Source organism: Patiriisocius sp. (assembly GCF_051252435.1).
Taxonomy (GTDB): Bacteria; Bacteroidota; Bacteroidia; order Flavobacteriales; family Flavobacteriaceae; genus Patiriisocius.
Genome location: NZ_JBPOFW010000001.1, coordinates 57,672 through 115,342 on the forward strand (window position 1 = coordinate 57,672; position 57,671 = coordinate 115,342).

45 protein-coding genes, 1 tRNA gene and 2 pseudogenes (2 of these 48 cut by a window edge) are annotated in these 57,671 nt (G+C 36.0%); 19 read left to right on the plus strand and 29 right to left on the minus strand.

Features of this window, described 5'->3' with window-relative positions; genetic code table 11:
- From ACSHW7_RS00270 to xrtF, 6 genes are all read right to left on the minus strand, one after another.
- Positions 1-1,270: the 5' portion of a TonB-dependent receptor domain-containing protein gene (locus ACSHW7_RS00270; RefSeq protein WP_435677314.1), read on the minus strand. The gene continues 965 nt to the left of window position 1, outside the view; 1,270 of the gene's 2,235 nt are visible here — the first part of the coding sequence; it begins with the start codon at positions 1,268-1,270; its stop codon lies off the left edge, out of view.
- Positions 1,270-2,025, minus strand: coding sequence for a heavy-metal-associated domain-containing protein (locus tag ACSHW7_RS00275; protein ID WP_435677315.1), 756 nt, complete (start codon positions 2,023-2,025; stop codon positions 1,270-1,272). The genes ACSHW7_RS00270 and ACSHW7_RS00275 overlap by 1 nt, the downstream gene beginning before the upstream one ends.
- 148 nt (positions 2,026-2,173) lie before the next feature.
- Positions 2,174-2,575, minus strand: coding sequence for an HYC_CC_PP family protein (locus ACSHW7_RS00280; protein ID WP_435677316.1), 402 nt, complete (start codon positions 2,573-2,575; stop codon positions 2,174-2,176).
- Between the two features lie 58 nt (positions 2,576-2,633).
- Positions 2,634-3,176 carry a DUF3347 domain-containing protein gene (locus ACSHW7_RS00285; RefSeq protein WP_435677317.1) on the minus strand — a complete coding sequence of 181 codons (543 nt, stop codon included), beginning with the start codon at positions 3,174-3,176 and terminating at the stop codon, positions 2,634-2,636.
- A 35-nt stretch (positions 3,177-3,211) separates the two neighbouring features.
- Entirely contained in the window at positions 3,212-3,643 is a 432-nt protein-coding gene (locus tag ACSHW7_RS00290; protein WP_435677318.1) for an exosortase F system-associated membrane protein, read from the minus strand.
- Positions 3,640-4,182 (minus strand): exosortase family protein XrtF, encoded by a 543-nt coding sequence (gene xrtF, locus ACSHW7_RS00295; RefSeq protein WP_435677319.1) that lies wholly within the window; start codon positions 4,180-4,182, stop codon positions 3,640-3,642. Before xrtF ends, ACSHW7_RS00290 begins: the two co-directional genes overlap by 4 nt.
- Positions 4,183-4,269: 87 nt before the next feature.
- Here xrtF and ACSHW7_RS00300 point away from each other — a divergent pair, with 87 nt between their 5' ends.
- Positions 4,270-4,725, plus strand: a complete 456-nt coding sequence (locus tag ACSHW7_RS00300) for a GAF domain-containing protein (RefSeq protein ID WP_435677320.1) — start codon at positions 4,270-4,272, stop codon at positions 4,723-4,725.
- A 228-nt stretch (positions 4,726-4,953) separates the two neighbouring features.
- Complete coding sequence (locus ACSHW7_RS00305; RefSeq protein ID WP_435677321.1) at positions 4,954-5,895, plus strand: CAP domain-containing protein; 942 nt, start codon at positions 4,954-4,956, stop codon at positions 5,893-5,895.
- 83 nt (positions 5,896-5,978) lie between these two features.
- Here ACSHW7_RS00305 and ACSHW7_RS00310 read toward each other — a convergent pair whose 3' ends face one another.
- Positions 5,979-7,235 carry an ABC transporter permease gene (locus ACSHW7_RS00310; protein ID WP_435677322.1) on the minus strand — a complete coding sequence of 419 codons (1,257 nt, stop codon included), beginning with the start codon at positions 7,233-7,235 and terminating at the stop codon, positions 5,979-5,981.
- Positions 7,236-7,514: 279 nt separating this feature from the next.
- Between ACSHW7_RS00310 and purH the strand changes: the two genes are divergently transcribed.
- From purH to rodA, 6 genes are all read left to right on the plus strand, one after another.
- Positions 7,515-9,047 carry a bifunctional phosphoribosylaminoimidazolecarboxamide formyltransferase/IMP cyclohydrolase gene (purH, locus tag ACSHW7_RS00315; protein WP_435677323.1) on the plus strand — a complete coding sequence of 511 codons (1,533 nt, stop codon included), beginning with the start codon at positions 7,515-7,517 and terminating at the stop codon, positions 9,045-9,047.
- Between the two features lie 64 nt (positions 9,048-9,111).
- Positions 9,112-10,140, plus strand: coding sequence for a rod shape-determining protein (locus ACSHW7_RS00320; RefSeq protein ID WP_435677324.1), 1,029 nt, complete (start codon positions 9,112-9,114; stop codon positions 10,138-10,140).
- Between the two features lie 106 nt (positions 10,141-10,246).
- Complete coding sequence (mreC, locus tag ACSHW7_RS00325; protein WP_435677325.1) at positions 10,247-11,065, plus strand: rod shape-determining protein MreC; 819 nt, start codon at positions 10,247-10,249, stop codon at positions 11,063-11,065.
- Entirely contained in the window at positions 11,055-11,570 is a 516-nt protein-coding gene (locus ACSHW7_RS00330; protein WP_435677326.1) for a rod shape-determining protein MreD, read from the plus strand. The genes mreC and ACSHW7_RS00330 overlap by 11 nt, the downstream gene beginning before the upstream one ends.
- Before the next feature lie 12 nt (positions 11,571-11,582).
- Entirely contained in the window at positions 11,583-13,448 is a 1,866-nt protein-coding gene (gene mrdA / locus ACSHW7_RS00335; RefSeq protein WP_435677327.1) for a penicillin-binding protein 2, read from the plus strand.
- Complete coding sequence (gene rodA, locus ACSHW7_RS00340; protein WP_435677328.1) at positions 13,448-14,701, plus strand: rod shape-determining protein RodA; 1,254 nt, start codon at positions 13,448-13,450, stop codon at positions 14,699-14,701. Before mrdA ends, rodA begins: the two co-directional genes overlap by 1 nt.
- 292 nt (positions 14,702-14,993) lie before the next feature.
- Here rodA and ACSHW7_RS00345 read toward each other — a convergent pair whose 3' ends face one another.
- From ACSHW7_RS00345 to ACSHW7_RS00355, 3 genes are all read right to left on the minus strand, one after another.
- A complete protein-coding gene (locus ACSHW7_RS00345; RefSeq protein WP_435677329.1) occupies positions 14,994-15,812 on the minus strand; it encodes a DNA/RNA non-specific endonuclease in 819 nt (272 codons plus the stop codon).
- Between the two features lie 3 nt (positions 15,813-15,815).
- Positions 15,816-16,922: an ABC transporter permease gene (locus ACSHW7_RS00350; protein ID WP_435677330.1), complete on the minus strand. Its 1,107-nt coding sequence runs from the start codon at positions 16,920-16,922 to the stop codon at positions 15,816-15,818.
- Positions 16,923-17,013: 91 nt separating this feature from the next.
- Complete coding sequence (locus ACSHW7_RS00355) at positions 17,014-19,143, minus strand: carboxy terminal-processing peptidase (RefSeq protein WP_435677331.1); 2,130 nt, start codon at positions 19,141-19,143, stop codon at positions 17,014-17,016.
- A gap of 174 nt (positions 19,144-19,317) precedes the next feature.
- On the opposite strand from ACSHW7_RS00355, the gene surE reads away from it, so the two are divergent.
- The 5 genes from surE (at position 19,318) to ACSHW7_RS00380 (ending at position 24,522) form a co-directional block, all read left to right on the plus strand.
- A complete protein-coding gene (surE, locus tag ACSHW7_RS00360) occupies positions 19,318-20,094 on the plus strand; it encodes a 5'/3'-nucleotidase SurE (RefSeq protein ID WP_435677332.1) in 777 nt (258 codons plus the stop codon).
- 87 nt (positions 20,095-20,181) lie between these two features.
- A complete protein-coding gene (locus ACSHW7_RS00365) occupies positions 20,182-20,472 on the plus strand; it encodes a hypothetical protein (RefSeq protein ID WP_435677333.1) in 291 nt (96 codons plus the stop codon).
- A gap of 192 nt (positions 20,473-20,664) precedes the next feature.
- On the plus strand, positions 20,665-21,777 hold the full coding sequence (gene lpxB / locus ACSHW7_RS00370; protein WP_435677334.1) for a lipid-A-disaccharide synthase: 1,113 nt from the start codon (positions 20,665-20,667) through the stop codon (positions 21,775-21,777).
- A gap of 40 nt (positions 21,778-21,817) precedes the next feature.
- The gene (locus ACSHW7_RS00375; protein ID WP_435677335.1) at positions 21,818-22,333 is read left to right on the plus strand and encodes a C40 family peptidase; all 516 of its coding nucleotides are present in this window, start codon (positions 21,818-21,820) and stop codon (positions 22,331-22,333) included.
- Positions 22,334-22,488: 155 nt separating this feature from the next.
- The gene (locus ACSHW7_RS00380) at positions 22,489-24,522 is read left to right on the plus strand and encodes a ComEC/Rec2 family competence protein (protein WP_435677336.1); all 2,034 of its coding nucleotides are present in this window, start codon (positions 22,489-22,491) and stop codon (positions 24,520-24,522) included.
- A gap of 65 nt (positions 24,523-24,587) precedes the next feature.
- Here ACSHW7_RS00380 and ACSHW7_RS00385 read toward each other — a convergent pair whose 3' ends face one another.
- From ACSHW7_RS00385 to ACSHW7_RS00400, 4 genes are all read right to left on the minus strand, one after another.
- On the minus strand, positions 24,588-25,130 hold the full coding sequence (locus ACSHW7_RS00385; RefSeq protein WP_435677337.1) for a thioredoxin family protein: 543 nt from the start codon (positions 25,128-25,130) through the stop codon (positions 24,588-24,590).
- An 18-nt stretch (positions 25,131-25,148) separates the two neighbouring features.
- Positions 25,149-25,706, minus strand: coding sequence for a thioredoxin family protein (locus tag ACSHW7_RS00390; RefSeq protein WP_435677338.1), 558 nt, complete (start codon positions 25,704-25,706; stop codon positions 25,149-25,151).
- A gap of 111 nt (positions 25,707-25,817) precedes the next feature.
- Positions 25,818-27,407, minus strand: a complete 1,590-nt coding sequence (locus ACSHW7_RS00395; protein WP_435677339.1) for a peptide MFS transporter — start codon at positions 27,405-27,407, stop codon at positions 25,818-25,820.
- Positions 27,408-27,438: 31 nt separating this feature from the next.
- Positions 27,439-29,616: a S9 family peptidase gene (locus ACSHW7_RS00400; protein WP_435677340.1), complete on the minus strand. Its 2,178-nt coding sequence runs from the start codon at positions 29,614-29,616 to the stop codon at positions 27,439-27,441.
- A gap of 168 nt (positions 29,617-29,784) precedes the next feature.
- Here ACSHW7_RS00400 and ACSHW7_RS00405 point away from each other — a divergent pair, with 168 nt between their 5' ends.
- On the plus strand, positions 29,785-31,098 hold the full coding sequence (locus tag ACSHW7_RS00405; protein WP_435677341.1) for a hydroxymethylglutaryl-CoA reductase, degradative: 1,314 nt from the start codon (positions 29,785-29,787) through the stop codon (positions 31,096-31,098).
- A 7-nt stretch (positions 31,099-31,105) separates the two neighbouring features.
- Positions 31,106-32,035: a GYDIA family GHMP kinase gene (locus ACSHW7_RS00410; RefSeq protein WP_435677342.1), complete on the plus strand. Its 930-nt coding sequence runs from the start codon at positions 31,106-31,108 to the stop codon at positions 32,033-32,035.
- A 75-nt stretch (positions 32,036-32,110) separates the two neighbouring features.
- Here the strand turns inward: ACSHW7_RS00410 and ACSHW7_RS00415 are convergent, their stop codons facing one another.
- The 7 genes from ACSHW7_RS00415 to ACSHW7_RS00445 form a co-directional block, all read right to left on the minus strand.
- Positions 32,111-34,234, minus strand: coding sequence for a peptidylprolyl isomerase (locus ACSHW7_RS00415; RefSeq protein ID WP_435677343.1), 2,124 nt, complete (start codon positions 34,232-34,234; stop codon positions 32,111-32,113).
- Positions 34,235-34,415: 181 nt separating this feature from the next.
- A complete protein-coding gene (locus ACSHW7_RS00420; protein ID WP_435678244.1) occupies positions 34,416-35,612 on the minus strand; it encodes a hemolysin family protein in 1,197 nt (398 codons plus the stop codon).
- Positions 35,613-35,837: 225 nt separating this feature from the next.
- The gene (locus ACSHW7_RS00425; protein WP_435677344.1) at positions 35,838-36,044 is read right to left on the minus strand and encodes a hypothetical protein; all 207 of its coding nucleotides are present in this window, start codon (positions 36,042-36,044) and stop codon (positions 35,838-35,840) included.
- Positions 36,034-36,570 carry an LPS export ABC transporter periplasmic protein LptC gene (gene lptC / locus ACSHW7_RS00430; protein ID WP_435678245.1) on the minus strand — a complete coding sequence of 179 codons (537 nt, stop codon included), beginning with the start codon at positions 36,568-36,570 and terminating at the stop codon, positions 36,034-36,036. Before lptC ends, ACSHW7_RS00425 begins: the two co-directional genes overlap by 11 nt.
- Positions 36,571-36,605: 35 nt before the next feature.
- Complete coding sequence (locus tag ACSHW7_RS00435; protein ID WP_435677345.1) at positions 36,606-37,964, minus strand: tetratricopeptide repeat protein; 1,359 nt, start codon at positions 37,962-37,964, stop codon at positions 36,606-36,608.
- A gap of 19 nt (positions 37,965-37,983) precedes the next feature.
- Positions 37,984-39,228, minus strand: a complete 1,245-nt coding sequence (locus tag ACSHW7_RS00440) for an outer membrane protein transport protein (protein ID WP_435677346.1) — start codon at positions 39,226-39,228, stop codon at positions 37,984-37,986.
- Positions 39,228-39,956, minus strand: a complete 729-nt coding sequence (locus ACSHW7_RS00445) for a type III pantothenate kinase (RefSeq protein ID WP_435677347.1) — start codon at positions 39,954-39,956, stop codon at positions 39,228-39,230. The genes ACSHW7_RS00440 and ACSHW7_RS00445 overlap by 1 nt, the downstream gene beginning before the upstream one ends.
- 153 nt (positions 39,957-40,109) lie before the next feature.
- On the opposite strand from ACSHW7_RS00445, the gene ACSHW7_RS00450 reads away from it, so the two are divergent.
- The 3 genes from ACSHW7_RS00450 to ACSHW7_RS00460 all read left to right on the plus strand — a co-directional run bounded on the left by ACSHW7_RS00450 (position 40,110) and on the right by ACSHW7_RS00460 (position 42,223).
- A tRNA-Phe gene (locus ACSHW7_RS00450) sits at positions 40,110-40,182 on the plus strand.
- A gap of 455 nt (positions 40,183-40,637) precedes the next feature.
- The gene (locus ACSHW7_RS00455; RefSeq protein ID WP_435677348.1) at positions 40,638-41,720 is read left to right on the plus strand and encodes an RHS repeat domain-containing protein; all 1,083 of its coding nucleotides are present in this window, start codon (positions 40,638-40,640) and stop codon (positions 41,718-41,720) included.
- Positions 41,720-42,223, plus strand: coding sequence for a hypothetical protein (locus tag ACSHW7_RS00460; protein WP_435677349.1), 504 nt, complete (start codon positions 41,720-41,722; stop codon positions 42,221-42,223). The genes ACSHW7_RS00455 and ACSHW7_RS00460 overlap by 1 nt, the downstream gene beginning before the upstream one ends.
- Here the strand turns inward: ACSHW7_RS00460 and ACSHW7_RS00465 are convergent.
- Positions 42,220-42,747 (minus strand): RNA 2'-phosphotransferase, encoded by a 528-nt coding sequence (locus tag ACSHW7_RS00465; RefSeq protein WP_435677350.1) that lies wholly within the window; start codon positions 42,745-42,747, stop codon positions 42,220-42,222. The two genes, ACSHW7_RS00460 and ACSHW7_RS00465, sit on opposite strands and share 4 nt — an antisense overlap.
- A gap of 462 nt (positions 42,748-43,209) precedes the next feature.
- On the opposite strand from ACSHW7_RS00465, the pseudogene ACSHW7_RS00470 reads away from it, so the two are divergent.
- Positions 43,210-43,766, plus strand: a pseudogene (locus ACSHW7_RS00470) (REP-associated tyrosine transposase).
- 84 nt (positions 43,767-43,850) lie between these two features.
- Here ACSHW7_RS00470 and ACSHW7_RS00475 read toward each other — a convergent pair.
- The 7 genes and pseudogenes from ACSHW7_RS00475 to ACSHW7_RS00505 all read right to left on the minus strand — a co-directional run.
- Positions 43,851-44,405 (minus strand): hypothetical protein, encoded by a 555-nt coding sequence (locus ACSHW7_RS00475; RefSeq protein ID WP_435677351.1) that lies wholly within the window; start codon positions 44,403-44,405, stop codon positions 43,851-43,853.
- A pseudogene (locus ACSHW7_RS00480) lies at positions 44,389-45,378 on the minus strand (RHS repeat-associated core domain-containing protein); the annotation flags it as partial. The pseudogene ACSHW7_RS00480 and the gene ACSHW7_RS00475, both read right to left, overlap by 17 nt.
- 149 nt (positions 45,379-45,527) lie before the next feature.
- Entirely contained in the window at positions 45,528-45,956 is a 429-nt protein-coding gene (locus ACSHW7_RS00485) for a hypothetical protein (protein ID WP_435677352.1), read from the minus strand.
- A gap of 4 nt (positions 45,957-45,960) precedes the next feature.
- Complete coding sequence (locus tag ACSHW7_RS00490; protein WP_435677353.1) at positions 45,961-56,331, minus strand: DUF6443 domain-containing protein; 10,371 nt, start codon at positions 56,329-56,331, stop codon at positions 45,961-45,963.
- A 14-nt stretch (positions 56,332-56,345) separates the two neighbouring features.
- A complete protein-coding gene (locus ACSHW7_RS00495) occupies positions 56,346-57,059 on the minus strand; it encodes a hypothetical protein (protein ID WP_435677354.1) in 714 nt (237 codons plus the stop codon).
- A gap of 3 nt (positions 57,060-57,062) precedes the next feature.
- Complete coding sequence (locus ACSHW7_RS00500; protein ID WP_435677355.1) at positions 57,063-57,644, minus strand: hypothetical protein; 582 nt, start codon at positions 57,642-57,644, stop codon at positions 57,063-57,065.
- 12 nt (positions 57,645-57,656) lie between these two features.
- Positions 57,657-57,671, minus strand: partial view of a hypothetical protein gene (locus ACSHW7_RS00505; protein WP_435677356.1) — the 3' portion only. The gene runs 6,369 nt beyond the window's last position; the window shows 15 of its 6,384 coding nt (coding positions 6,370-6,384); its start codon lies beyond the right edge, outside the window — the gene reads right to left on this strand; its stop codon occupies positions 57,657-57,659.

The window sequence follows — 57,671 nt, forward strand, 5'->3', positions numbered from 1 at the left end:
CAAGCTCCTGATAGTCATCATAGGTTGCGCTCAATCCCGTTTTAAACTTATGGCGAGAATCGCTAATTATGGAACTAAACAAAGCATTTGCATATAAACTGCTGTGCTCTATGTTATAATCACGCAATCCAAAATACGACTCCTGTTTGTGATTGCTATACGCAACCTGCAAGCCCATACTTTGATAAGGGATTTCTGGAAAAACATACCCTAACTTTGCTGTCGCTCCATATTTTTCAGTAGCGATTTCACCACCCCAAAAGGTGGTTCCATTTTTATCTCTTTCTGGCACAAAACCCGTCTGCCCTATTTGCTTATCATCTTTCAAATAATTAAAATTGATAAAACTTACCAATCCCGTTTCAGGATTTGCGTATTGCCAGCGGTTCATCACATTTATCTGTTCCATTAATGGCGCATCGAGAAATCCATCATCATTTCTATCATTTTTCTTTCCTCGGAAATTTCTATGCGCATACACCCCCGTACTCCATTTGTCACTTACCTTTTCGTTATAGTGGGCGTTCAATTCAAGTCTACCATTTAAGGCTTCGTAAGCATTTACAAAAATATGGTCATCTGTTGAGGGTTTTACGAGTTCTGCATTTATCTGCCCGCCAATGCTTTCAAAACCATTGACAACACTCCCCGCTCCTTTTGTAATTTGAATACTCTCCACCCAAGTACCTGGAATAAAACTCAAACCAAAAGCTTGCCCAGCACCACGAATTGATGGAATATTTTCCGTAGTGATTAATGTGTACGGACTTGTCAATCCTAACATTTTTATCTGTCGCGTTCCAGTGATTGCATCGGCAAAATTTACATCTATGGAAGGATTTGTTTCAAAACTTTCGCTCAAATTACAGCACGCGGCTTTCAACAACTCTGCGCTACTAACATTGATAACGTTTTCGGCCTTAAGAAAAGAACGTGACGTTGCTTGATTTCTAGACTTAATAACCACCTCATCCAGCGTTCCTTTTGATTGCATTACATGGCGTACCTTTTTAGGACCAGAAATCGTCAAAGTATCGGTTTCAAAACCAACATAACTGATAATCAATTTTGAATATTCTTCCTTATAAGGAAGCGAAAACAACCCATCAAAATCAGTCACCGTGCCCACGCCAGCGTCTAACCAATAAACATTGACACTTGGCAACGGTACTTCTTTATTATCTTGAATTCCAAGAACAATCCCTTCAACTTTTTCCTGCGATAAGCCAATAAATGGCAATATCAATACTATATATAAAAGCTTCTTCATTATAAATAGATTTTAGAAAGCATAATGATTGCCATCACAATCATTATCGTATTTTCAATAAATGTAGCTTCGGTCATGGGCAATTTTAAAACCGTCCCAAGACACGCACATTGAATTGTTTTTTTACTCATTAAAGAGCGCGTAACTCCTATCGTGGTAATTCCAAGAATCACTATTGTTACTAACAGAACAATGGGAATCCCAATACGACTTAAGAATAAAAACCCTAAAACCAATTCAATATACGGATAGACTTTCCCGTAAGCAGGAAGTGCCTTTGCCAGCGGGTCATACATACTAAAAGATTGTGCAAAACCATTAAGGTCAAAAAATTTAAAAAGACTAAAAATGAAGAAAAATACCCCCATAAAGTCTAGCATCACTTCGGAAATATTAAATCTATTATAATTGAGTGCCGCTGTTATGAGAATGATACAACCAAAAATTAAAAACAAAGGTTTTAACTGTTGAAGTTTTGTTAGGTTTTCTCCTTCGGAAGTTTTAAAAATATTTTGTTTTTCTGAAATTTCTGGGTTGCCAGAATGCATTTTTGAAGTTTCGGAAATGGTATATTTTGCAGGTAACGCGTTGCTGAATGTTTTTGTATCGATGTGTTGTTTCATAGAAATTTCGGCTTTGCCATTTTCTAAATCCACTTGAACACTATCGACACCATCAACAGCCAACAAATTTTTCTCGACGGAAGCCTTGCAACCATTGCAGGTCATTCCTGTTATGTTATAACTGTGTTTCATGTATTTGCCCAATAAATATTTGGGACTTGTATTTTAATTTGATATTGCTTTTGATAATAGCTTACGGATTAACCTTCACTATTTTAAAACCTCATGCACCTTTAATAAAATAAAGATTGCATGAGAAACTTGCCTTTGAGGGCATTTATCAAATTAAAAAAGTCTCGTAAAGAACAGGTATATCCTTGACGAGCGGAGGAGGATTATATTCTAAATAAAAGGTTGCAGTCGTCGACTCTGCAATCCAAGAATGATCTGCAAAAACTGAAACAAATGCAACGATAAAATCGTGTTGAAAATCTAATGTAAAAGTTGAAGTTGAGGAATAATCTGTATCTGTAGAAACTGACACGTAGTGATTTTCGCAACAATCATGATCCTCTTCGTGTTCATCACCACAGCTGGATTGTTCCATTACAATGCCGCAAGAAAGGTGCTTTTCTCCTAGGCTGATTTCTTCCATCATTTTATACTCGCCACAAAAATGCTGGGCAAGCACAACACCGCTATTGCTTACTAGCAATAAGACAGTTAAGAATATGGAAATCATTTTTTGCATGAATACAAAGGTAAGGTTTTATTTAAAGCCTTGAAAAGGCACGGGGAGTCTATTTAATCTCTGCGTCAATCCGACCACATTTCAGCATTTTATCACCAAAATATGGATTACGTATTTCTTTTGAATCGCTTAACCAAGATGCGCCTTTGTTTCCAAAAGCCATTGGGCAATATTGCTTGTAAAGTGCACCGTCAGCAACATTTCCAGTTACTATTTTTTCAACAGCAGCACTTACTGCTTCAAATCTTTTGCGTTGTTCCTCAACATCTTTTGTATCCGCTATTAAGCCTGCATTTTGATAGACTGCTTCATCTGCGCCAGCTTTGTACAGAGCCGCTTTCAATTCTGCAGCAGCTTTTGCAGATTCTGCCGCATCTGTGTTTACCAATGAAACCCGCAATGCATTGTAAGCATCAAAAACAGACGCTACTTTTGGGTCGTTAAATGTTACGGTTGTCGGCTTTAATTCTTCTTGAACATTGGTGGTAACCGTATCGACAGTCTTTACTTCGGGCTCTGTATTTTTTGAGTCTTTACAAGAAAGGATTGAGGTTGCAACAAGTGCTATGATAAGGTGTTTTGAAAATTTCATTTGTGTTGAATTTTGGTATGCAAAGATACAAATTTTTAAGATGCTGTATATTTCTGAAAATAGAAAGCCGGCAACAAAATAAGCAAGAAAATAGGTTGAATCAAAAACCTACGAATGTAAAACAAAAGCATATGGGGCGCTTCCGAAGAAAATTTCAGAAGAAAAAAAAATACGATTAATAAAACCACCAATAAAACACCATAAAGCAATGCCGAAAATTTAACGACCGAAGTCTTTTTAAATACCACCCACAAAATGCCGAGTGACAAAACAGTATTCATCAAAAACCGAAGTACGGTAAAGGCAATCAATTTAAATGTATTCATTTCTGGCAAAGATGCTGTGGTGTGATCTGTTTTAAAAAACTGAAGCAAAGGGTCGTAAAACAAATCATTTTCAAACGTGCGGATGCAGACCATTAAAAAAGCCAAAACGACAATTGAAAAAATATTGAGCGCCTGTGTCATGTCGCTGATTTTTTAATCATTTTAATCCAAAGCATCCATAATAAAAATACCATTCCGTAAATAATACCCGGAAAAACAACGCTGTGTAATATAGATTGGTGTTCGGGATATTTATACAAGGCGATCGCTAATATAGCGATGCGTACTATATTAACAATATATATCAATAAGCTTCCGCCGAGAATAAATAATACTGTTTTTTTTAATTTTTGCGCAAATGCTATGACAAAAGCAATAAACAACACTATGATGCTCATCGCATTACAACCCTCGATAATATTTGCAAGATAGTTGCCGTCAACGATTAATTTCATTTGTGGTTTGGCATCGTGTGGGATAACTTGCGCTTTGTAACCAGCAGCATTTATAAGCCAACTACTTTGGTTTGCGACAAGATCAGTGATAAAATCTGGCGTGTAGCCGTAATGCGAAGAAACTTTTAAATAACCGCCGTACGCTACACTCAACAGCAAATATGCGCCCAGAAACAGGACAATAAATTTGATTACGGGTTTATATTTTGTAATTAATTCCCTCAATGCAAGACTGTTGATTTTAACAAAAATACAGCATTTGAAATTGGTGTATATACTCACTTTAAAATACTTTTACTTTAAAAATAAACCATGCCATTTAAAAACCTAAAACACCAAGCTACCACCATATTTGCGAACGATAAAGCAACGGCAAAAGAACGCATGGCGCAAATTTGTGAACTTCTCCGCGATGGTGTTGGGTATTATGATTGGGTGGGATTCTACTTTGCAAATCACGATACAAAAACACTACACTTAGGCCCTTATGTTGGTGAGGAAACAGATCATACGGTAATTCCCTTCGGAAAAGGGATATGTGGACAGGTCGCAGTTTCAAATAATAATTTTGTTGTTCCCGACGTAAAAATTCAGGATAATTACATTGCTTGTAGCATGACCGTAAAAGCCGAAATCGTTGTTCCCATATTTAAGGATGGGGTGAACGTTGGACAAATTGATATTGACTCAAATACTATAGATCCATTTTCGCCTAAAGACGAGGAATTTTTAGAGTGGATTTGTGAGCAGGTTGCAATGATTATGTAATAACGGCTTCAAATAGTGAGAAATAATTTTCTTTTTTTCAGTTAAAATATTTTATCTTTTTCTGAAATATCAAACATAATAACCTTTTTTTCAATACTTTAGTTGTTCAACTAATTAATCAACTTTACAACAAACATTCTTTTCATTTTGAGTATTTCGTACATTCAAAATTAATGTGGAATATGACTGTATCGTTGTCAAATCTCACATTTTAAAAAAAATTATGTTATGAAAAATCTCATTGCAAGTATCGTAATTTCAGTTCTCTTTATTTCCGCTTTAAGCGCTCAAGACACATACCGCATAAAAAACGAATGGACGGGTACCTATTTAAATACAGATCCATCGCTTCAAATCTCCCAAACACCTCTCGATTCAAAAAGCGCTCATTGGCAAATTATAGATGTAGGAAACAATCATATTAAAATAATGAATGTACAAGACCGCACCTATTTGAACATCGAAAATGGAGCTCTAAGCTCTTCTGATGTTGGGCCAGGATGGCTAAGTGCCGTGGAAGGCACAAATGCGCAGAGAATTGGCAATGTTTGGAAAAAAGAACTTTTCATTAATACCGAAAGAGGTTTAGGTTGTACCGAAATTGAAAACGGCTGGCTTAGCGCTAAGTGGGCTTTAGAAAAAGTAAACATAATAGCGACAGCACCTCCCGTTGCAACCAATACAAATAATACAGAGTCAACCAATCAAAATACAAGTCCTTCAAACGACTTTTTTAATCCTGAAAAACTTTTAGAAGCTCATAACGTATTGCGCCGTGAGGTTGGTGTTCCGCCGTTGACATGGTCTAATGAGCTTGCAGCCCATGCCAAACAATGGGCAGAAGAGAAAGCACAAAACATTCCCGGTATTAATGCGCAAAACGCACATTCAAGAACACCTGGAATGGGTGAAAATTATTCGGGAGGGTACGTAGATTTTCATCCATTGGAACTAGCAATTTTAGATGGTTGGGGCAAAAACGAAAAAGTGAATTTTGATACCACCACAGGAAAATGTTTTCCAAATAAAGTGTGTGGTCATTACACTCAAATTGTTTGGAGAAATACAACGCAGGTAGGTTGTGGTGTAGGTACTGATGCTAACGGTCAATATGTTTTCATCTGCAATTATTCTCCGCCAGGCAATTTTAGCGGACAACGTGCTTTTTAGGAGTACTAATAAATCATAAAATCCGTGTACCTAAATTTAATTTTGGAACACGGATTTTATTTAATCTAATATTTCAGAAATTATCACATCCCCGTTCTAATCGCCTCCACTGGGTCTAGTTTTGAGGCTGAAATAGCCGGAAGAATACCGGCAATCAATCCAATAGCTGCTGAAATGATAGTTCCAATAAACATATTACTAGCCGAAAGTACAAAATCGAAATCTCCCGTCATTGAAGAGGCGAGAATACTCACTAAGAATACCAAAACGAGGCCTATCAAACCACCAATGACAGCAAGAATTACGGCCTCGAATAGAAATTGAAATAAGATAAATTTATTTTTAGCCCCTAAAGATTTTTGAATTCCGATAAGATTGGTTCGTTCTTTTACGCTTACAAACATAATATTGGCAATCCCAAAGCCTCCAACTAGCAACGAAAAGCCACTAATCACCAATCCTATAATGTTCATTTGTCCCGTTATATTATCTATAATATCTGCAATTCCTTGAAATTGATTTACAAAAAAAGTGTCAGTTTCTTCTGCGCGAAGTCCTCTTATACTGCGAAGCTTTTGTGAAATCATTGCCATAAATCCAGCATCATCAATTCCTTTTTTTGGTTTGATGGTAATTTGCGGAAAAACCGCATTGTTATTATCGCCATAAACACGCCTTGCAACATTTACCGAAACCAACGCGGCAGTATCTTTTGAACCTCCGCCCAAGGCATTTCCTTCTTTTTTGAGGACACCGATAACCGTAAACTTCCTTCCGTACAAGCGGACTTTTTTACCCATACTCGCTAATGGCGAACCAAAAAGATTTTTCGCAATTTCATCTCCAAGAATAATAACTGCCGCACCGTTGTTTGATTCAGATTCGGTGAAGAAACGTCCGTCTTCCAATTTCAAGGTTTCAATTTCGGGGTATTCGTAGCTAACGGCTGCAATATTTACACTGGGTACGGTATTATCTTCATATTTTAAAGTTTCCGAAGGAACATTCAGCACAAAGCAAACAGCTTTTGCATCTGGTAAAGAACGTTTCAAAGCCTCGTATTCACTGTAACTCACATCTGGAAATTGTTGCCATTTCCATCTGGGTATATCGGTTGACGTAAATGGAAAACGCATCACGATAATGGTACTGTTATCAATACCGCTCAAACTCCCTTCAATTTCTTGCTTCAAAGAATCTACCGCCGCAAGTACCGCGATGATTGAAAAAATTCCAATCGTCACACCCAATAAAGACAAGAATGTGCGCAACTTGTTATTCACAAGTGCACTCAATGCAAAATTGAAACTCTCTTTTAATACGCGAAGGTATATTAGCATTTTTGGAATAGTTTTTAAAAAATCTAATTTAAAAAACGATGTCTGGTTGAGCGCAGTCGAAACCTATTTTCAATTAGATATAATTTAAATCAAATCTATGAATTAAATATTCTCCCTTACTCGCTCATAAAGTTATGAAAAGTGAGACGCTTTCTGTTAACAATTGTTACATAAAAGCAATACAATTCCCTATTTTTGAGCCTTTAAATTTATAAAACAATCTGTTTCTCTTCGGAAATGTATTTTAATTATTTCCTTTGATGACCATTACCCCTTTTCATGAGCGATATCAAAAAAATTAAATCGGCACTAATTTCAGTATTTCATAAAGACGGACTTGCTCCCATTGTAAAAAAACTAGATGCGCTCGGCGTAACAATGTACTCCACTGGAGGCACCGAAAAATTTATCAAAGACCTCGGCATTAAAGTAATCCCGGTTGAAGATGTAACAGATTATCCTTCTATTTTAGGAGGCCGTGTAAAAACATTGCACCCTAAGGTTTTTGGCGGAATTTTAAATCGTCAAGACAATGAAAGTGATACGAAAGAAATGGCAAAATTCAATATTCCCCAATTAGATGTTGTGATTGTTGACTTATATCCTTTTGAAAAAACAGTAGCATCTGGAGCCGATGAGCAAGATATAATAGAGAAAATTGACATTGGCGGAATTTCTTTAATACGTGCTGCGGCAAAAAACTTTAAAGACACTATTTGTGTTTCTTCAATGGAAGATTACAATGAGTTTTTAGAGGTCATTTCAGAAGACGACGGAAATGTTTCATTGGCAACGAGAAAAAAATTCGCAGCAAAATCATTTAATGTATCATCGCATTACGACTCTGCCATCTTCAATTATTTTAATGGAGATCACAGTATTCCCGCCCTTAAAATTTCAGAAACACAAGCACAAGTTTTGCGTTACGGAGAAAACCCGCATCAAAAAGGATTTTTCTTTGGTGATTTTGATGCTATGTTTGACAAACTCCACGGAAAAGAATTGAGTTATAACAATTTGCTTGATGTTGATGCAGCAGTAAGCTTAATGAACGAATTTAAAGGCGAAGCACCCACGTTTGCTGTCTTAAAACATAATAATGCCTGCGGATTAGCGCAACGTAAAACGGTACACCAAGCTTACGTTGACGCATTAGCCGGAGACTCTACCTCAGCCTTTGGTGGCGTTCTGATTTCAAATACCAAAATCGACAAAGCCTGTGCAAATGAAATCCACAAACTATTTTGCGAAGTGGTCATCGCACCAAGTTTTTCTTCGGAAGCCGAAACAATTTTAAAAGGAAAAAAGAATCGAATTTTATTAATTCAAAAAGATGCTGTTCTAGCCGAAAATACAGTTAGGACTTGTCTTAACGGAGTGCTCGTTCAAGGACGCGATACTATTACGGACAGTATCGAGCATATTACCTATGCGACAAACAATAAACCCACAGATGCTGAGTTAAATGACTTGTTGTTTGCATCAAAAATATGCAAGCATACAAAGTCTAACACAATTGTACTTGTAAAAGACAATCAATTGTGTGCAAGTGGAACGGGACAAACCTCAAGAGTTGATGCTCTAAATCAAGCAATTACAAAGGCACAAAATTTTAATTTTGACCTTGATGGAGCTGTAATGGCAAGTGATGCTTTTTTTCCATTTCCAGATTGTGTTGAGATTGCTGGCAATGTTGGAATCAAGAGCGTCATACAGCCTGGAGGTTCTATAAAAGACCAGTTGAGTATTGATTATTGCAATGAAAATAATATTGCAATGGTATTTACGGGAACGCGACATTTTAAGCATTAATTTTTAGTACATTTGTTTGACAACGAATAGCATACAGTAAACTTATAATACCACAGCACAACGAATGGGATTTTTTGACTTCCTCACAGAAGAAATAGCCATAGATTTAGGTACGGCAAACACCCTAATTATTCATAACGACAAAGTAGTAGTCGATGCACCGTCTATCGTTGCGCGCGACCGTACCACAGGAAAAATCATTGCTGTAGGTAGAGAAGCTGCGATGATGCAGGGAAAAACACATGAGAACATTAAAACAATACGCCCTCTAAAAGATGGTGTCATTGCAGACTTTGATGCGAGTGAACAAATGATAAATATGTTCATTAAAGATATTCCTGCATTAAAGAAAAAATGGATTACTCCTTCACTAAGAATGGTAATTTGTATTCCTAGCGGAATTACCGAAGTAGAAATGCGTGCGGTAAAAGAAAGTGCTGAGCGTGTAAACGGCAAAGAAGTATATTTGATTCATGAGCCTATGGCGGCTGCCATTGGTATTGGGGTAGATATCATGCAACCCAAAGGAAATATGGTTGTTGACATAGGTGGAGGAACTACTGAAATTGCTGTCATTGCACTTGGTGGAATTGTTTGTGACAAATCTGTAAAAGTTGCGGGTGACGTTTTTACAAACGATATTATTTACTATATGCGCACACAACACAACTTATATGTGGGTGAGCGCACTGCTGAAAAAATTAAAATACAAATAGGTGCAGCGACCGAAGACCTCGAACTCCCACCAGATGAAATGGCGGTGCAGGGAAGAGATTTATTGACGGGAAAACCAAAGCAAGTCCAAACTTCGTTTAGAGAAATCGCAAAAGCACTTGACAAGTCTATTTTACGTATTGAAGATGCCGTGATGGAAACATTATCGCAAACTCCGCCAGAGCTTGCTGCAGATATTTATAATACAGGAATTTATCTTGCGGGCGGTGGCTCTATGCTTCGCGGTCTTGACAAGCGTCTTTCGCAAAAAACGGATCTACCAGTTTATATTGCAGAAGACCCGTTGAGAGCAGTTGTGAGAGGAACAGGAATTTGTTTGAAAAATTTAGCTAAATTTAAAAGCGTACTTATCAAATAATATCAAAATTTCAATAATTTTCACTTCGGAAATGTGACCGAGAGATTAGCTTTTAGCACTTGATTTTACAGACTTTTCAGATTTCAAAATTTCATAATACAAGACGATGCAACAGATTATTTATTTCTTCATAAAGAATAAAAATTTTCTGTTGTTTGCATTTTTGTTTTTTATTGCTTTTATCCTCACGATACAATCACATTCGTACCACAATTCAAAAGTGATAAGTTCAACAAACTTTTTTAGTGGTGGTATTTATAGCACCAAGAACGACATCACTACATATTTTGATTTAAGAGAGGAAAATAATGTGCTCCTTGATGAAAACACACGATTGCGTGAGCAACTCGCAACGTTAAGAACCAAGGTACCAAATTCCACATTTGAAGGAGGAGCCCTTCCAGCATTTAATTTTACTGGAGCACGCGTCATTAACAACAACTATTCAAAAACCAAAAACCAGTTGACCATCGATAAGGGTTCAAAAGATAGTTTGGGTGTTGATATGGGTGTTATCACTTCAAAAGGTCTTGTGGGTGTCATCAATAAAGTTTCAGAAAATTATGCACGCGTACAATCAATTTTAAATACGACGAGCCAAATAAATGCAAAACTTAAAAAATCAAACCACATTGGGTTTTTAACTTGGAATACGGAAGACCCGAATGTTGTCCAACTTATTGAAATACCTAAACTAGCACCCATTGCAAAAGGTGACACCATTGTTACTAGTGGTAATTCCTCCATATTTCCGAAGGGAATATTAATAGGGACCGTTAAAGATTTCACTGTTGGTACAGAAGATAATTACACGGTAGATGTGCAATTGTTTAATGACATGACGAGTTTAAATCACGTCTATATTATTAAAAATCCTAATTTAGAGGAGATTGAAGCCCTAGAAAATACGGACGATGCAGAATAAGGATATATTGATAAATATTTTTAGGTTTTTTGGGTTGCTTCTGCTACAAGTTACCTTGCTCAATCACGTCAATTTTTTGGGTTACATCAATCCATACATATATTTGATTTTTATTTTGATATTTCCATTTACCGGAAACAAAGGACTGCTCATTTTCTTGAGTTTTTTGTTGGGTTTGGGTATTGATATTTTTAGCGATTCGGGAGGGGTTCATGCAGCGGCAAGTGTTTTTGTTGCGTACATTCGTCCTTTTGTATTAAAGTTTTCATTTGGAGTAAGTTATGAGTTCAATATGGTAAAATTGAATAAGGTCCCCATTGCCGAAAGACTGGTGTATATTTCTATTATTGTAGTGACCCATCATCTCATTCTTTTTATTTTAGAAATTTTTAGTGTATCTCACATACTCTTAATAGTAAAATCTACGTTATTTTCAAGTATATTTAGTATTATACTTATCATGTGTTTGCTACTTTTATTTAGTAATAAATCGACTTCATATTAAATCCAATTCTCGTTGAGAAAATTTTTACTCTTACTACTTGTTATGATTACTGGCGTGGTGTTCGCCGGGAGGTTATTCTATCTTCAAATTTATGATACTTCGTTCAAACAATTGAGCGAGAACAATGCAATTAAAGTTGTCTACGACTACCCACAACGTGGTTATATTTTTGACCGCAATAATAAATTGATGGTACAAAACCAACCTTCTTATGATGTAATGGTAATACCTCGAGAAGTTAAAAATCTGGATACGGTTGCATTTTGCAAAATGCTAAACATACCAAAGGAGGAATTTATCTCAAAATTAGAAAAAGCGAGGATATATTCGCCAAGACTCGCCTCGCCTATCTTACCTCAATTAACAAAGCAAGAATATGCATCGCTCTCTGAAAAGATTCACAAATTTGATGGGTTTTTTATTCAGAAACGAAGTTTACGTGATTACGAAGTAGACCATTCGGCAAATGTATTAGGCTATATTAGAGAAGTAAACCAATACATCATAGACCGAAATCCTGCCTATGAAATGGGAGAAATTATTGGAATGACAGGTGTTGAAAAACAATATGAAGATATCCTAAGAGGAGTAAAAGGGGTAAAGTATATTCAAAAGGATAGATTCAACAGAGATATTGGAGCGTATGAAGATGGTATTTATGATACGCTACCCCAACGCGGAAAAGACATAACATTAACCATTGACGCAGCATTGCAAGCGTATGGTGAGAAATTGTTTACAAATAAACGCGGAGGTATTGTTGCCATCGAACCAAGTACTGGTGAAATTCTTGCATTAGTTACCGCACCCAATTTTGATCCAGGACTGTTAGTGGGCAGAGAACGTTCGCAAAATTATAACGAACTAAGTTACGATTCATTGGCGAAACCTTTATACGACAGAGGTTTATTGGCCGAATATCCACCAGGTTCGCCATTTAAAACATTAACGGCGCTTATTGGATTACAGGAAAGCGTCATAGACACAAAAGAAACTATTTCCTGCCGAGGAGGTTATTATTATGGCACTCGCGGGAGAAAACTAGGATGTCACGCTCATAGCAGCCCATTGGCCATGGAAGGTGGCATTGCAAAATCATGTAACGCATATTTTTGTACTGTCTATCGCCGCATTATTGATAAATACGACACACCTCAGGAAGGGATTGACAATTGGAGAAATCACTTGTTGAGTTTTGGATTAGGACAATTTATGGGATATGATCTTCCTGCAGGAAAACGCGGTAAAATTCCTAGTTCGAAAACGTATAACGCTATGTATCCAGATAATAATTGGTATTCAACGGCGACAATTTCAAATGCCATTGGGCAAGGAGAGGTCTTATTAACACCAATTCAAATGGCCAATTTTACAGCTACTATTGCTAATAGAGGATGGTATATAAAACCTCATATCATTAAAAATATTCAAGATTACGACACCATCCCAAGTCAATATACAGAAGTCAACAAAACAACCATTGACCCTCAGTATTTTCAACCCGTGGTTGATGGAATGCGCGAGGTTTTTACAAATGGTACCGCAACATTTTTGCAAGTACCTGGTATCGAGGTATGTGGAAAAACTGGAACTGCAGAAAATTATACAAAGATTGATGGAAAGAGAATGCAACTAACAGACCATTCTGTTTTTGTGGCTTTTGCTCCAAAAGACAATCCTAAAATAGCCATCGCAGTATTCGTAGAAAACGGATTTTGGGGTTCCAGATGGGCAGGCCGAATTTCTAGTTTGATGATTGAAAAATACCTCAAAGGAGAAATTACCCTCAAAGCTATGGAAGAATACGTCCTCAACGGAAGTCTTATGGACGAATATGAAAAACCATACTCAGGCCAACCGTTTAACATCAACCAATAATGCAAAATACGCGTACGCTTAAATTTGATTGGTTGACCATTTTTTTCTTTTTGGCCTTGGTAACTATCGGGTGGTTTAATATTTATTCTGCATCTTATAGTGACGGCGGCGGTGGGATTTTTGATTTTAGCCAAATCTATTCTAAGCAACTACTTTGGATTTGCTTGAGCATTGTCCTCATTATTTTTATTCTCGCGCTCGACGACAAATTTTACGAACGCTTTTCGAGCCTTATTTATATTATTTCACTATTGTCATTGTTGGGATTGTTTGTCTTCGGAAAAAATATTAACGGAGCTACTTCTTGGTATGCATTGGGACCTGCAAGTTTACAACCTTCAGAATTTGCAAAGGCGGCTACTGCGCTCGCACTCGCTAAGTATGTAAGTGATATTCAAACTAATATTTCAGAATTCAAACATCAGCTGCGGGCATTTCTTATCATTGTTTTACCAGCCATATTTATAATCCCACAACCAGACCCTGGAAGCGCATTGATTTATGCTGCATTTATTTTTCCGTTGTATCGTGAAGGATTGCACTTTGTATATTTATTATTTGGGTTTATTGCCGCATCTCTTTTTGTGGGAACTCTTGCTATTGGCACAACTTGGGTCTCTGTTATTGTAGTGGCGACGGCGATTGTTGTCTATCTAAAGAATAGAAAGCGTAAACCAAAAATTGGTCGATATAGCGTAATCGCTCTGGCTTGTATTGGATTTTCACTTTCAGTTAATTATATCTTTAATAATGTTTTTGAGCAAAGACACCGCGACCGTTTTAATATTGTCCTCGGAAAAGAGACAGATTCAAAGGGTATAGGGTACAATACCAACCAAAGTGAAATTGCTATTGGTAGTGGCGGGTGGTTTGGAAAAGGCTGGACAGAAGGCACACAGACCAAAGGAAACTTTGTCCCCGAGCAACAAACCGATTATATTTTTAGCACCGTGGGCGAAGAATGGGGGTTTGTGGGCAGTTTGCTCGTCGTAGCACTATTTGTATTTTTAATCGTCAGGCTTTTAGTCTTGGCGGAACGGCAGAAAAGCCAGTTTGCTCGTGTGTATGGATACAGCGTTGCAGCCATTCTATTCTTCCATTTCTTTGTAAACATTGGCATGGTTACAGGTCTATTCCCCACCGTAGGAATACCACTCCCTTTCTTTAGTTACGGAGGCTCCGGACTATGGGGATTCACTATTCTACTTTTTATATTCGTTAGACTCGATGCCGGTAATTATTATTATACTTAATAAAATCGAAACCGGAGTTTAAAAATTTCTGAAGTAAAAACGGGGTGGCGAGCTTTATTCTTTTTGTACCTTTTTCTGGACAAAAAAATAATGCGAAGGCGTAATCAAACAAAGCTATTATTTTCGTTAGACTCGATGCCGGTAATTATTATTATACCTTATAAAATCAAAACTGAATTTTTAAAATTTCTGATGTAAAAACGAGGTGGCGAGCTTTATTCTTTTTGTACCTTTTTCTGGACAAAAAATAATGCGAAGGCGTAATGAAACAACGCTATTTATTATTTCAAATCTACTTCTCCCAAAATTTCAAATCACTGGAAGCCTCTAACCTATCTTCAATAGCATCATCAAGCGCTGGAAAAAAGTCTATCCCTGTTTTAGCTTCAATAGCATCCACCGAAGTTACATATTCATAAAATGAATCATCCGTTGGTGTATTGGGGATAATGAACGCGGCTACTTTGTATCTCCCTTTTGATTTGTCAACGACAATTTTATAGAACTCTTCAGGCACTGAAACTCTTTCCTCGCCAATAGTCTTTAATCCGTTTTTTAAAATACCTCCCGTTATAACATAAACGCCATCGTATCGACCAGCCCAATATCTCACTTTTTGCTCCAGACTATTCCAGATGCCAGCATTAAAATCATGGTCCTGCGGACTTATATTACTCGTTAGAAAGGTTTCAAAATATCTGTCGTAATCATATCCTCTATCACCTGCGGGACATAGGTGCCCTCTATCATAACCGCTGTTTTTGTAGTTACGCCAATCGGCACTTTTTGTTTTTACATCTCTGTCTTCAATAAAATAAGGTCGTTTAAAATCGTTTTTCTTTATGTGGCCTGGTTGTAATTCGTAGGTGACCCATTCTGCTTGTTCGTGAGGTTCGCTATAAGATAATGTATAGCTACCATGTTCAACAATAGCTCCCGTTGTAGAAGATGGTTGCATGGAAACACCAAACTCTAATGATGTATCTGTCACAGCATCACCATCAATCGTTTCTGGGTAAGGCGCAATCGCATTATCCACATGTTGATTTGCATAATAAAGTCCAACCGTTACGATAATTACCGCTAACGGATACATATATTTTCTCTTCATAACTTAAGTTCCTTTGACATCGAGTGCATCGCGAAGTGCATTGCCAATGAGCATAAAAGCAGTGACCAAACTCATAATCGCAAGTCCTGGGATAATCGCCAGATAAGGCTTTCCAAGAATAATATAACTATAATGGTCTTTGATAATTCCACCCCAACTTGGCATGGGCGGTTGCGCTCCAATTCCTAAAAAACTCAATCCGCTTTCAATTAAAATGGCTCCCGCAAAGTTAGCAGCGCTAATGATAATGACCGGTGCCATTGCATTGGGTAAAATATGTTTTGTAATTATTCTGAAATTATTAAAACCCAAAGCTCGTGCTGCTGTTACAAACTGCATTTGCTTCACGCCCATCACTTGACCGCGAACCACTCTCGCCACTTCCACCCACATCGTTAAACCTACGGCAATAAAAACCTGCCAAAACCCTTTTCCTAAAGCAAGTGTAATTGCAATCACTAAAAGTAATGTAGGGATGGACCACGTTACATTAATTACCCACATAATCGCAGCATCAATTTTACCTCCAAAATACCCCGCAATCGCACCAAGCGTAATTCCAATAACCAACGAAATAAAAACTGCAACAAAACCAATAGCAAGCGAAATGCGAATACCAATGAGCATGCGGCTCAGCAAATCACGTCCGTATTTATCGGTGCCTAAAATGAATTTCTTTTCTGAAATGTATTTTTTTGAAATCATTTCAGCAGAAGATACTTTTGGAAATTGCGACAACACATATTCCTTTTGAAGACCTGCCGTTCCATCGCTGGTGTATTCTGAAACTAGCACTCCGTCTTGAGTTATCTCAAAACTAGCAATGGGAATTTCGGTAGATGCGTTCCTATTTCCGAAGAAAAAAGAAGACACGCTATTTTGATTTCCAACGTCCACAGGAATTGTAAGCATTTGCACAGTAAAACCTGGCGATTTTGAATGGATGGAAAGATGCATTTGGTTTGCGTTTCGGCTATCGTCTGGCGCTAGTGCATATGCGAAAATCGCTATAAACACACATGTTATCAAAAAAAACAGGCTCAACATTCCCCATAGATTTTTCTTAAATCTACGAAAGGCGAGTTGCGATAAAGAGGTTGCTGTTTCCACGCAGTAAATTTAGGGAAATTTGAGGGTGACGCATCAAAAAACCCGCAATGAAATTTATCATTGCGGGTTTCAAAATACAATCAAATACTAATTAGTTTTTAATATTCGCCATTTTGCTTTTTATGTTGTTGAGTTTAAGGTCTTGCAATACGTTTACAGCTTCTTCAACATACACATCTTTTGCTAAACTCTTGTGCCATCTTTTTCTCTTTTCACGAAGGGTAGTATCCTGCTTCATTGTTTCCATTTCGCTTGGGAGCGAACGGTAATTCAACTTATTGTCATACTCGTCAATGGCATCAAACTTTTTAATCTCTTCTTTGTTTTTAGCAATCTCTTCGCTGTATTTTTCGAGATTAAGGGTTACATCCATTTCATCGCGACGTTCTTTAATATACTTTGCATTTTCATCAATAAGCTTTAATTGCTCATTCATTGCAATACGTTTTTTACTATTTTCGATTGTCTTGTCAAAATCAATGTATCCATCCCAAACGTTGTAATTAGCAGCAGAGATTTTATCGTACGGAAGCGGATTGTCATAATCACGTTCACCCACATCAAAATAACTATAACGGTCTGGCATCACAACATCACTTTTTACACCTTCTAATTGTGTTGAACCACCATTAACACGATAAAATTTTTGCGTTGTCAACTTAATCGCTCCCATATCACCAACATCATTTTTACGTAACCATTGGTTTAAATCTATTACATTTTGTACAGTACCTTTTCCGTAGGTTTGTGTGCTACCAATGATAATGGCTCTTTTGTAATCTTGCATTGCGGCTGCTAAAATTTCAGAAGCGGAAGCTGAAAGCTCATTTACCAAAATCACCAACGGTCCATCCCAAAGTAAATCTGAATCTTTATCCTTCAATACTTCTTTGTTTCCACCACTACTTGCTACTTGCACCACAGGTCCTTCTTTAATGAAAAGTCCGGCGATATCAACAGCGGTTCTCAATGATCCGCCACCGTTATCTCTCAAATCTAAAATGAGTCCTTCAACTCCTTCTTTTTTTAGATTGATGATTTCCTCTTTTACATCTGTAGCCGAGTTTTTCTCCTTGTAATTCTCCATGTCAAAATAGAATGAAGGTAAGTTGATAAGACCATAACGCTTATCGCCTTTATCAATTATTGTTGATTTGGCAAACGTTTCGGCTATCTCCACTACGTCACGTGTGATGACTTCATCTTCAATAGTTCCATCCACACGCTTAATGGTCAATGTTACTTTCGTGCCCTTAGGGCCTTTGATTAATTTTACCGCATCGTCGATACGCATCCCCACAATACTCGTGGCCTTATCCTCATCGCTTTGCTTTACTTTTAAAATGATGTCTCCCACCTCAACATGTTCGCCTCTCCAAGCAGGGCCTCCACTAATTACCTCTACGATGTTTATGTAATCATTCTTTTTTTGAAGTCTTGCTCCAATTCCTTCTAACTTTCCAGACATACGCTGATCAAAACGATCTCTATCTGGCGGTGCAAAATAATTTGTATGCGGGTCAAATTGTTCAACGATTGTCGTCAAGAACACTGCAAAATAATCTTTGCGTTCAAGATCATCTGTAAATTCAAAATATTCTTTCAACGAGGTTTTGGTGGTATTTCTAGATTTTACCTCAAGTTCTTCATCGCTCACTTTTGTATAACCTGGTTCCTTTTCGGCTTTATTCTTTTCATCTTCAAGTAAATCATAATAATTAGAAATGGTTGAAAACTTAAGCTGTTGTCTCCAACGAGCCTCTAACTCCTTTTTGGATTTTGCATACCCCAATTCATCATAATCTACACTTATCATTTCGTCTTCGGTATAATCAAAAGGAGTGGCCAATGCCTTATCGTACATGTCTTTTGAGTCCTCCATGCGCTTATCGAGACGTGAATACACCATATTGAAAAAGCTTAAATCCTTTTCTTTTATTTGGTCGTCTATATTGTATTTAAACTTTTCAAATTCGGCGATGTCGCTTTCTAAAAAATAACGTTTTATAGGATCAACGCCATCGATAAACTTTTCATACACCTGTGCAGAAAACTCGTCATCCAAGTCGGCTGGTTCGTAGTGCCATTTATCCATTACATACGTAATGAGATCAATGAGCAATTTATCTTTATCGGGGTCTTCAAAGCTTTTTGTTGTAAAACTGCAAGAAGCAGCGGCAACGAAAACAGTAAGCAGTAATATCTTAAAATTCTTTTTCATAATTCGCATAAACATCTCTTTCTTAATTTGACTGATAAAAATATACAAAAAACCGTGCCAACAGGATAATGACGGCTTAATCTTTTGTTAATAGACTTAATTAAAACCAATTAGTTTCATTCATTTAAATTTCAGAAGTAATAACCGTATTTTTGCTTCGGAAATGAATAACATATGAGCAAAAAAAAACCATTAATACTTGTAACTAACGACGACGGAATCACCGCGCCCGGCATAAGAAACCTCATAGAAGTCATGAATACCATTGGCGATGTGGTGGTGGTCGCGCCAGACGCACCGCAAAGTGCCATGGGACATGCCATAACCATTAACGACACCTTGTACTGTAATCGTATAAAAGTGACAAAAGATGAACCCCAAACCGAATACAGTTGTAGCGGAACGCCTGTAGATTGTGTGAAAATCGCTATCAACGAGTTGCTCGACCGCAAACCAGATTTGTGTGTTAGCGGTATTAATCACGGTAGCAACTCATCCATCAATGTAATTTATAGCGGAACCATGAGCGCCGCGGTCGAAGCTGGAACGGTGGGTATTCCTGCCATTGGATTTTCATTGTTGGATTACTCTCTTGAAGCCGACTTTGAACCTTCAAAAAAATACATAAAAATGATGGTGGAGCAATGTCTGGAGCAAGGCTTGCCTAGTGGCGTTGTGTTGAATGTAAATATCCCAAAACTCCCGGCATCAAAAATAAAAGGCGTAAAGGTTTGCCGACAAGCAAATGCACATTGGCAGGAAAAATTTGACAAACGCACCAATCCTTTGGGGCGTGATTACTATTGGTTGACTGGCGAATTCATAAATAATGACAAAGGCGAAGATACTGACGAGTGGGCACTCGCAAATGGCTATGTTTCTGTAGTACCCGTGCAATTTGACATGACCGCGCATCACGCTATTAAAGATATTAACACTTGGGAGTTATAATTAACGATTGTTGATTTTTGAAGTTTGAAGTTTGAAGTTTGAAGTTTGAAGTTTGAAGTTTGAATATCTATAATTAAAGGAAATGAAATGATTAAAAAAGAAATTTTAATTGGTTTTGTAACGGGGATTTTGGCTAACCTTGTGGGTGTTATTATTTGCATTGCCATCGTTTCTGGGATTAAGGGAATGTCCTTTATGGAAACGTACGAGTTTTATATCGCTAGTGGAACATCATGGTCAATTTTAACTTTAGGCGCATTGCCCAACTTGGGTGTGTTTTTCCTATTTTTAAACAAGAACAAGCTATACAGAGCACGTGGTGTTATTATGGCAACGTTTATTACTGCGATTGTGGCTTATGTGGTTTATTTTAGTTGATTGCTAAAAAATTTCAAAATCTCACCGTTTTAAGAAGTATCACCAACGGAGTTGAAATCTCATCCAATTTGAATCAAAAAAATGATTATTCAATTTTTTTATTTCAGAAACACACATGAAATCCAATTTTTGAAAACACAATGCGTATTTTAGTGGCATTAATATTTCATCGGAAAGAATAATTAAAAACAAATGAAATACTACCTCATCGCAGGAGAAGCCTCAGGAGATTTGCACGGTGCAAACCTAATGAAGCAACTCAAAGCCAAAGACCCAAATGCCACGCTACGGTATTGGGGTGGCGATTTGATGCAGGAACAAGGCGGTACATTAGTAAAACATTACCGCGAGTTAGCGTTTATGGGGTTCATTGAAGTTATAATGAACCTCAACACGATTTTAAAAAATATTAAAATATGCAAAAAAGACATATTTGACTTTAACCCAGATGTCATTATTTTCATTGACTACCCAGGCTTCAATATGCGCATTGCAAAATGGGCAAAACAACGTAACATCCCAACTCACTATTATATTTCGCCACAAATTTGGGCTTGGAAAGAAGGACGTATAAAAGCCATTAAAAGAGATGTTGATGCCATGTATGTCATCCTTCCGTTTGAGAAAACATTTTATGAGGACAAACATAACTTCCCCGTTCATTTTGTGGGACATCCGCTCATTGATGCCATTGCAAATAGAGAAATTACCGACCCCGCAAATTTCAGAAAAGAACACAACTTAGACGAGCGTCCCATCATCGCACTGCTTCCTGGAAGTCGCAAACAAGAGATTTCTAAAATGATGGAGGTCATGCTTTCGGTAGCCGAAGATTTTAAAGAGTATCAATTTATCATCGCTGGTGCCCCAAGCCAAGAAGCAGATTTTTATGCGCCTTTTATAAAAAAGAAAAATGTGTATTTATTGCTCAACAAAACGTATGATTTATTGAGCGTTTCGCATGCTGCGTTGGTGACTTCGGGGACGGCTACATTGGAAACTGCTTTGTTTAAAATTCCACAAGTGGTTTGTTATAAAGGATCTCGAATTTCTTATGAAATTGCCAAGCGAGTGATTAGTTTAAAATATATTTCTTTAGTAAATTTAATTCTTGATAAAGAAGTAGTGACGGAGTTGATTCAAACAGAATTCAACAAAAAACGATTAAAGGAAGAGCTCACTAAAATCCTTGACGAATATGAACGCGCAAAACTGTTTTTAGAGTATTATGACCTCGAAAAAGCACTCGGCGGAAAAGGTGCCAGCGAGAAAACGGCCCAATTAATTATTGAAGCAATACAATAGTTTTCTTAATTTTTTGTTAATATAGCAAACCTCATCTTATATGCCTAAAAAACTTTACATCCTCCTTTTATCTATTTTCCTAGCTTCCTGCGGAAGTTCAAAAGGTTCAACCTCTCGTCCATCGAAAACAAAAACCGAAAGGAATGTTACCATTTCAAGATCAAGTAACAGAGGCGCTTCAAGGAGTATTGTAGATTTTGCAAAAACATTTGAGGGCACACGTTACAAATATGGCGGCACAACAAACAGCGGGATGGACTGCTCGGGATTGGTGTTTACAGCTTTTGCTAATGAAAACATTGAGCTACCTCGCTCGTCACGTGATATGGCGAAACGCGGTGAAAGAATTTCAATTGATAAGGCCAAAGAAGGCGACCTTGTCTTTTTTAAAACAGGCAAAAACAGTAGTAGCATAAATCACGTGGGATTGGTTGTCGATACTGGCAGAAATGGACTCATGTTCATTCACTCTACCACCTCGCGAGGTGTTATTATCTCTTCCCTCGACGAAGCTTATTGGAAAAATTCATTTGTTGAGGTAAGGACTATTTTGTAATATTTTAATCTATTTATCAAAATTACTTCTGCATACTGCATCTAAAATTTTTTGTTTCAAAGAGGTTTCGACTTTGCTCAACCATACAAACTTTTAAGTAAATTACGTATCTTTAAAAACTTCCCTTTTATATAGTGGCATCAAAATATGCCCTTTTGAAGTTTATCAACTCCACAATCTTACAAGTTTCAATCGCATATCTTTTTGGGATAATTGCGGGGATATTCGCTTCGGAAATTTCAATTTCATTCTTTCCCGTCGTTGCCATTTTGTTATTATTACTGGGCATCACCGTGCTCGTTGCTAGAAAACAACTCTTTCCAAATACGCTTTTTGGAACCGTACTACTCCTTCTCTTTTTCTTCTTAGGAAGTTATAAATACCAACAAACCCAACCTCAATTTAAACCCGAACATTATAGCCACACTGTCGATTTAAACACTGAAATGTTATATCAAATTACTATTTCAGAAATCCTAAAACCCAACACCTATAATTCAAAATACATCGCCACTGTTGAATCTATAAATGGCCAACCTACCAAAGGAAATGTGCTCGTTACCATTCAAAAAGACACTATTAACCCAGAACTAGAAATCGATACAAGAATTCTAATAAAATCTACCGCAGCAGCTATTAATGCACCCTTAAATCCCGACCAGTTTGATTACCAGAAATACATGCAGAGCTTAGGGGTGTATCATCAATTAAGAATTAAAAACAATGAAATCGCGTTCACCGAAAAAGCGAGCGCAACCCTCCGCGGATTAGCAGAAAAGTCACGCACATTCATAATTGGCAAATTGAAAGAAACTCCCATTGGGCAGAGAGAACAAGCCATCATTCAAGCGCTTGTTTTGGGGCAAAAAAGAGACCTCGATAAAACCCTCTATGCCGAATATGCCGCTGCCGGAGCCATCCATATTTTAGCAGTTTCTGGATTACATGTGGGGATTATATTTTTCATTTTACAATTTATATTTAGACCGCTAATAAGAATCAAACGCGGCGAACTTTTTAGGAGTTTATTGATTGTACTTTGCCTTTGGGTTTTTGCATTTATCACAGGATTATCGCCATCGGTTTGTAGAGCGGTGACAATGTTTTCTTGTTTGGCTTTTGCAGGACTTTTAAATAGACGTTCGGCAACGATGAATACATTAGCACTTTCATTTATTATTTTACTTTTTTACAATCCGTTGTGGGTGTTTCATGTAGGCTTTCAATTAAGTTATCTAGCTGTGTTATCAATCATTCTTATTCAGCCAAAACTTTACAGCTACTACATGCCACGCAATTATATTAAAAGAAAAGCATGGGGAATTTTAACCGTCACACTCGCCGCGCAAGTGGGAATTTTACCTTTGAGTATTTATTATTTTCATCAATTTCCGGGACTATTTTTTATCACAAATATTATTGTATTGCCTTTTTTAGGTCTCATTTTGGGTATTGGAATTATTGTTTTAATTCTAGCAGCCATCGGCATGTTACCAGATTTTATCGCAACAAGTTACGGTTGGATTATCGAACAAATGAATGGGTTTATTGGTTGGGTTGCCGCGCAGGATAGCTTTCTGTTTCGGGATATTCCGTTTTCAAAATGGAATGTGTTTGCCTTTTATTTTCTCATCATCGCGCTACTCCTATTTTGGTATCGAACAACAGGAAAAAGACTCATCTTGAGTTTAGTTGCAGTTGCCTTCTGTATCTTGACATTTATAGCAGATAGCCAACAGCATTTGGAAAACAAGCTCGTTATATTTCAGAAAAGTAGAAAAACGATTATTGGAATACAACAGGCTTCGGAAATGAGACTGTTTAAAAGTGATACAACTACAAAATACCAATCTATATATCCTTTAAAAAGTTTCAGCGTTGCCAATTATATTTCCGAAGTAAAAGAAGAAAAACTCCCGAAATATTTTGAATACAACAATACTCCAATTATCATTCTTGATAGTTTAGGGGTTTACCCAAAAATTTCAGAAAGACCAATAATCATCTTTACCGAAAGTCCAAAAATAAATCTCACTAGAGTAATCGATAGCCTACAACCACTACAAATTATTGCGGACGGAAGTAACTATCATTCTAGTGTTGGAAGATGGAAAGCCACCTGCGAAATGAGAGGTATTCCGTTTCATCACACGGGGAAAGACGGGGCGTTTGTTTTGAGTGGTGAGTAAATATTAAAAGCCTATCAAATTTCAAAAAAATATGATAGGCTTTTAATTAAGTTCTAAATGTTTATTTATCCCTTAAATTTACTTTTAAAATTGTCTTGATATTCTTGCCATTTGGCCGCTGTGGTTACTTCTTTATAATCATCGCTTGCAATCATTTTTAAGTATAATTCCAGCTGTTGGGGTGTTTTATAACCTGGTACCGATTGTATTAAATTTCCGTTGTCCTCAAAAAAGACAAGACTGGGATAGCCTGCCAGTTTCAAAGCATCAGCAAAAAAATGGGTTGCATTTCTACCTTTGCGATCATCGCGGTATTGGGGATTTGTGTAGGTAAAATCTTGATATGTGATTGGGTCTGGTCCTTCAGCATTAAATTTAACTGCGTAAAAGTTTTTATTTACATATTTAATTAAGTCTTTATTGCTAAATGTGTTTTTATCTAGCATTTTACAAGGTCCGCACCACTTTGTATATACGTCCATAAAAATCTTTTTTGGATTTTTTTCTTGAGCCGCGAGCGCCTCATCCATGGTCATCCAATTGATTTTATCCTGGGCAGATAGATTTGCAATCGAGCATAATAATAAAAGTGAAAATATATATTTCATAGTTGCTTTTTTAGTCAGTTACTTTCCTTTCTCTTCTTTGAACTGAGGTACAAAGTTGTCAGTGTACGTTGCAAATTCTTCGTTGGACTTTAATTTTTTATAGTCTCCTGTTGCAAAAAGTTTGAGATATAATTCTAATTGCTGTGGCGTACGATAGCTTTTTACGGTAGTTAACAATTCGCCTTTTTCATTTAAGAAAACAACTGTAGGGTATGCCTTAATACTCATGTGTCTAGCGAAAGAATGTTGTGAGTTACGTCGTTTTGCATTTGCTGGGTTATAGCTGGGATTTCCAAAATCATTTCCCATATACGATACCGGTTCGTCGCCCTCCGCGTTAAATTTAACGGCATAAAAGTGAGTATTAATATAATCAATCACATCTGCATTGCTGAATGTATTTCTATCTAACATCTTGCAAGGTCCGCACCATGAGGTGTACATATCTATAAATATGGGTTTTGGCTCTTGGGCTTGAATGGCAAGCGCATCATTCATGGATAACCAATTGATGCCCTTTTGAGCATTAACCGATGTTACAATAAAAAGTAAAAATAAGAGTGTGATTTGTTTCATATTCATGAGCCTAAATGATGGAAATTTAATAATAAGACGTTTATCAAATTTAAAAATAACAAAAAACGTTCCACAAAAGGGAACGTTTTTTATACTAATTAATTGTGATGGTTATCGAATGCCGTGCATCTTCTTAATTAAAGTTTTGTTGAGTATCAGCATTAAAACTCCTGCTCCAATAGGTATTAACGTAAATATCATAAAGAAATACGCAAGTCCTTTTTCTTCAAGGATTGGATCCATATAACTACCCGTAATACCCGCAGCCGTATTCGCGATAAAATTAGCTACGAACCAAACTCCAAACATCAATCCAACTAATTTTACTGGAGCTAATTTACTAACATAAGAAAGACCCACAGGAGAAACACAAAGTTCACCTAGCGTGTGGAATAAGTATGCAAAGACCAAGAACATCATACTTACTGATGCTTCTTTAGCTCCCAAAGGAATATTTATAGATCCATACGCTAATATTCCAAATCCAAGACCTAATAATATTAATCCAATAGCGAACTTAACAGGTCCAGACGGGTTGTATTTACTCTGCCATAATTTAGAAAACAATGGCGCAAACGCGATAATAAAGAATGAGTTTAAAATACCAAACCAAGATGCTTTTACTTCAGCTACATCTGCATTAAATTCTCTTACAAGCATCCATATAACAATTCCCCAAATAATTACAAAACTGGTTCCGAGGAGAATATTAGAAAGTGCATATTTTGCATAGGTCTGCTTAAACAACATTCCAAGAACCCAGGTTATGATTAACATTGGAACTATTGTAAGTACTGTATTAAATATTTTAAATGTAAGTGCTCCGCTACCTACTAATATTCTATCCGTATAATCTGCTGCAAAAATAGTCATAGAACCACCGGCTTGTTCAAATGCCCACCAAAAGAAAATAGTAAAGAATGCCAAGACCCCAATCACTATCAATCTATCTCTAGTTACTAAACTAGATTTTGCATCCTCCACAGTGTCTTCAATGGCATCCTTAGCATCATCCAAAGTGTTTTCAATAGCATCATCAAAATCTTGTGTTTTCTGAGGAGAAAGACCAATACGACCAAATATCCCCTGTGCAAAATAAAATTGCAACATACCAAAGAACATAAAAACACCCGCAAGCCCAAATCCATAATGCCAGCCTACAGATTCACCTATATAACCACATAATAAAATACCCAAGAACGCACCGGCATTAATCCCCATGTAAAATATAGTATAACCTGCATCCTTTTCCTTTCCTTGATTCAAATATAATTGACCCACCATAGAAGAAATATTTGGCTTAAACATTCCATTTCCAATAATCAACAGTCCTAGTCCTACGTAGAAAAATGGGTCTGAAAAAACTTCAAGCGCCATTGCAGCGTGACCTAAGGTCATTAATAGAGCACCAATTACGACTGCATTTCGGTATCCAGTAAGTTTATCTGCTATCAGTCCTCCAAAGATTGGAGTGATATAAACAAGTCCTGTGTACCATCCATATAATAAAAGAGCATCAGCACGTTCCCATCCCCATCCTTCATCTAACATTGAGGATACTAAAAATAGTACCAATAAAGCACGCATTCCGTAGTAAGAAAATCGTTCCCACATTTCAGTAAAGAACAATACAAATAAACCTGACGGATGCCCTAGCACCGTTTTTTGGTTTGTTTCTGAACCTCCAAATTTAAATTCCATGTAATATTGAGTATTAATTAATAATTGGTTATTATAAGTTGTTTTTAATAAAATCGGTCATCATATTATATAAATGAATGCGAGTATAGCCTCCATAAATTCCATGATTTTTGTCTGGGTACATACGCCAGTCAAATTGTTTTTTTGCTTGAATGAGTGCTTCCACTAATTGCATAGAGTTTTGCACATGCACATTGTCATCTGCGCTACCATGAACTAATAAAAATTTTCCCTCTAATTTATCGACGTGAGAAATTGGCGAATTATTATCATATCCACTCGCATTTTCTTGAGGTGTAGTCATGTAACGCTCTGTGTAAATGGTATCATAATATCTCCAACTTGTTACTGGAGCCACAGCGATTGCCATTGAGAATGTATCTGCTCCTTGAAATAAACAATTACTGGACATAAAACCTCCATAACTCCATCCCCAAATACCAATTCTATTTGCGTCTATATAAGGCTCTTGACCCAATTTTTGAGCAACAGCAATTTGATCTTCCACTTCTAATTTACCTAATTCCTTTTGAGTCATTTTTTTAAAGTCGCGCCCTTTTAATCCAGTACCTCTTCCATCCACACATACTATAATATAGCCTTGTTGTGCCAACATTTGATGCCAGTAATCATTTGATGTATCCCATTTATTCGCAACATTTTGAGAACCTGGCCCAGAATATTGATACATAAATAATGGATACACTTTGTTTGGGTCAAAGTCTAGCGGCTTAATGGTGTACATATTCAAGTCGTAGCCATTCACATTAATCGTTGAAAATACTTTTGGAGACATTTTATACTCCTCCGTTTTCGCTTTCAATGCCGCGTTATTAATAATCTCTCTTACAACGTTTCCTGTTTTACTATCATTCAATGTAAAAGTGTACGGCGTGGTTGTATTGTGGAAAGAGTTAATAAAACAACTATAATCAGCGCTAAAGTCTGCGCCATTCGTTCCTGTTCCCGTACTCAATCTTTTCTTATTTGTGCCGTCCAATGAAATGCTATAAACATCGCGATTGATGCTTCCGTTTTCTGTGCTTTGGTAGAAAATTTTATTGGTTTTCTCATCATAACCGTAATAGCTCGTTACCTCCCAATTACCTTTTGTAACTTGATATTTTTGCTTTCCATTTTTATCAAAATAATAAATATGATTCCAGCCATCGCGTTCGCTAGTCCATATAAAACTATTGTCATCAAAAAATGTTAAGTCATCAGTAATATCAACATAAGCATCATCTTTTTCTTGACGCACTAAGGAGGTATTTCCAGTCTTTGCATCAACAAAAACAAGATCAACAACGTTTTGTTTTCTGTTCGTTAATTGTGCACTCAAAACATTTTTATCCTTTGTCCATTCTAACCTAGGAATATAATAACTATTATATTTTGAGAGATCAATATCTTTTGTACTTCCTGCATCCACATGGTAAATATGTAGGGATACTTTCGCATTGGGTTCACCTGCTTTTGGGTATTTAAAAACCTGAGGGTTAGGATACAGCTCTTTTCCGTAGACATCCATTGAAAAACGTGGCACTTCGCTCTCGTCAAATTTAATATAACCTATGTGTTTGCCATCTGCACTCCAATCAAAAGCGCGAACAAACGCAAATTCTTCTTCATACACCCAATCTGTAATACCATTGATCACGCTATTTTTAAGTCCGTCGTTGGTTACCTGAGTTACTCTCCCAGAATTCAAATTTTTGATATAAATATTATTTTCAAAACCGTAAGCTACTTCTGTTCCTGCATTGTTTAAAATAGGCTCTTGAATTTTATCTTCTGAAATTTTAGACAATTTCTTACTCTTTATATCGTAAATATAATAGGTACCTAAAGCAGATCTGCGATATACTTGATCTAGTTGCGTAGCAAGAATCAACTTTGATTCGTCACTGTTGAAATCGTAAGAAATAATGTAATCTATCCCATCCAAATCTTTAGATGAAACAAGCGTGCGCACTTTTTCGCCACTCTTATAATCGTAAACATCCACTGTTGACGCGGCATCTTGTCTACTATAATTGAGTACGGCATATTCTTTTCCATTTTCTAGAGAACGCAGCACATCAAGGCGGTCTGCCCTAAACGTACCACCGTAAATATCTTCAACGGTGATATCTTTATTTTGCGCCGTAAGCGTGGAAAAAGTAACAAGAAATAAAAAAACTAATGCGGAAAGAATTGACTGCTTCAAATTGTTAAAATTTTGTTATGACAAGTTTAGTAAAATTTAATGAAATTTTAGGTAATTGGGCTGTTAAATACGTAAGGAATCATTCAAATTCTAATACAATTTGGTTCAATATACATTCATAAATTTCAAAATCTATCCCCTATCTTTGTCACTCTCAAAAACCTATCTATGGTAAACCCGGTTTCTGGATTTCATAAAAAAACCAAAGAACAAAAAATTGAATGGCTCGCTGCAAACTACCTCGCAGGTGATTCTCAATCAATTACTATATTAAAAAAATATTGGAACAGCGACGAAGCACTGCAGAAATTGCACGACGATTTCATTGAAAACACCATTTCAAATTACTACTTACCCTATGGCGTTGCACCTAATTTTCTAATAAACGAGACCCTTTACACCTTACCCATGGTCATTGAAGAAAGCTCTGTGGTAGCTGCCGCTAGTAATGCTGCCAAATTTTGGCTCAACAAAGGAGGTTTTAAAACACAGGTTATTACAACGATTAAAAACGGGCAGGTTCATTTTAATTTCTTCGGAAATGTAACTGACCTTAAAGCTTATTTTTCTGAAATCAAACCCACATTAATTTCCAGTATCGACACCATCCAAAAAAATATGAAAAAAAGAGGTGGCGGTCTTCTCGATATAGAACTTATTGACGCGACCGAAACCTTAAAAGGATATTTCCAACTCCACTGCACTTTTGAAACTGGTGATGCCATGGGAGCAAATTTCATTAACAGTTGTCTGGAAGTAATCGCCAGCACTTTTAAAAATGAAGCACAATCATTTCAACCTTTTAAAATTTCCGAAGCTTTTCCAGAGGTTGTCATGAGCATCCTATCAAACTATGTTCCTGAATGTCTTGTGAGAGCCGAAGTGAGTTGTCCGGTTTCGCAATTGAGCGTTGAGGGATTGGATGGCGAAACCTTTGCAAATAAAATTGTGCGTGCCGTAGCCATTGCAAAAGCAACACCAAGACGCGCAGTGACTCATAACAAAGGAATTATGAATGGCGTTGATGCCGTCATCCTTGCCACAGGAAACGATTTTAGAGCCGTTGAAGCCGGTGTGCATGCATATGCGTCAAAAGATGGGAAGTACACAAGTTTGACGCACGCGAGTGCGGAAAATGGTATTTTTAAATTTTGGATTGAACTTCCGCTGGCACTTGGTACGGTGGGCGGACTCACAAATCTACATCCTCTTGTGAAATTTTCATTTAGCTTACTACAAAAACCCAACGCCAAGCAATTAATGGAAATTATTGCTGTTGCTGGCTTGGCGCAAAACTTTGCCGCTCTCAGGTCACTGGTTACCGTAGGAATTCAAAAAGGACATATGAAAATGCATCTAATGAATATCTTAAATGGTTTAAATGCTTCGGAAATAGAGAAGAATAAAGCTATTGATTATTTTAAAAATCATCAAGTGTCACACAGTGCGGTGGTAGATTTTATAGCAGCTCAACGAAATTAATTTACTATTGAAAAAAACGTATTACAGCAACGGTAAATTACTCCTCACAGGGGAATATGTGGTGCTCGATGGAGCTACGGCACTTGCTGTACCCACAAAATTTGGGCAATCTTTAAAAGTTGAAAAGATAGACAAAGCAGGTCTTTATTGGGAGAGTTTTGATAAGGATAACTTTTGTTGGTTTAAAGCACATTTTGAGTTGGCAGATTTTCGCTCAAAGAAAACCTCAAAAGAAATTAAAACGCTGAGCAATATTTTAAAGGTAGCAAGAAACTTAAACCCGCAATTTTTAAATTCGGAAATGGGATATTCGGTCACCACGCTCCTTGATTTTGACCAAAGTTGGGGATTGGGAACTTCTTCTACACTCATCAATAACATTGCGCAATGGGCGTCTATAAACGCCTTTGAGTTGCTTGAAAAAAGTTTTGGAGGTAGTGGCTACGATATTGCCGCAGCACAGCATAACAAGCCTATATTTTACACTAAGACTGAAAAACGACAAGAAATAAGAGAAGTACATCTCAATTGGGATTTCAAAGATGCTATTTTCTTTGTGCACCTCAATCAAAAACAGGACAGTAAAGAAGGGATTGCTGCGTATAAGAATTCATTAGTTAACGATAAGCAATTACAGCAAATTTCAGACTTAAGCACTAAACTTTTAATGTGCTATAGTTTAGGTGATTTTGAAGCATTACTGAATGCGCATGAAGTTCTCATTTCAGAAATCATACAACAACCTACTGTTAAAGCTAGATTATTTAGCGACTATCCAAAAACAATTAAAAGCCTGGGTGCTTGGGGCGGCGATTTTGTTTTGGTAACCGGAACTAAAAATGACATGCTTTATTTCAAGTCAAAAGGATATGAAACCATAATTGCTTTTGAGGAAATGATATTGAAAAATGATTCGTTAAATTTCAGAAATAAATAGTTCTGTAAGTATCAAAAAAAAAGCCTTTTCATTTCTGAAAAGGCTTTTTAATTTATTACCAATTTCTAAAAAATCTTAGAAAAAGTTTGCTCTGTTATCTTCAATATCAGAAGCATTTTTAAGTGCCTGATATACTTTTGTGTTTATTGTTGGAGTTGCAGCGTTGTTCAATTGGTTTGAATACGTAGCATAGTTTTCAAGTCCCGGCGCTGGATTTACAGCTGTAACCCTAACTTTAAACACTCCTTTTTCCCCATCAATCAATCCAGTAGTTTCACCTACCATTTTTCCGAAAGCCGCTCCTACAACTTTAGGCTCTGCTCCTGCTCCAGGAATTGTGGGTGCTGCCATAGTCACTGCTGTTGCAGTTTGTACGGTTACACTTTGACTTGTAGCAATTGTATTTAAATCATCGCCTGAGATACCAGCTTTTATTTTTTCAGCTTTCTTTTCGTTACGCAATTTAGGGGTAACTACTGCACTAGCTTCAGCAACGCTCATAAGACCTTTTGGACTTTTACGTGTAAGTTGCACAATCACATATCCATCTGAAGTGCTGAATCTTTTAACGTCTCCAACTTCAGTATTTTCTTCAAATCCCCATTTTACGATGGCACGATTATTACCAACACCAGGAATATTAGCATCCATGTTGCTTATTTTGTTTACTGGTTTCAATCCAAGGTCTTGCTCTTTTGCAACCTCAACAAAATCACCCTTTTGAGAAGCCACTTCAAATTTAGATGCCTTTGCAAATACGTCGTTCAATGTTGATTCAGATGCTTCAATCTCTTTTGTAATTGTAGCAACTTTGATAGCTTTTTGCATATTTTTCTGCTCACCCACTTTTACAACGTGGAAACCAAAATCTGTTTCAACAACACCTATAGTACCTGGTGTATTTTCAAAGATAAAGTCGTTGAAAGCTGGCACCATTCTACCTGGACCAGAATATCCTAAATCCCCTCCGTCTTCGCTATTTGATTTGTCATCAGAAAATTGTTGTGCTAATTCTTCAAATTTACTTGGCGTTTTATTTACAACTGCGTTTATACTGTCTGCTAATTTTTTAGCATCTTCCTTAGAGCGCGTTATTGCATCACTTGCGCGTAACGTTCCTTGGTAACGAATTAACATGTGGCTTGACTGTACTGAGTCTGGCAAACGCATTACCTCAATCACTTTAGTCAAATTATTAGTATTGTCTTGACGATAAGGACCGTAGATGTCTCCTTCGTTCATGTTAAAAAGTGTATCTGCTATATTTTCTGGTAAATCTTTTTTGAACCAGACTCTATCATTATAAGCAACGTCACTATTAGCGTTTACAAACTCAGCATACTTTGTTGTATTCTTTAATCCAAGTATTGTATCATTCGTTTTTGTCAAACTGTTGTAATCTATTCTAGTATTTAATAATGCAGCAATTTTTACTTGTTCAGCCTCTATGTCTTCTTCAGATGGCTTTTCAGAAAAAGAAACGTATTGCAAGTCAATCTGTGGTTGTACTTCAAAATCTGCTGGATTAGCTTTTATGTATGTTGCAATTTCAGAATCGCTTACCGTTACATCTGTATCAGGAATCTTTGTGTAAGGAACATACACATACTGCATATCTATTTTGTCATTCTCAAAACGATATTGTTGTTCACCTTCACTCAAAGTGCTTCTCATTCCCGCTTTGATCAAGTTGTAATATTGTGTTTGTAAGATGTTGTCTTTAATACCGTTTTCATAATCCAACCATTGTTGGTATGCCGTAGGATTGTTACGTTGCACATCTGCAATATACTCTTGCACTTTAGCAGGGCTGTAATTTCCATCCACATCTTGAAACGTAGGGTTTGAAGCCAAAGCAGTTTCGAGCGAAGCGTTTATTTGGTCTTGCTGTGCAGTAAGTCCTAATTTTTCGTATTGTTGGTTTTGTAAAACCGAACGCAATTCACGGTCCCAAACCACATTCATCGCTTGTGCCGTTGAACCATTTGGTCCTAATGTGCGCTGCGACTGCTCTACTTTTTTCATAAAGTCGTCTCGCGTAAGTTCTTCACCATTTACGGTTGCTACCGTCGTCAATGATTTTTCAGAAGAAAGACCACCATTTCTAATTACATCTGCAAGGATGAAAGAGAAAAGCGCTAGTGCTATAATGATAATAAGGAAAACTCCTCTTTTTCTAATACTATTTAAAATTGCCATCGTTCGGGATAATTTTTAAGCTGCTCAACACACAGCATCACATTAATTTAGTGGGCGAAAATACCATTTTCCCTGCATTAATAAAAAAAGTTTGTATAAAAAATTGAAGATAAAATAAGGGAGTTTTTTTCTTCGGAAATAATACTAGATCAAAACCGCTATAATAAAACAAAAAACAAGGTTAATCCAACGGTTTTGCTGGCTTTAGCTCCACTAATTCAATTTTTGTGTTTGATACGTCGAGGATATTGAATTCGTAGTCTCCAATAATTACTTTATCATCTTTTTGAGGTATTCCTTCTGTAAAGTTTACAATCATTCCTCCGAGCGTCTCATAGTTTTCATTCTCCGGAAGTTGTAGTTTATACGTTTCGTTGAGATAATCCACCTCATGTCTCGCCGAAAAATGGTAGTGCCCCTCTCCCAACTCATCTTCAACCAGACCAATACCATCGTGTTCATCCTCAATTTCACCGAATAATTCTTCGATAATATCTTCTACGGTTATAATCCCACTAGTTCCGCCATATTCATCAACAACAACGGCAATACTCTTACGCTTTTTACTAAGAATATTTAAAACGTCTTTGCAGAGCATAGTTTCAGGAACAAAAATAACGGGGGTTAAAACCTTTGTTAGACTTTGAGGTTTTTTGAAAAGTTCGAAAGAGTGAACATATCCTACAATGTCATCAATATTTTCTTTATAAACGAGGATTTTTGACAGTCCCGTTTCAGTAAAAAGAGTATTCAATTCTTGAGGTGTCGTGGTCAACTCCACAGCAACCACCTCGGTTCTCGGTATCATTGCTTCTCTCGATTTTATTTCGGAAAAGTCCAGTGCATTTTGAAAAATCTGGATTTCGGTATCTATTTCATCTTCGGTTTCTACGGCTTCCATTTGCTCCGTAATGTAGTTACCCAACTCCAGTTTGCTGAAACTTAACTGCACCGTATCTCCTTCGGTTTTAAATATATATTTGAGGACAAGGTCTGAAATCCAAATAATGAATTCAGAAATAAACGAGAAGAACACATAAAAGAAATAGGCGGGAATTGCAAAGATTTTTATCAAGCTATTGGCATAGATTTGGAAAAATACTTTGGGTAGAAATTCAGCAGTCAACAAGATTACCAAAGTTGAAATTACCGTCTGAATCAATAAGCCGCTCGCCCCATCAATAGGGATGTATCTCATTAACAATTCCCCCATAAAAAACCCATACACAACGAGCGCAATATTATTCCCCACAAGCATTGTGGCGATAAACTTAGAGGGTCTTTTGGTTATTTTTTTGAGTATCCCGGCGAGAAAATCATTTTGCTTTTTCTCAATCTCAATATGGATTTTGTTTGAAGAAACATACGCTATTTCCATCCCCGAAAAAAACGCAGAGAAGATAAGCGAAAGGACAATTATGATTGAATGGTATTCCAATGATTGGGATTATTTGTTATTGTAAAGATATGGAATGAAATTGAAATCAAATTTGAAAACTGAAAAATGAAGTTTTCAAATGGAAATAACAGAAATCGACCTGCAATATATGCAATTGCCTAAATTACTTTCACCCTTGAAATTTCCGAAGCGAAAAAGAAATTTCTACTTATTCAAATCATTATTACGCTTTTCAATCGACTTGCGAAAACGACGCTTGAAAAAGAACATAAACACTGCAACGACGGCAAAAAAGACAAATAAATAAGCACGGCCGCGATTGTCATTCCAGTTTGTATAGACCAGCCAAAGTGAAAAAATTGCCATCGCTATGTAGGCGTATTCAAAAATTTTATAAATGCTACTTCCCATCTGTTTCTTTTTTGTCGATTAGTTGAACCCCTTTGTTTTTTAGCGAGATAAACTCTGTAAAATCTTGGCTGGAGTCAAATTGACCACCATCGTTATAGGAGCCGTCTTTAAATTTAATTTGGTAAGGTTGATCCGTAAAAACCCATTGATTGTTCTGGTCCCAATACAATTGTGTTGCACTCAAAACCAAGCTATCACTTGTAATGATTTTTACATTTTCTCGCATATCAATAATACCAGTTTCTTCATACCGAATGGCATAATCTGCGGTCACGGTACTCATTTTTTCATCTTCCCAAAATCGTACTTCAACACCATCAGGAAATTCTTGATATGGAAATGTGTAGTTTGAAAAATCTATCAGTTTTTTCGACAACAAATTAGTCATGACCTTTCCGCTATCTGTATATTTCACATTGATATCAACTCCAATAGCTAGTGGTGCCATATCGCTAATGGATAGCTTTTGTTTATTTTTATAATTATCATCACACGCAAAAAGCGTGATGACCAATATTATGGCCATCACGCTTTTAAATATATGTGATTTTAAAATCATTCTTATAAGTTAGGGACTTTTACGCTTCCACCAACCCAGCAGTTCATTGAGATTGTTTTCCCTCCCATACCCGCTGAGAAAATATCAGCTTTTTGTGGAGCTCTTGCTCTATAGCTTGCAGCAGCAGCTCTAGCATTATCTGCTATTGAAGGATCAATTCTCGCTGCTCTGTCCGCATATTCGGCAGCTTTCCAGTTCACAGCTCTTTTTTCAAAAGGTGTTCCACCACAGCTGTTCGAACTTCTTGCAATCATGTCGGCAATTTTTAAATATGCTACACCTTTGTTAGGCTTAATTTCGAGCATTTTATTATAAAAACCTCTTGCTGTTCCGTAGCTTCCAGCTTTACGTTGTGCTTCGGCTAACTTATAATAAATATTATATTTCGCATTAGGGTCGGTTTGCATACTCAATGATTGCTCATAGTATTCTAATGCTTTTGCATCATTTCCTTTTTTGGCTTCTAATTGTCCTAAGAACATTTTTGAATTCGCAGACGGCTCTAATTTATCCAATTGCTCAACAAGCTTAATAAAAAGTGGATCATCCGTACATTCTTTTCCGCTTAATCTTCCTGCAGCATTTTTTACCCATTCAATGTCATTTTTCTTAGCTTCAAAGTCTTTGCTATACAACGGCACTAGGTTAGGGCAATCCGCAACGTTACCCAGTTTAGTATCTACTGAACCTCTTACTTTTCCGAAGATAGTCAAGTTCTTTTCATAAGCTTCCATTCGTTTTTTGTCCTTAGAAGACAATTTTTCACCAGCATCTTCTTGCTCAATAAACTCGGTTAATTTTTTTGCCATTTCACCTTCTTCAAGGTCAAGCTTTTCTTGGACAATATCGTATAAGTCAAATACATCTTGCAAATCTTTCTGTCCGTCTTCGAACAAATCTTTTGCCAGCGAAAAGTATGTATAAAGAGACTTCGCACTTTTAAAGTTTTCGGCATCTGTCTTATAAGCCTTATCAAAAGCATTGAACTGCTCCATTTTAGTACCGATCTGATTGTCATAACGCACTTGCGCTAAATCTGCCAACACATCACCTTCTTTAGTTTTAGAAGGATAATATTGCATACGCAACTTCATGTTCTTTTCAAGGTCAGTGATTTTTGATTTATCTCCTTTTTCAATAAAGTCGATGAACATTTTTTCACCGTATTGATAAATAGCCATTGTAGACTGTGGACACTCTGACACTACTTTATCGTAGGTTTTATAGGCTGCTTGATAATTTTTTGCTTTTGCAGGCTCCGTAAAAAGTGATACCGTTACCGCACAGTCATTCTGTGCAACAGAAGTTCCAACGAGCACAAGGGCAAAGAGCATGGTCATTAAAATTGATTTGTTTTTCATTGTGGTAGTGTTTATTGTGTTAATCTAAATATCGTTTGTCGAACCATCTATCGTTTAGTGAAAAACTTAAGAAGGTATTAAAGAAATTTTCCTGTATCAACCCGAAGTCTGTGGTACCGCGTCTACCTATTTCGAAACCGAGGTTAACATTTGAGAATAATCTCCCTACGGGTAGTCCAACTCCAAAAGATATGCCAAACTCATTTATGTCCTGCCCATTAAGATTAATTCCTGTCTCTTCAAATCTAACTCCAGCTCTGTAAACTACTCTTTTATAGTAATTTCCAAGGGAATTGTAATTTGGAATATAATATCCTCCAACTTTAAATTTTGATGCATCCGTGAAGGAAACGTTCTCTAGTTCAAAAGTTCTATTTGTAAAATTACTTGTTTTTTGGTCGGTATATTCTGCACCAATTGCCCATTGTTTAGGTTTCCCAATTCCTACACCTAATGTCCATTGTGATGGGAATGTAAAATTTGTGTTCTGTACATCTACTTCTATTTCTTCTCTCACAATTGTTGTTCCCGTACTTGGCACCACCAACAAAGTTGCACGTTGACGATTATTTTCAGATTCAAAGTTTGTTTCAGGTGTATAGATAAGTGAAGTTGAAAGTTCAAGTTCTTCTGTTACCATTGTTTTATACCTTGCTCCAAGATTGAAACTGAAGCCCAACAAATCTGATCTATTTGTTTCTCTTGAGGACAACTCTAATCCTTCTTGCGTGCTAAAAGCTGTGTTTTGGATATTTCCGAAGTTATAATTAGTGTCAACACCAAGACTAAAATTAGGAGTCACTCTATAAGCAAAAGTTAAAAAAGCCTTGTTCAAACCTCCCTCACCGGTATAGCGTGTGGTCACATCGCCATTAACACTCTCAATATCATAACCAACCGATGTATAAGGTATCAACCCAAAACTCGCCACAAGTTTTCCCATAGGAATTCCCAACGCCAAGTAATCCAGCGATGTGGTTGATTGCTTTTGGCTTTCTAAGTCGGTTTTTTGAGTTACATATTTATGACTTCCACCAACGGTGAAATTCACTAACTCTAAATCGGCAATCCCAGCCGGATTTTGAAGGTTAAGGTGAATACTATCGCTAAAAACGCTAATACCTCCCATCATTCTATTTTCTGCAGTTCCCTTAAACTTCAATGTTCCTATTCCGTAGAAAGAGTAAGGTGAGGAAGTACCCTCTTGTGCCCAGGTAATACTGGTAATGAGTAAAAAAACTCCAATAATAATTCGCTTCAACATCAATCTATATTATGTTCTAAAATGTGGTTTAAACCCTCTAACAGAAAATTTGAGTTCGCAAAGATGTCATTTTTTAATCTATCTCGCAAAAAATCAGTGTCTCCACCGGTTAAAATTATCGTTAAATCAGGATATTCTTTTTTATAAGCATCAATGACCCCGTCCATTTCAAATAAAACACCCTCAAGCACACCACTATGCATGGCTCTATTGGTAGAGTTTCCTATCAATGTAAAGTCTTCAATTTTTTCTAATAATGGTAAATTTGCAGTAAAATGGTGCAACGCTTTGTATCGCATTGCAATTCCTGGTGCAATGGCACCTCCTAGATACTTGTTTTCATTGGTTAAAAAATCGTATGTAATAGCACTTCCCGCATCGATAACCAATGTGCTTTTCTCCGGAAATTGAACTGCAGCGGCTGCCACGAGTGCTATTCTATCCACTCCTAAAGTGGTGGGAGTTTCGTATAAATTTATAAATGGAATCTTACTCTCATGTGTCAATACTCTAACCTTATATAAGGTATTTAATGCCTTAATAGTTTCTTCGGAAAGTTTCCCTACGGAAGAAATCATACAATAATCAATAGCTGGATAAGTTGCTGAAACGTCATTGACAGCATCCAAAAACTCCTCTTTACCTAAAACTTTTTTGTGTACCAACATACCTCCATCAAAGACAGCGAGCTTGTTTAAGGTATTCCCAACATCAACAATTAAATACATACGTGAGCTAAAGACGACAAAAATACAACATCATTTCAACCGAATGGGAATTAATATGCAATTAGTAAACGAACCTAATTTCAAACTTTTTGAAAAATATTAATTTTATATTTTGCAGTATTTAAAATACCCTTATATTTGCCGTCCAATTAAGGTACCTTAGCTCAGTTGGTAGAGCAATGGACTGAAAATCCATGTGTCCCTGGTTCGATTCCTGGAGGTACCACTATAAATAACCTTAAACATTTGATTTAAAATGATTTAAGGTTATTTTTTTTATATTGGGGACATTAAAAGGTACATTTAATTTTAAAACTCCCTTAAATATAAATATTTAATCTTCTATTTTTCTTCATAATGCCTCTAAAAAATTCTGCTAACCATTACTGATTCATTTACCGCAACTATACACAATAGAATTGTAGTAGATAAGAGCCATGAGATAAAGTCTTAGACAATTTTACAAGAAAGAATCTATTTTATTTTAAGAGTTAAAGCGATAATAACAAGTGAGGTCAATAACTCTTATAATCTACAGAGGTAAGGTTACTTTGTAAAATTATAATAAATAAATTGAGTAATTTTAATACTATATTTTGACCACTTTTTTGCCAAATAGTGTAAAAAACACTATTTCATAAAAGTACATACGTTCTTTTAAATACAGGCGCTGAGTGAAGATTGGATTACTATCCCTTTGGGATGCTCGTTCCAGGACGTCACGGCAACAGTGGTGACTATCGTTACGGCTTCCAAGGACAGGAGATGGACAATGAGGTTAAGGGGGAAGGGAATAGTTATGATTTTGGCAATAGAAATATTTATGATTCAAGGGTAGCACGTTTCTTTTCAACGGACCCTGATGATGTTAAATACCCAGATTTTTCAACCTATGGTTTTGCAGCCAATAACCCTATTTTATTTATTGATGTTAATGGTCGAGGACCTATTATTCCAAAAACTTGGTGGCAAGGAAGACCAGATAGAGCCGCGATTGCTGGTTTTATAGATGCAGCTTGGGATACAGGTAAAAATAGTTGGGAATTAACAAAAGAGTTATTTTGGTTAACCCAAAATCAAGAAGAATGGGAGAAAAAATATGGAGAGACAAGAAGGGCTCAATACGACGCAATTCAAAATTTAATGAATGATGAGGAATTGCAAGCTCAACTATTCTGTCAGATTGTAGATAATATTGGAGGTTATATAGATGATTTAACAGGTGTTAATGGAAATGATGTTCAGGCTTATAATCAGGGTAAGCTGTATTTTGAGGGTATTATTGCCATCCTTCCTACTAGCGAGATTACAACTCTTTTGTCAACCGGGAAATTTTCTACAAAAAGCCTTAGTCTACTAGGTAAGTTTTCAAAAAAGATTGATGATGTAGCAAATCTAATTGATATAGACAATGCAAACTGGGCGCAAAAAACATTTAAGAAAACATTCAGTGAAGAAGGTTTATTTAATGGTGCCAAAGTTGATGATATTGTAAAACAATTAGAATCAGGTAATTTAAAACCCGGAGATGTTCCGATTGAAGTAATCGTGAGAGATGGAAATACTCTTATTTTAAATACCCGATCCTCAGTTGCTCTGACGAAAGCAAATATTCCAAGGAGTAAATGGAGTGTAATCGATAAGACCGGAGATATTGATTCTGAATTGAGATTGGACAAGCAATTAAAGAAAAACAAGTTAGACTCTCAAGGCACTGAAAAAATTAGGGAGTCTTACACTCAAGATTTTATAATTAAACAATAATGAAAATAACAAAACTAAAAGATATAATAATTAGCCCTGGCGAATCTTCTCCAAAGATTTTTGCTACTGATAATGAGCTTTATTTATTCTTTTATTATAATCAGGATTTTGATGAAAAGAAATTTTATTCGGAGATTAAGGAACGAAATGCCTTAATTGACGAAGGTACTGTTATGATTAAGTTCGCAAATCCACTAATACATAAATTTGGTTCCCCTAACTCTGAAGTGCTTTCTGGTCATAATCTCTATAAGTTTGGCATTGAATTTTTTGAAGCACATTTAATTGAAGATTCTACTTGGTTAAAGGAAATTTCTACAATAAATAGTGTACATAGATATTATAAAGAAGAAAAGTTTTCAAAGTATAAACATTACTTACTATCATTTGATGACAATACTTTTGAATGTATTTCTAAAGATTATAATATTACTTATAGTAAAATGAAAATGTTTGATTTAATTTTAACAATACTGCAAAAATCAATAGCAGATGAGTTCTAAGATATAATAAAATTAGAAGGTACAAAATCAGTAAGCCAAACACCGTTTTCAGAAATATAGAATAAATGCCCTTCTTGGGTCATTTTTAAAGCATTTATCTTTAAGATTACAGGTTGACCATAACGATTACCCACTTTTTTAGCTGTATTTATATCAACACTTAAATGAACATGATTTCTTTGCTGTTTTACCAGCCCTTTTTCAAAAATAGATGCTATATTTTTTTCTGCTGTACCGTGAAATAAAATCTTTGGTGGAATTACCGGGTTTAGCTTTAAATCAACATCAATAGAATGTCCTTGACTTGCTCTAATTTTATTGAAATCATCGGAGAATACGAAACGTTTTTTGTCATTGGTATCTACGACCTCTTTTAAGTTCTCGAATCCAATATTTGCTTTTTGAAGTAACTCTTCCACATTAGCCCAACCGTCATTATCTAAAATTAATCCTATTTCTTGAGGTTTATGCCTTAGTATTAAGCTTAAAAATTTACTGATTTTATTTTTATCCTTATCATTCATAGCGAAATTTGTTATTGACAAAGAAAATAAAAAACACATTCTTTTGGAAGTTATTTAAAATATTTATTTGAGCGTCTCGTCCTAAAATAGAGATATACTAAAAAATTTAGTGTAATGAAAACATCAGTAAACACAGGGTATCTCAAGCGTAGCAAGAAAGATTACCCTCGCTAGCACTAGTATTCACTAGTGCCGTTATGAGTGAGCAGGGCATTAAAATAATTAGAGAAAGCTATCCAGATATGGGTAGTTTTTTTTATGCAATAGCTTTAAGCTTTACATTTTTGATAAGCGCATCAATAGTATATAAAATTTGTTCCCCCGCTAACCCCTGTTTGGCTAGTATGCCAGAGTCTGGCTACCGCTAGTATTTACTAGTGGCGTTATGAGTGAGCAAATCAATACATTATAAATAAAAGCTATGATAATAATCTGTCATAGCTTTTTGTATTTTGTGTTGTTATGAGTAGAAAGTACAAGTTTCTTAATGCAAGCGGAGCTTATTTTGTGAGTTTTGCTACGGTGTATTGGATAGATGTATTTACTAGAGCTCAATATTTTAAAGTGCTAGCAGATAGTGTTGACTACTGCAGAGCAGAGAAAGAAATGGAATTGTTTGCCTATTGTTTTATGCAAGCCACGTACATTTTATATTTAGGTCAGCAAATGAACAGCCAGCAGATTTACTACGGGATTTTAAACTTCACACAGCAAAGAAAATGATTGAAGCTATAGAAAACAATCCACTAGAAAGCAGAAAGGAGTGGCTGTTATGGATGCTTAAGCGGCCGGGTAAAAAGAATGCTACAACAAGCAAAAATCAATTTTGGCAACATCACAACAAACCTATTGAACTCTGTAGTCCAAAAGTGATAAAGCAAAAATTAGATTATATTCATAATAATCCTGTTGTAAGTGGTTTTGTAACAAATCCTGTAGACTGGAAATACTCAAGTGCGAGAAACTTTGCAGAAGATCACAGTATTTTAGAGATTGATGCTATTGGATTTTTAGGGTAGCTTTATACCCTACAGGTATGCTGTCTTTTACATTCAGTGACGGCACTAGTTATAAACTAGCGCTAGCGGGGGGACATTACCAGCTTAATCTACAATTAAAAAATTAAAATCTTTGTAATCATCTATATCATTAAGAACTTTATCATCTACTTTATAAATGATTTCTGCCTTATTAAAATCATTTAATTTTATCACATGTTTTTTATCCATTGAATCTATATAGATAATTTCAATCTTATTATAAAATACAAAAACATCTTCGGCTTCTGCGATATTAGTAGCTACAGATGGTAAAAAAAGAACTAATTCATCCTCAGGTTTTCTAACATTAGAAGTCCCTAAATTTAATTTTACTGACTCCTTAAACTCTAAATTCAGTAATGTATTGTTTTCTGTTTTTAAAAAAAAAGACACATTTTTTACACCTATTTTGTTGTTAGGCGGATTACTAATTCTTAGCAAATATCCTACAAATGGGGTGTTTTCCCCTAACACTGTCTTATGATTGTCATAAAATTGAATTACCCTCGATTTACATTCAATTTCGACTAGGGTCTTATCTATATTATTACATGAAAATAAAATAAAAATAAATCCTAGTAATATTTTACTACTTGTAAAGCTATTCTTCATCATCATTTTTTTTAGATATTTCAGGATCCAGAAACAAATTAGTTCCTGGTGAAAATAATTCTAATTTCACTTTAAATTTATCTTCATAGAGGTCTTTATATTTGTTAAACAGACCTAAATCTCGTTTATTCGTCTTTCTAGCTAAAAGAGAAAGTTTCTCAACAAAAGTTTTCCTTAGCCTTAACTGTGAAGAACTATCAAGATTCTCAAAAATTGGGTTATCAATTTCAAACCAATAAACTAGTGTTTCATATTGACCAGCTGTTTCTGCAATATTTTTTACTATTTCTAAATAGGCATGTCCATGTTCATGATTTACGGTAGAAGCGATATTCCAATAATTATCATGGACAGGCGACCATACATGTAATGCAGCAGTATTAGAACTCTCGAATATAAATGTTTGAGCTTCACTATTTGGACTCAACAAACCATTTCTTTTTTCTCCAGCCATTTCTTCTTTAGATGGTAGATTTACATCTCCTACCCCTATTTTTCCATTATAAAGTGAATACCCTTGGGTTGTTCTATTTCTAACTTCCTTAATATATATTGTTGTATAGACATTTGATTTAATGTCATCTGCCGCTGTGCTTATTTTTTGAGTACAATTTGCTAATTCTTCCATAGTCAAATAACCATTTTTATACATTTCATATTGCTCATTATTTGCTACCCTAACTGTTTGGTCATTACCGAACTTATTCAGCAACTTCCCGTCGGCAGTAAACACATATTCCATGCCTTCAAATTCCATTCCATCAATTACTCTATTCTCACTAAATGCATAAGGGCTATTCCAAACAAATGTCTTTTCTAATGGGTCTGTACTTAAAAATCTACCAACTCTAGGATCATGCATCCTAAAGGTATAATTTAAGGAATTCCCTTCCCCCTTAACCTCGTTATCCATCTCCTGTCCTTGGAAGCCGTAACGATAGTCACCACTGTTGCCGTGACGTCCTGGAACGAGCATCCCAAAGGGAGTGTAATTATTAGAGTATAATTTATATAAAAGAACGTGATATAAAAATAGAAAAAGCTACCCATAGTTGGATAGCTCTTACTTCTTATTTTGCTACCCTGCTTACTCATAACGCCACTAGTAAATACTAGCGGTAGCCAAAACTACATACTAGGACTAGCAGGGATATCCTCATTGATAAATATTTTTTTCCAATGTAATTCTTCTTGTCTTTCTATCCATAAAGAAAACTTATCAAAAGCTCCTTCTTCATTATACCAAAATTCATTGTCAAGTTCTAAAGAATAATTCTCTATTAAAGACTCATCAACCCGATAGATGTATTTAAAATCTTGAAGTTTTTTTAGAATTTTTAATTCAAATTCATTAATTCTTTTTTTTGGTTCTTCTGACATTACAAACCAACCATATTTTATACCAATTGTAAAAACCGTCACCTCTGCAGGTAATTCTAAATCAATATGCTCACCACATAATGTTCCTTCAAAAAAAGATTCCCTTGGAGGTTTTTCATTAATCCTCTTTAAAAAATCATTTCCCGATTCGTTTATAATATAAGTCACTAAATACATACCATTAAAATTTTACAACTTCCATACCGCTTTCGCCGTGTAAAAAGATTATTGTTCCACTAGAACCTGCTTCTCCAGATGCTTTTCTTGAATCAACTGATGCCCTTAAAAAAGAATTTAAGCCTTCTTGAAACGTCTCTAATGTAGTTCCGCTACCAGTACCATCAATAATTAAAGTGCCTCCTGTTCCAGCTTGTTCAGTCCCTTTCCTTAAATTTTTATTTACAGCACCCACAGCATCACTTGACAACCTTTTGCTTTCAGCAGCTATCTGCTTACCATAAGCACCCATTATGGTTATTTCTCCTGCACCATTTGCTACGCCTTCACCTTTAATAATAACATCTAACCCCCTATCACTTAATGCTTCTCCAGTAGCTTTTAACTTATTTAAGTCTGCCAATGAATTTTTGCTTTTCCCCGCAAATTCCAAGGCCTGTTCCGTAACTGTTACTGAACCTTTTGCAAGCTTCAAATCTCCTTTTATTAACCTCCATATTTTAGCAACTCCAGCACCACTAACAATTGGCACAAAAACACCAGCTGACGCGAGGCCCTTATCTAGATTATTAGCTGGGGATCCCTTTACCGTAATTGTTCCAGTATCCTCTGGCATAAGCCAAGTGCCTATAATAACAGCGTCATCTACATCCGTAAATTGTAAAACATCTGTTCCCATATCTACTACTGCATAACCCAAAATTCTCAAATATTGAGCATCATTTTTAGTCTGTAAATCTGGATTCTCAATCTTATCAATGGCAACAGCAGTTTTAACTTTACTGGCAGTATATAATTGAAGAAGATAGGGAACAATACCTCTCATTTTCTCTGCTCCTTCTAATTCGGTTGCATCTATAACTCTATTTTCACTGAACGCATATGGAGAATTATAAGCATATTTATATGCTAAAGGGTCAATGGCAAAAAACCTCCCTACCCTTGGGTCGTGCATCCTGAACTTATAGTTTATAGAATTCCCTTCTCCCTTGACCTCGTTATCCATCTCCTGTCCTTGGAACCCATAACGGTAGTCTCCAGAGTTCCCGTGACGTCCCGGAACTAGCATCCCAAAGGGATAGTAATCCGAATAGCTTTTTATGTCCGCATTAAAGTATGACAAAGAACTTCCTGTAAAGGTAGGAATTTTTTTGTCTGAGACAACACTTAGTACATTCCCTAAGTGATTTGAAAGCTCATAGCGTTTATCACCAGTGATATTCTTATAGGTATATTTTACCAAATCCGTCTCAAAAGTACTTGCCGTCCAAGCAGGTTCAATTTCATTCAAGGTAGCAACATTATTACCACTGGACCTTATTGTATTTGAAGTTCCGTCAAAAGTTAACTCATCACTTGTTTTAAGGTTGGGAGTTGTTATTGAATAATTAAAATCTTTGATATGGAAAGATTGAATATAATCACCGCCCAAATACGATTTAATTGTTGTGTTAAAATTTTGAGGCGGTATTGAATCTGTCACTTTTGAAACAGTTGTACCATTCAATGTCCCAGCTTTTTCTCCATTTACCAACACCAAAACTTCATCGCTCGTGGGAGTGAAATTAGTGTCCAAGTATATCTCCATACTTTCATTTCCCATCTGCGTTTCTGTAATTCCTTTGTCACTAGCAAGATCTATAAAAGTTTTTGTAGTACTAACGCCTTCCAAGAGTTGCGAAATAACAAAGGAAGGTTGTAATAATCCACCTTTATTCTTTACATATATATCTAGAATGTTTAGTTGTTCATTGTAAGCTGTTTCAGCAGACATAGAAACATTAACATTATTTATGGAACCCAAATGGATGGAGTCATTTACTGCTAAAGGATTCAATAACTTAAATCGCCAGTTTGATTCGTAGTTAATTACACCATGTTCAATATCATTAAAATCCTCTATATCAAACTCTACATTGTTGCTCCTACCAAGCGTTAATGCCGTGATTGTCTCTGGACTAGTTTCAGACTCTAACTCTGATTTTTTCTCATCATCGGTAGCAAGCCCTGAAACAGGTATTTCTTGAATTCCTAAGCGGCTACTGCCATAAATATGGTGCTCTTTAGGAGTGTATGAGCCATAGACCCCTGCTTCAAACTGCTCAAGATTAGATGCTGTTTCAAACACATTGAGTACATTACCTTGGGCATCGCGAGCATAGCGAGTAGATTTTACCCTCGAGTTGACTTGATCTATTACTGTTTTTGAAATTCGATTACCAAGTCCATCATAAGAAAATAGTATTGTTTCAATAATTCTACTTGGTTCATTTTCAAGATATCTTTCGATAGAGGCTACTTTACCATCCACACGCCAATTAATAAATAATCGCTCGGTTCTATCATGTATTAACTGCCCTATTTCATCATAAATATAGTTATGTGAATTTTCATCGTTTTCGTCATACGTTACTCCTAATGCTATTTCTTGGTCGTCAATGTCCATATTAAAACTTGCCGGAGAAACTTCATCCCTAACTAATGCTAATTGATTGGTTCCTGGCTTATAATTATAAGATAAGTCGTCCATAGAAGAAACGTTGTTTATGACAACAGATCTATATAAAGAATCAAGATTTCCATTTCTATCATAGCTATAGTTAGATTCATAACTATCATTTGGTGTAAACGGCCCATTTGGGGTAAAATTTTGAAATGAAAGCGATGTCATTTCTTTAATACGGTTTAACTGGTCATATCGATAGTTATTTAGTTGCGTATTGAGCATAATGTCTTGCTCTTTACGAATAGATGTCACCATTCTATTGATATTTCCATTATACAAATCCAAATCTGGAGAACTTTGGTAGTTAGAATTCGTTGACAAATTAAAACTCGTAGTAGGGCCACCAACAGCGGTATAATCATTTTGAAAATAACTCAATGAATACCCAAAGGCATCTTTGGCAGTCAAAGCATTACTCCCACTATTAAGTCCATCTTTACCAAAATCGTTATTAGGATTCATTATATACTCGCCATTTACAGCTTTTAACCAACCCTGCAAAGTATATACATAGTCAAGACCCTGTACCTTTTTATCACCAATCTCAGTTCGAGCTAATGGGCCATGTTCATAATATTGATAAGAAGCATCTTTTTCCCATATCACATCATCGGTCGAGGTTTCAACACTAGTAATTCTATTATCCGCATCATAATTGTAACGATGTATAAATTGATCGGTTTTATTTTTCTGAAACGTAACACGTTTCACATTTCCACTGATCAAATCATAATCATACGCTACTTTTTTAATATGCCTCTGGTTATTGTTCGGCTCATATAAATCTTGGTAATAATTAACCAATTCTTTTACATTTCCGTGGATATCATAATTATAGAAAATGGCATTGTCAAATACTGGATCTGGACCAATTGTTCCAGTTAAATTTGTAAAATTCTCATTGTATAAAATAGCGCTTACTCTATTGCGTAATGTTAATGGATTAAAATTTTGAAATAACTGGGAGGATACTTGAACTCCTGAAGACAGAGGAATGGGCTCGTCATAAAAAGTACGTGTTACTTGATTTCTATTAAATGCACCCCCAAAACCATTTTCCAGCTCATTATTTGATGTGTTTAATAATCTTCCCTCATCTGTAATTTCAAAGCGCCCAAAAGGTGGTTGTACTTCTCCGGCTTCTGTAATTCTGCCTAATCCATCATAATTAGTATAACTGAAAGATTCTCTAGGAATATTATCTGAACCATATTCCACCATGGTTATATTGTTTAATATAGTTCCACTATGAAGCATATTGAACTCAATTTGCATAGGTGATCCTGGATGTGTTTCAGGATAGCTCTTCTTTAACTGTCCATTGACGTATAATTTTATTGTACCATTTATCCTTTCTACCCTTAATACGTCATCAATATTGTAAAGATCTGTAGATGTCTGATAACTTCTGTTTTTATAGTACCATATTTGAGGATTTGTGTGGTTTCTAGTGTAAAATCCATACTGGATATTACTCATTGAACCAGGGAAATCTTTGTACATTAATCCAAACTGTATATATCGATTTGCGCTTAACGGATTTGTTAATTGATATTCCACGTATCCATCCCCTTCCATAACATCATTACCCAATCCTTTTCTCCAACTTCCTTCAACTTTAATTATACGAGAACCATCCTCAGAGAAATCGAAAGAACCAGGAACAACTTCATTAAAACTTAGCGAAGTGAGCTCGGGATTCTGGTCATCATTCTGCGAAGCTATAATCCTACCGAGATCATCATAAGCAAACCTTGTAGTACCACCATCTGGTGTTTTTTGCCAGACCAACTGGTTTAAACTATTGTATTTATATTGGGTTTTTAACGTGTGGGATGGTAATAGTTCTTCCTCCTCGGTTAATTGATCTTCTGCTCTATGAGTGTCAATATCCTGCATTAACGCAGTATTTGACATATCTAAACGGTCAATCCCTTCAGGGGAAACGGTTTGAGTTAAATTACCCGCTTGATCGTAGTAATATAATGTGTATTGATATTCTTTGTCAAAATATGTCATATCCAATGTCTCAACTACATTACCCATGGATTCATTAATGTAATACACAGTAAATTCTTCAACTAATTGATTGATGTAATTATTGTAAGCGTCCTCTTGATAGGTCTCAGAGATACTGATTACTATTTCTTCACATGGATTACTCGGCTCAACATAATAAGCGCCAGGCTGTAAAGCCCTGGGTGGACATACGTCTTGATTTACAACCAAATAAATATCATTAACATATTCCTTCCAGAGTACATGGTCTTCTATAGTGGGATCACTTCTGTAGGTTATAAAATCTGAGATCACTTGCCCAATCATATCGTATCCATAGTTTAAATCTGTATCTCCAAACTCTGCAATGGATAAAAACAAATCACTATCCGTAGTTAAATTTTGTCCAGTATTCTCAAAATCTTCAACCTCTACGATGTAATCTATGTATGAGTCCACCAAATATTGGTAATTAAAGTTGCAGAAATTAGTGGTTCCTTCATTATTGTCTGGGAAATCTGGATCCTCAATGGGTCCATCGTTAGATAATAAATCTGAGAGTGTATAGCCCTGTACTCTTTGCGAATTTAGGTTTGCATCAAAATTCATAAAGTTTAAGAAATCTTGGTACTTATCGCATAAAACAGGAGCGACAGTTTGGGGGATGCAGGGGTTGCAGTTTTCTTCTACAAATATGGAATCAATCCTTGACCTTACACCATTACTGGTTTTCACATCAAAAACACAAAAATATAAAGTCCGAACACCAACACCATTATTAGTTTGAATACCAAAAATAAAATGCGGATCTTGTGTACCGTTGACCATAGAAGAATATAAGATTATATTTTCGCCCTCTCCATTTTTGTAAAGTAAACTCATCTCTTCGCTATCAATAATTTCAAAATCTATTATCTCTGAAACGTCATCAATATCGGTCCCAACATCTCTCATTACAAAAAAGATTTCGGCAAGTGTACCCCATTCTATAGTAATGGCTAAGCTCCCAATAGAATTAAAATCAATTTTATAGGTTGCAGAATTAGGTTCTAAATCAACAGGAGGTTCATTATATTCTAATGGTAAATATTCTACACGTTCTTCAAAACGATATAAGTCCATGAATTCTAGATAAGGAATCTTAATGTTATCATCTCCAGAAGCCATAATATTATGATTCACATTATCAACTATTCCATAATCTCTAATAGCTTTTAATAAATTCAGGTAAGTAAATTCAAAAATTTCTTCATTTTCGCTATATGCGTCACATCCGTCTACTTGAGGTAAAAAACAATTTTCATTTGTACTATCATTGGGACAAGGGTCACAGGCATCACCATATCCATCACCATCACTATCTAATTGATCTGGGTTATATTCATTTGGACAATTATCACAACCTCCTGTTGTGGAGACAGTCCCTGTTGAAAATCCATTACCAAATACTCCATCCCCATCTGGGTCACTATCTCCACACATGCAATTAGGATGTGGATTGTTTGGGCATGGATCACAGCTGTCGGGGTTTCCATCTCCGTCAGTATCCGGGCCAATATCATCACATGGGTCACACAAATCAAAAATTCCATCGCCGTCACTATCCTCATTACCACAAGCACACTCAGGATCTGGATTATTAGGGCAGGGGTCACAATTACTTGGTATACCGTCGCCATCTGGGTCATCCATAATAATTTCTCCAGGCCCTGTTAAATCGCCATCAGAGTCAAGCCCACACTCGCCAATAGCGGCTAATGTACTCCCTGTGAAAATTGCTTCTTGAAACGTGCCATTTGTAAATATTTGCGCTATAAATTGAAAATTAAAACGCGGTGGGTTGCCTTCTGTGTAATTTTCATAATAAAAGTGTGAGACAGATTGAATTCTCCATTGATTACCCGTTGGCACTAGCTCTTTTGTATAATCACTCCAACTAAAGGTTCCTGAATTAATCTCAATAACATTATTCAATGATGTATTTTCCTCTACATCAATTGTTAAGAGATTACCTGCCCCTACACCATCAATCCCAAGACTGGTTGGCTGAGGATCAAGTATCCCTCCAAAAGCTTCAAATAAATCTGGGGTCAAAAATTGATCTGTAAAAGGTATCCCCGTTGATGGGTTTTTAAATCTACTTGTATCTGTATCAAACTCTGTAAAATATCCTAATAAAAATATATCAAGATCACTAATTAAAGGACAATTACCTGTTTGTATATAATAGTTATAATCACTATTATCTTCAAGGTCACCTATTACATCTCCTGCATCTCCAGAACCGTTATATAGTAAATCTACAGGTGGAAACCTTAAATCTTTACCTATGTAAGCACTAGCTTCATCTTGATCGCAAAATTGTTCAGCAGCAGTATTATTAGTTATATAAGAAACAATATTTGCAAGAACAGTAGGGTAAGCAGACAATACCCCAATTATATTTGAAGAGCCATCACCCGCTATACACCCATTATAAAAACCCTTCTGTGTGGCATAGACATTTATAAAAACAGACTTTATTTTTTCTTTTAAACTCAAATATGTTGTAATATAATTATTCCATACTTCGTTTCTCTTAGATACAGGCACTCCATTTATAGTGGTTGGTGAATTACATTGAGAAATTCCATTACATGTGGTTAGTTTTATGGAGTACTCTAGAATAGGAAAGTCAAAATCTTCAAAACTATTAATGAGGGCTTCCTCCATAATATCATTTCGGTATCCTTTGAGAACGCTACCATTAAACACTTCGTTCAATAACGTACTTTTAAAATAGGGGTCTTTATTTAAAATTGCCGTACCTGAAACAAGAGTATTGATAATGTTGGCATCGTCTGTATAATTTAAGGTTCGCAAATAATTGTCAAAACTATCAGAATCCATCTCTGTACCGTACACGTCCTCCGTAAGCTCACAGATTCGAGCAGTATAAGGTAAATATCCCACTTCTGGATGATACTTGACTAAGGCATTTGCCCAATTAGAATCCCATTGAGCAATAAAATCGCTGACCAATAAAAGCCATTGTGGCTTAACAAATCGGGTAATGGTGCCATCTGCACTCGTTTGAACAATAATATTCGAAATTTCACTTGGCAATACTTGAGGAGTATATTGATTGGTACCACCGCTTTGTAAAGTAACTTCTATCAAAGAAGGCTCCCCATAAATATTTTGATAAGTTAAAGATTCATTTCGCCAATTATTACCAGATGTTATCCAAGCATTTGTTAGTACATCATAATAAATTAATTGATTATCATCATTAAAAACACTCAATGGGTCTTGAACTGTAGTAGTACCATCACTATTGTTTTCATATTTACCGTACTGACCGTGAGGGCTAACGTCTTGCAACAACAATGAGTTACTCACTGAGCAAGAAGCAGGAGACCCTTCTCCAGGTTGATTTGAATCACAAAATTCTTGGCAGGACGCCATAATCAATTCCCACTCTCTGGAAAAACGTATAATCAATAAGTTTAATATGTCTTGATCAATAAAATATTCATAAGTATTATCAAAACTGTAACTAACATCACTTGAGTCTTCAATTAATTCTCCTCCCGAAGTATCATCAGAGAAGACAATACCATCTCCATAATGACTATTCAGGGTTTCTATTATATATTCATTATGTGTCCCTACAACATCTTCACAAGCGTTTGGGGAATCACAATCAAATGGTTCGCACAATGTTAAATCTACATCAGGTTCAAATAAGGACGGGTCAATAAAACATGGGTCAGTAGATGTAGTTAATGATTCTCGGTAATCAACCCTATATCCATCTAATATCTCTTTATTAATGGTTAGTTTTTTTTGCAGCGTATAAGTCCCTGCAAAAAGGGGTTCTGAGCTAAAGGAAAAGGGAGTTCCTTGTGGAGCAATATTTAAATCTATAGGAGGAGTCACTTTATCTTCACCGCAATCATCTTTTAAAGAGCCTTCAATTTTTAAAATGGGCGGATAGTCTCCACAGATGTTATCGTTATATTCTAAATCTGCAACATAGTCAAACGATAACGCTGTACCATTTTGCACTACGGAAATTTGACTATTTACTATTAGACCATCTAGAAGTGCTCCATAATTACCAGTACTATATCTATTATTATTATCTATTTCTGTGTCTGGGTCAGTTGCATTTACTTTGTTCAACAAATCTACCGTTTGCTGGCCGTGTAAACTCGAATCTCCTTCGTCACTTAGACCCATTAAGTTTGATGGTGTATCTCCTGCCAGTCCCGTTGCAATTGTTCTTCCCTGCGGATCTATATAACTAATGCTTACTTGCCCGTTAGGATCAACTACCATATTTTTTTTATAATGGCTAGCATTCCCTACGCGATAACCAAACAATCTATTCAATTCTTTTTGTGAAGGAATACTATAAAAATATTGCATTTCATGACCTGTTCCTAACTGATGTTGAACACCTACACCACCTTTTCTCCGTATCCTTCCGGTATTATCCGGAGTATATTCTATCTGTGAAAAAGGAAAATTTTGAGCATCGGGCACATAATCTTGAAAAGTATTTGTAGCTGGTTTTGGTCCATAATATTTACCAGCTCCCGCTGTTGTAGATAAACCTTCAGTAGTCACGTTACAGTCTTCTGCCGCTAAAGTCCAATCAAAATCTTTGTGTGTATACTTTTTACCCTCATTCTGATTCAAACTAAAATTTGGATAGTATTTTATAACATTACTGTTTTCTACTGGAACTGGTAATATTTCTATTGCTGGCCTACCTTGTGTGTCATATATTACCTCACCAACTATTGCATTATCATCCGTATTAATTTTTGTGACAGTTTGTCTATTGCGCAACGTACCATCAAAATAACTTACCACTTCTTTTTTCTTTCCCTCTTCTGCAAATGAAGATTGAAATTGCCAATTCATGCTAGTCTCATGCGGGATTACAACCTCGTATTTATCATTCCAGTCTGATAGATTAATTTTCTGATTATTTCCTGAACTCCACTGTGTGTAAAAATTTCTACTGGTATTTTGTTGAGATCTCCCTACTGCTCTTACACGATAAACAATAAATCCTGAACTATATATCAACGGGATTTCAAAAGATGTAGCAGTGGTTTTTATTCTTGTATTATTATTTTTAAAATCGTTTTCGGACAATGCTATTGCGCTGGCATTTAGCGTTGCATCAATATCAACATCACTATAATTATCTAACCAAGTATATTCCAATTCATATTCAATGGCACCTTGTATTTCATTCCATTCTAATATTATACTTAACGGAACTTGTGAATTTTCACTGTTTGCAGATAGAATTTCTTGCGTTGGACTAACGAAAGATGGAGCGTTTGGATTTATTTCATAATACCTATTTAATCGTATTTTTCCGGTAATTGAAACATTGTTTGGGGTTGTAGTGTTTGCTGTAGAAGTATCTAGATTTGTAGTTTCAACAGAAACTACCTTTACAATCGCACCATATCTGCTATTTATAACGTGTGAAGTAATATCTCTAAATGTTCCACCATTAAATAGCGGATTGTTTTCTATTATTAATGTTGTATCATAGGAGGTGGACTCTGATACTGGTTGAATATTCAATACAATTTTGTATTGTAACCATTGATAAGGAGCTGCATCTGTATCAAATTTTACCTCGACGATAGTTTTCACTTGTCTATCCACGTGGTTAAGGGGAGTAGTGTCATTATCCAAAATATTCATCAAAACACCACCCACTTGAGCATCTATTTGACTAGAATTTTTTGTTATTGAACCCAACTCTAATTCTTGTCCGAGTCCAATGTTTGAACAAAAAACGAGTACAATTAATAATAGGTAATAGATGTTTTTATTTGCAAATTTGCTATCCCTCATGACCGTAATTCTATTTAGTTATATAAATTATATGCCTTAATTTTTCCAGAGAGCGCTATGTCGTTCTTTCCGCTGAAATAATTAGATTTATTAAATAAGCTGGACGATATAGTTCCCTTATTTTTTGAAAATGTAGTGACCATTTTACCCGTGGTGGTTTTTTGATTTCCACTAGTCATTGCTGGGTATGACTTTCCAGCTATCATGTATAATTCTTGTACATAGATTTGATAGGTAGCAGCATCTATTTCCAATATCATCTTACTATATGGGAGCGCATCTATTTTTTTAAAAAGTAGCGTACAGATGTATCTGTTATCTTTTTTTTCTACTTGCGTATCTTCAAAATATGATAGCAAGGAAGAAATGGCAACAGGACTATTTTGTTGCTCAACTACCTGATTTGAAAAAAACACTGCCTTTTCATCATGATTTATTTTAAGAAAGGCATCTGAAAAATAAACCAACTCTGTGGGGCCCATTTTTGAATAGTACGCTTTTTTGTTCTTCTGAATCTCTCCATCCATTTGTTCCAATAATTCTGGATCATTCCCATCACTATAAAATGCATAATTGACGTCAAAAGCATAGCGGTCTAGATTGCCATAGTATGCTTCAATCTTTTCACTTAGGTCTTCAAAGCAAATCTGTTCTCCTTGTGCATTAACTGAAGAAAAACAAATAAAAATCACAAAGAATACTATCTTTTTAAAAAAGGAATTTTTCATATCTTAATTATCAACATCAATTTTTTGGTTTCCAGACCTTGTTTCTTGGATGGTATAGACTCCTTGTTCTGTTTCTTTTTTAACACGTATTAGGCCACCTTCCTTATCATATTCATAGAAAGTGGCATAATTGTTTTCATCAAGTTCTGCCATGAGGCGTTGTGTTGTAGGATCATATACAAATGATTTCATATTTCCGTTGAAAGGAAAAATACGTATGTCATCAAAATAGCTGGTACTTCCACTTTTAGAAACTAGTTTTATTTCTAATGTTGAAATATCCTCAGGTACAGTAAACTTTTGAGTGATAGCTTGCCAACCGTCTATGATGGCTCCAGATGGATAACATGGAACCTCCATTGTTTCTGAATCAACTAGGGTAGTTATAACTATATGCCCCTCAAAATTCAAAGCGTTTTGAGAGTTGACACCTATTTGATTATTACTGTCCTGCACCCAACCATTGAGTATATACTGCTGCCCAGGTACCAAAGAGAAAGAGTCTTGGGAGCAGTTGAGGCTTGTCTGGGCTTGGATTGTACTTGAAACAAATACAAAAAGAATAATTATAATTTTAATTTTCATAGGTTTCTATTTTTAACAATCTGTTTG

Excerpts from the sequence above, each read along its gene's own strand:
- mreC (WP_435677325.1), top strand. The coding sequence starts at position 10,247 with ATGCAACAGATTATTTATTTCTTCATAAAGAATAAAAATTTTCTGTTG.
- lptC (WP_435678245.1), bottom strand. The coding sequence starts at position 36,570 with ATGGCCATAATATTGGTCATCACGCTTTTTGCGTGTGATGATAATTAT.
- ACSHW7_RS00355 (WP_435677331.1), bottom strand. The coding sequence starts at position 19,143 with ATGAAAAAGAATTTTAAGATATTACTGCTTACTGTTTTCGTTGCCGCT.
- ACSHW7_RS00375 (WP_435677335.1), top strand. The coding sequence starts at position 21,818 with ATGCCTAAAAAACTTTACATCCTCCTTTTATCTATTTTCCTAGCTTCC.
- ACSHW7_RS00395 (WP_435677339.1), bottom strand. The coding sequence starts at position 27,407 with ATGGAATTTAAATTTGGAGGTTCAGAAACAAACCAAAAAACGGTGCTA.
- ACSHW7_RS00290 (WP_435677318.1), bottom strand. The coding sequence starts at position 3,643 with ATGACACAGGCGCTCAATATTTTTTCAATTGTCGTTTTGGCTTTTTTA.
- lpxB (WP_435677334.1), top strand. The coding sequence starts at position 20,665 with ATGAAATACTACCTCATCGCAGGAGAAGCCTCAGGAGATTTGCACGGT.
- ACSHW7_RS00285 (WP_435677317.1), bottom strand. The coding sequence starts at position 3,176 with ATGAAATTTTCAAAACACCTTATCATAGCACTTGTTGCAACCTCAATC.
- ACSHW7_RS00405 (WP_435677341.1), top strand. The coding sequence starts at position 29,785 with ATGGTAAACCCGGTTTCTGGATTTCATAAAAAAACCAAAGAACAAAAA.
- ACSHW7_RS00275 (WP_435677315.1), bottom strand. The coding sequence starts at position 2,025 with ATGAAACACAGTTATAACATAACAGGAATGACCTGCAATGGTTGCAAG.
- ACSHW7_RS00445 (WP_435677347.1), bottom strand. The coding sequence starts at position 39,956 with ATGTATTTAATTGTTGATGTTGGGAATACCTTAAACAAGCTCGCTGTC.
- ACSHW7_RS00385 (WP_435677337.1), bottom strand. The coding sequence starts at position 25,130 with ATGAAATATATATTTTCACTTTTATTATTATGCTCGATTGCAAATCTA.
- ACSHW7_RS00305 (WP_435677321.1), top strand. The coding sequence starts at position 4,954 with ATGAAAAATCTCATTGCAAGTATCGTAATTTCAGTTCTCTTTATTTCC.
- ACSHW7_RS00310 (WP_435677322.1), bottom strand. The coding sequence starts at position 7,235 with ATGCTAATATACCTTCGCGTATTAAAAGAGAGTTTCAATTTTGCATTG.
- surE (WP_435677332.1), top strand. The coding sequence starts at position 19,318 with ATGAGCAAAAAAAAACCATTAATACTTGTAACTAACGACGACGGAATC.
- ACSHW7_RS00330 (WP_435677326.1), top strand. The coding sequence starts at position 11,055 with ATGCAGAATAAGGATATATTGATAAATATTTTTAGGTTTTTTGGGTTG.
- ACSHW7_RS00500 (WP_435677355.1), bottom strand. The coding sequence starts at position 57,644 with ATGAAAATTAAAATTATAATTATTCTTTTTGTATTTGTTTCAAGTACA.
- ACSHW7_RS00300 (WP_435677320.1), top strand. The coding sequence starts at position 4,270 with ATGCCATTTAAAAACCTAAAACACCAAGCTACCACCATATTTGCGAAC.
- rodA (WP_435677328.1), top strand. The coding sequence starts at position 13,448 with ATGCAAAATACGCGTACGCTTAAATTTGATTGGTTGACCATTTTTTTC.
- ACSHW7_RS00415 (WP_435677343.1), bottom strand. The coding sequence starts at position 34,234 with ATGGCAATTTTAAATAGTATTAGAAAAAGAGGAGTTTTCCTTATTATC.
- ACSHW7_RS00475 (WP_435677351.1), bottom strand. The coding sequence starts at position 44,405 with ATGATGATGAAGAATAGCTTTACAAGTAGTAAAATATTACTAGGATTT.
- ACSHW7_RS00490 (WP_435677353.1), bottom strand. The coding sequence starts at position 56,331 with ATGAGGGATAGCAAATTTGCAAATAAAAACATCTATTACCTATTATTA.
- ACSHW7_RS00495 (WP_435677354.1), bottom strand. The coding sequence starts at position 57,059 with ATGAAAAATTCCTTTTTTAAAAAGATAGTATTCTTTGTGATTTTTATT.
- ACSHW7_RS00425 (WP_435677344.1), bottom strand. The coding sequence starts at position 36,044 with ATGGGAAGTAGCATTTATAAAATTTTTGAATACGCCTACATAGCGATG.
- ACSHW7_RS00435 (WP_435677345.1), bottom strand. The coding sequence starts at position 37,964 with ATGAAAAACAAATCAATTTTAATGACCATGCTCTTTGCCCTTGTGCTC.
- ACSHW7_RS00345 (WP_435677329.1), bottom strand. The coding sequence starts at position 15,812 with ATGAAGAGAAAATATATGTATCCGTTAGCGGTAATTATCGTAACGGTT.
- purH (WP_435677323.1), top strand. The coding sequence starts at position 7,515 with ATGAGCGATATCAAAAAAATTAAATCGGCACTAATTTCAGTATTTCAT.
- ACSHW7_RS00280 (WP_435677316.1), bottom strand. The coding sequence starts at position 2,575 with ATGATTTCCATATTCTTAACTGTCTTATTGCTAGTAAGCAATAGCGGT.
- ACSHW7_RS00320 (WP_435677324.1), top strand. The coding sequence starts at position 9,112 with ATGGGATTTTTTGACTTCCTCACAGAAGAAATAGCCATAGATTTAGGT.
- ACSHW7_RS00465 (WP_435677350.1), bottom strand. The coding sequence starts at position 42,747 with ATGAATGATAAGGATAAAAATAAAATCAGTAAATTTTTAAGCTTAATA.
- ACSHW7_RS00420 (WP_435678244.1), bottom strand. The coding sequence starts at position 35,612 with ATGGAAATAGCGTATGTTTCTTCAAACAAAATCCATATTGAGATTGAG.
- ACSHW7_RS00440 (WP_435677346.1), bottom strand. The coding sequence starts at position 39,228 with ATGTTGAAGCGAATTATTATTGGAGTTTTTTTACTCATTACCAGTATT.
- ACSHW7_RS00390 (WP_435677338.1), bottom strand. The coding sequence starts at position 25,706 with ATGAAACAAATCACACTCTTATTTTTACTTTTTATTGTAACATCGGTT.
- ACSHW7_RS00485 (WP_435677352.1), bottom strand. The coding sequence starts at position 45,956 with ATGTATTTAGTGACTTATATTATAAACGAATCGGGAAATGATTTTTTA.
- ACSHW7_RS00365 (WP_435677333.1), top strand. The coding sequence starts at position 20,182 with ATGATTAAAAAAGAAATTTTAATTGGTTTTGTAACGGGGATTTTGGCT.
- ACSHW7_RS00460 (WP_435677349.1), top strand. The coding sequence starts at position 41,720 with ATGAAAATAACAAAACTAAAAGATATAATAATTAGCCCTGGCGAATCT.